Annotated in this window: 39 protein-coding genes, 1 tRNA gene and 1 pseudogene; 28 read left to right on the forward strand and 13 right to left on the reverse strand. The window is 61.3% G+C overall.

Annotation, left to right across the window (positions count from 1 at the left end):
* Positions 1-330: 330 nt before the first annotated feature.
* The 25 genes and pseudogenes from B7449_RS04220 (at position 331) to B7449_RS04340 (ending at position 33336) form a co-directional block, all read left to right on the forward strand.
* Complete coding sequence (locus tag B7449_RS04220) at positions 331-696, forward strand: NADH-quinone oxidoreductase subunit A (RefSeq protein WP_010506373.1); 366 nt, start codon at positions 331-333, stop codon at positions 694-696.
* 23 nt (positions 697-719) lie between these two features.
* Positions 720-1301, forward strand: a complete 582-nt coding sequence (locus B7449_RS04225; RefSeq protein WP_010512938.1) for a NuoB/complex I 20 kDa subunit family protein — start codon at positions 720-722, stop codon at positions 1299-1301.
* On the forward strand, positions 1294-1968 hold the full coding sequence (locus tag B7449_RS04230) for an NADH-quinone oxidoreductase subunit C (RefSeq protein WP_039734608.1): 675 nt from the start codon (positions 1294-1296) through the stop codon (positions 1966-1968). Before B7449_RS04225 ends, B7449_RS04230 begins: the two co-directional genes overlap by 8 nt.
* A 7-nt stretch (positions 1969-1975) precedes the next feature.
* Positions 1976-3232 (forward strand): NADH-quinone oxidoreductase subunit D, encoded by a 1257-nt coding sequence (locus B7449_RS04235; protein WP_039734607.1) that lies wholly within the window; start codon positions 1976-1978, stop codon positions 3230-3232.
* A 5-nt stretch (positions 3233-3237) separates the two neighbouring features.
* The gene (locus B7449_RS04240) at positions 3238-3888 is read left to right on the forward strand and encodes a complex I 24 kDa subunit family protein (RefSeq protein WP_039734605.1); all 651 of its coding nucleotides are present in this window, start codon (positions 3238-3240) and stop codon (positions 3886-3888) included.
* A 5-nt stretch (positions 3889-3893) separates the two neighbouring features.
* A complete protein-coding gene (gene nuoF, locus B7449_RS04245) occupies positions 3894-5219 on the forward strand; it encodes an NADH-quinone oxidoreductase subunit NuoF (protein ID WP_039734604.1) in 1326 nt (441 codons plus the stop codon).
* A 5-nt stretch (positions 5220-5224) separates the two neighbouring features.
* Positions 5225-7291, forward strand: coding sequence for an NADH-quinone oxidoreductase subunit NuoG (gene nuoG, locus B7449_RS04250; protein ID WP_039734603.1), 2067 nt, complete (start codon positions 5225-5227; stop codon positions 7289-7291).
* Between the two features lie 5 nt (positions 7292-7296).
* A complete protein-coding gene (gene nuoH / locus B7449_RS04255; RefSeq protein WP_039734602.1) occupies positions 7297-8319 on the forward strand; it encodes an NADH-quinone oxidoreductase subunit NuoH in 1023 nt (340 codons plus the stop codon).
* Positions 8319-8807, forward strand: coding sequence for an NADH-quinone oxidoreductase subunit NuoI (nuoI, locus tag B7449_RS04260; RefSeq protein ID WP_039734601.1), 489 nt, complete (start codon positions 8319-8321; stop codon positions 8805-8807). The genes nuoH and nuoI overlap by 1 nt, the downstream gene beginning before the upstream one ends.
* 78 nt (positions 8808-8885) lie before the next feature.
* Complete coding sequence (locus B7449_RS04265) at positions 8886-9659, forward strand: NADH-quinone oxidoreductase subunit J (RefSeq protein WP_039734600.1); 774 nt, start codon at positions 8886-8888, stop codon at positions 9657-9659.
* Positions 9652-9975: an NADH-quinone oxidoreductase subunit NuoK gene (nuoK, locus tag B7449_RS04270; protein ID WP_010506353.1), complete on the forward strand. Its 324-nt coding sequence runs from the start codon at positions 9652-9654 to the stop codon at positions 9973-9975. The genes B7449_RS04265 and nuoK overlap by 8 nt, the downstream gene beginning before the upstream one ends.
* 5 nt (positions 9976-9980) lie before the next feature.
* Positions 9981-11918, forward strand: coding sequence for an NADH-quinone oxidoreductase subunit L (gene nuoL, locus B7449_RS04275; protein ID WP_039734599.1), 1938 nt, complete (start codon positions 9981-9983; stop codon positions 11916-11918).
* Between the two features lie 26 nt (positions 11919-11944).
* Positions 11945-13369, forward strand: coding sequence for an NADH-quinone oxidoreductase subunit NuoN (gene nuoN / locus B7449_RS04280; protein ID WP_039734598.1), 1425 nt, complete (start codon positions 11945-11947; stop codon positions 13367-13369).
* Between the two features lie 3 nt (positions 13370-13372).
* Positions 13373-14167 carry a biotin--[acetyl-CoA-carboxylase] ligase gene (locus B7449_RS04285; protein WP_039734597.1) on the forward strand — a complete coding sequence of 265 codons (795 nt, stop codon included), beginning with the start codon at positions 13373-13375 and terminating at the stop codon, positions 14165-14167.
* A 284-nt stretch (positions 14168-14451) separates the two neighbouring features.
* Positions 14452-16095, forward strand: coding sequence for a ribonuclease J (locus B7449_RS04290; protein WP_039734596.1), 1644 nt, complete (start codon positions 14452-14454; stop codon positions 16093-16095).
* 403 nt (positions 16096-16498) lie between these two features.
* Positions 16499-17821, forward strand: a complete 1323-nt coding sequence (gene proS, locus B7449_RS04295; protein WP_039734595.1) for a proline--tRNA ligase — start codon at positions 16499-16501, stop codon at positions 17819-17821.
* Positions 17821-19065 (forward strand): lipoprotein-releasing ABC transporter permease subunit, encoded by a 1245-nt coding sequence (locus B7449_RS04300; protein WP_039734594.1) that lies wholly within the window; start codon positions 17821-17823, stop codon positions 19063-19065. Before proS ends, B7449_RS04300 begins: the two co-directional genes overlap by 1 nt.
* Positions 19058-19768 carry an ABC transporter ATP-binding protein gene (locus B7449_RS04305; protein WP_039734593.1) on the forward strand — a complete coding sequence of 237 codons (711 nt, stop codon included), beginning with the start codon at positions 19058-19060 and terminating at the stop codon, positions 19766-19768. The genes B7449_RS04300 and B7449_RS04305 overlap by 8 nt, the downstream gene beginning before the upstream one ends.
* Positions 19769-19904: 136 nt before the next feature.
* Positions 19905-23339, forward strand: a complete 3435-nt coding sequence (dnaE, locus tag B7449_RS04310; RefSeq protein WP_039734592.1) for a DNA polymerase III subunit alpha — start codon at positions 19905-19907, stop codon at positions 23337-23339.
* A gap of 119 nt (positions 23340-23458) precedes the next feature.
* Positions 23459-24628: a homoserine O-acetyltransferase MetX gene (gene metX / locus B7449_RS04315; RefSeq protein ID WP_039734591.1), complete on the forward strand. Its 1170-nt coding sequence runs from the start codon at positions 23459-23461 to the stop codon at positions 24626-24628.
* A gap of 2 nt (positions 24629-24630) precedes the next feature.
* On the forward strand, positions 24631-25245 hold the full coding sequence (gene metW, locus B7449_RS04320) for a methionine biosynthesis protein MetW (RefSeq protein WP_039734589.1): 615 nt from the start codon (positions 24631-24633) through the stop codon (positions 25243-25245).
* A gap of 26 nt (positions 25246-25271) precedes the next feature.
* Positions 25272-25883, forward strand: coding sequence for a nitroreductase family protein (locus tag B7449_RS04325; protein ID WP_039734588.1), 612 nt, complete (start codon positions 25272-25274; stop codon positions 25881-25883).
* Between the two features lie 334 nt (positions 25884-26217).
* Positions 26218-27555 carry a DEAD/DEAH box helicase gene (locus B7449_RS04330; protein ID WP_039734587.1) on the forward strand — a complete coding sequence of 446 codons (1338 nt, stop codon included), beginning with the start codon at positions 26218-26220 and terminating at the stop codon, positions 27553-27555.
* Between the two features lie 443 nt (positions 27556-27998).
* Positions 27999-32661, forward strand: a pseudogene (bcsA, locus tag B7449_RS04335) (UDP-forming cellulose synthase catalytic subunit).
* Positions 32662-32916: 255 nt separating this feature from the next.
* Positions 32917-33336, forward strand: a complete 420-nt coding sequence (locus tag B7449_RS04340) for a hypothetical protein (RefSeq protein ID WP_039734585.1) — start codon at positions 32917-32919, stop codon at positions 33334-33336.
* A 55-nt stretch (positions 33337-33391) separates the two neighbouring features.
* On the opposite strand, the gene B7449_RS04345 is transcribed toward B7449_RS04340, so the two are convergent.
* The 11 genes from B7449_RS04345 to B7449_RS04395 form a co-directional block, all read right to left on the reverse strand.
* Positions 33392-33856, reverse strand: a complete 465-nt coding sequence (locus B7449_RS04345; protein WP_158003638.1) for an Arm DNA-binding domain-containing protein — start codon at positions 33854-33856, stop codon at positions 33392-33394.
* A gap of 58 nt (positions 33857-33914) precedes the next feature.
* Positions 33915-34004, reverse strand: a tRNA-Ser gene (locus B7449_RS04350).
* 66 nt (positions 34005-34070) lie between these two features.
* Positions 34071-35129: a tyrosine-type recombinase/integrase gene (locus B7449_RS04355; RefSeq protein WP_039734584.1), complete on the reverse strand. Its 1059-nt coding sequence runs from the start codon at positions 35127-35129 to the stop codon at positions 34071-34073.
* Between the two features lie 195 nt (positions 35130-35324).
* The gene (locus B7449_RS04360; protein WP_039734582.1) at positions 35325-35546 is read right to left on the reverse strand and encodes a hypothetical protein; all 222 of its coding nucleotides are present in this window, start codon (positions 35544-35546) and stop codon (positions 35325-35327) included.
* Positions 35543-36019 (reverse strand): hypothetical protein, encoded by a 477-nt coding sequence (locus B7449_RS04365; RefSeq protein ID WP_039734581.1) that lies wholly within the window; start codon positions 36017-36019, stop codon positions 35543-35545. Before B7449_RS04365 ends, B7449_RS04360 begins: the two co-directional genes overlap by 4 nt.
* Positions 36019-36282 (reverse strand): hypothetical protein, encoded by a 264-nt coding sequence (locus tag B7449_RS04370; protein WP_039734580.1) that lies wholly within the window; start codon positions 36280-36282, stop codon positions 36019-36021. The genes B7449_RS04365 and B7449_RS04370 overlap by 1 nt, the downstream gene beginning before the upstream one ends.
* On the reverse strand, positions 36279-37709 hold the full coding sequence (locus tag B7449_RS04375; RefSeq protein ID WP_039734579.1) for a hypothetical protein: 1431 nt from the start codon (positions 37707-37709) through the stop codon (positions 36279-36281). Before B7449_RS04375 ends, B7449_RS04370 begins: the two co-directional genes overlap by 4 nt.
* 57 nt (positions 37710-37766) lie before the next feature.
* Positions 37767-38024: a hypothetical protein gene (locus tag B7449_RS04380; protein WP_039734578.1), complete on the reverse strand. Its 258-nt coding sequence runs from the start codon at positions 38022-38024 to the stop codon at positions 37767-37769.
* Complete coding sequence (locus B7449_RS04385) at positions 38024-38638, reverse strand: ORF6N domain-containing protein (protein WP_052279998.1); 615 nt, start codon at positions 38636-38638, stop codon at positions 38024-38026. Before B7449_RS04385 ends, B7449_RS04380 begins: the two co-directional genes overlap by 1 nt.
* Positions 38635-39192: a hypothetical protein gene (locus B7449_RS04390; RefSeq protein WP_141654686.1), complete on the reverse strand. Its 558-nt coding sequence runs from the start codon at positions 39190-39192 to the stop codon at positions 38635-38637. Before B7449_RS04390 ends, B7449_RS04385 begins: the two co-directional genes overlap by 4 nt.
* A gap of 125 nt (positions 39193-39317) precedes the next feature.
* Complete coding sequence (locus tag B7449_RS04395) at positions 39318-40298, reverse strand: helix-turn-helix domain-containing protein (RefSeq protein ID WP_082084754.1); 981 nt, start codon at positions 40296-40298, stop codon at positions 39318-39320.
* An 81-nt stretch (positions 40299-40379) separates the two neighbouring features.
* Between B7449_RS04395 and B7449_RS04400 the strand changes: the two genes are divergently transcribed.
* Complete coding sequence (locus B7449_RS04400; protein WP_082084755.1) at positions 40380-40637, forward strand: transcriptional regulator; 258 nt, start codon at positions 40380-40382, stop codon at positions 40635-40637.
* A gap of 51 nt (positions 40638-40688) precedes the next feature.
* Here B7449_RS04400 and B7449_RS19665 read toward each other — a convergent pair whose 3' ends face one another.
* Together B7449_RS19665 and B7449_RS04405 are read right to left on the reverse strand one after the other, a co-directional pair.
* Positions 40689-40961, reverse strand: a complete 273-nt coding sequence (locus tag B7449_RS19665; RefSeq protein ID WP_141654685.1) for a hypothetical protein — start codon at positions 40959-40961, stop codon at positions 40689-40691.
* A 151-nt stretch (positions 40962-41112) separates the two neighbouring features.
* Positions 41113-41376, reverse strand: a complete 264-nt coding sequence (locus B7449_RS04405) for a hypothetical protein (RefSeq protein ID WP_039734576.1) — start codon at positions 41374-41376, stop codon at positions 41113-41115.
* Between the two features lie 119 nt (positions 41377-41495).
* Between B7449_RS04405 and B7449_RS04410 the strand changes: the two genes are divergently transcribed.
* Complete coding sequence (locus B7449_RS04410) at positions 41496-41792, forward strand: hypothetical protein (RefSeq protein ID WP_141654683.1); 297 nt, start codon at positions 41496-41498, stop codon at positions 41790-41792.
* 204 nt (positions 41793-41996) lie between these two features.
* Positions 41997-42161 carry a hypothetical protein gene (locus tag B7449_RS20995; protein WP_158003636.1) on the forward strand — a complete coding sequence of 55 codons (165 nt, stop codon included), beginning with the start codon at positions 41997-41999 and terminating at the stop codon, positions 42159-42161.
* The last annotated feature ends 10 nt before the right edge of the window (positions 42162-42171 follow it).

A 42171-nucleotide genomic window follows, 5' to 3' on the forward strand; every position in this document is an offset into this window, starting at 1 on the left:
TGTCACGCCGGAGGTCGCGGGTTCGAGCCCCGTCACTCGCGCCATTACGGCACGGATTATCATATCCACATCACGCCAGACGCAGCCGCGCTGGCGTTTTTTTGTGCCCGTTTTCCCACACGAAAAAATGACAACAACAATTTGTGCCATCCAAGTAATGGTCACATGATGTTGACGTAAATGGTCCGGAACATGTCCTCACAGTAATGTTCACCCAAGAACACGGTTAAGTAACTGTTCCCTGCATCATGTTGGGTCTAGCATCCTGAAAGCCAGAGATAAGTCGATAAAGACACCCGGTGGCGTATTAACAGGTTGGGAACACGGAAGATGCATTCCGTTATCGCTGATTATTTGCCCGTACTTATATTCGGCTGCATTGCAGTGGTGATCGCAGGGGCGATGCTGGGCAGCTCGCTGCTGTTTGGCCACCAGAAACCCTATGCCGAGAAAACGTCTGCATATGAATGTGGTTTCGAAGCATTCGACAATGCACGTCATCGTTTTGACGTGCGGTTCTACCTGGTCGCGATCCTGTTCATCATTTTCGATCTGGAGGTCGCATTCCTCTTTCCATGGGCTGTCAGCCTGTCACGGATCGGGTGGTTCGGGTTCGCGTCCATGATGGGCTTCCTGGGCGTTCTGGTGGTCGGCTTCATTTATGAATGGAGCAAGGGCGCGCTGGACTGGGATTGAGCATGACAAGGGGAGGCGCGCCAATGGGCACCAACGATACATCCGGGCCGGACCGGCCTGCGGACAGCATTGCATGGAACCGCGAAATGCTGCCGCCGGGACCGCAGCAGGATGCGGTGATCAAGGGCATTACCGGTGAAATCACCGAAAAGGGTTTCGTGGTCGCAAGCCTGGACAAGCTGGTGAACTGGGGCCGGACCGGCAGCCTGTGGCCCATGTCCTTCGGGCTGGCATGCTGTGCCGTGGAAATGATCCATGCCTACATGCCGCGTTACGACCTGGACCGCATGGGCATCATCCCGCGTGGGTCGCCGCGCCAGTCGGACGTGATGATCGTCGCCGGCACGCTGACCAACAAGATGGCGCCCGCCCTGCGCCGGGTGTACGACCAGATGGCCGAGCCGCGCTGGGTCATCTCCATGGGGTCATGCGCCAATGGCGGCGGATATTACCATTATTCCTATTCAGTGGTGCGCGGGTGTGACCGCATCGTGCCGGTGGATGTGTATGTTCCCGGCTGTCCCCCCACGGCGGAGGCGCTGATTTACGGGATTCTGCAGCTGCAGAAGAAAATTCGCAGGACAGGGACAATCCGCCGTGGCTGATCCCGTAAACATTCCCCCCGTCGCCGTGGCCGAACCGCGCACCGTGTCGGGCCCGCTGGGCGCAATCGCCTTTCGCCTGTCCACTGCCGTGCCCGGCATTATCTCGGCAGGGATCGAGAAGGGCGAACTGGTGGTGCGCACCACGCGGCATCGCCTGCTCGATCTAATGACCATGCTGCGCGATGACCCGCGTTATGCCTGCCAGCAGGTCATGGATATCTGCGGCGTGGACTTTCCTGACCGGGCCGAGCGGTTCGACGTGGTGTACAACCTGCTGTCCGTTACCCATAACCACCGCATCCGCGTGATCGTGACCACGGATGAAACATCCCCCGTGCCATCGGTTCACCAGCTGTGGCCCGCGGCCACATGGTGGGAACGCGAATGCTACGACCTGTTCGGCGTGCTGTTTACCGACCAGCCGGACCTGCGCCGCATCCTGACCGATTACGGGTTTGAAGGACACCCGCTGCGCAAGGACTTCCCGCTGACCGGTTATGTCGAGCTTCGCTACGACGAGGACCGGCGGCAGGTCGTCTATGAGCCGGTCGATCTGGTGCAGGACTTCCGCAATTTCGATTTTGAATCCCCCTGGGAAGGCATCCTGACCCTGCCGGGTGACGAAAAGGCGCATGCCGACCGCCAGGACATGAAACGACAGGGATAGGCGACAGATGAGCGACGTAACCCTTCGTAGTGATACGGACATCCCCGACAGCATGCTGCCTGAAGATCAGGACGGCGAGGTTAAGCGCCATGTGGTGGAAATTGATTCCCACGCGCTGAATTTCGGGCCCCAGCATCCCTCCGCCCACGGCGTGCTGCGGCTGGTGCTGGAAATGGAGGGCGAGGTCGTCGCCCGTGCCATTCCCCATGTCGGCCTGCTGCATCGCGGCACGGAAAAGCTGATCGAATACAAGACGTATCCCAAGGCGCTGCCGTATTTCGATCGCCTCGATTACGTCTCGCCGATGTGCGAGGAGCAGGCATTCGCGCTGGCGGTGGAAAAGCTGCTGAATATCGAAGCCCCGGAACGCGCCAGGTGGATCCGGGTCATGTTTGCCGAGATCACGCGCATCCTGAACCATATCCTCAACCTGACCTCTTTCGGGCTGGACTGCGGCGCGCTGACGCCCGCCCTGTGGGGATATGAAGAGCGCGAAAAGCTGATCGAGTTTTATGAAGCCGCATCCGGCGCGCGGTTCCATGCCAACTACGTCCGTCCCGGCGGCGTGGCGCGTGACCTGCCCGCCGGGCTGGAGGAGCGCATTGCCGACTGGGCGCGCACCTTCCCCAAATGGATTGATGACCTTGAATCGCTGCTGACCAGCAACCGTATCTGGAAACAGCGCACGGTGGGCATTGGCGTCTTTACCACTGAACAGGCGCTGGCCTGGGGCTTCAGCGGTCCGTGCCTGCGTGCATCGGGCGTGCCGTGGGACCTGCGCCGCAGCCAGCCCTATGACAATTACGACAAGGTCGAGTTCAACGTGCCCGTGGGCCGTCAGGGTGACTGTTACGACCGTTACCTGGTCCGTGTGGCCGAGATGCGTGAAAGCGTGCGCATCATCAACCAGTGTCTTGAGCAGATCCGTCCCGGCCCGGTGAAGGTGCGTGACCACAAGATCACGCCCCCGCCGCGCCGCGAAATGAAGCGGTCGATGGAGGCGCTGATCCATCACTTCAAGCTGTTTACCGAAGGCTATCACGTCCCGCCGGGCGCCACCTACACCGTGACCGAAACCCCCAAGGGCGAATTCGGCGTGTATCTGGTGGCCGATGGCAGCAACCGGCCCTATCGCTGCAAGATCCGGCCCACGGGTTTTTCCCATCTCCAGGCAATCGACGAGATGTCGCGCCGGCACATGCTGGCGGATGCCGTGGCCATTATCGGGTCGCTCGACCTGGTATTTGGCGAGATTGACAGGTGACCGACATGTCCGTCCAGCCCAACGCGCCTGATGGCGTGGAACCGACCCGGTTCGAATTTGATTCCGAGAGCGAACAGCAGATCGCGACCATCCTTGCCAAGTATCCGCCTGAACGCAAGGCAAGCGGCGTGCTGCCGCTGCTGTATGTCGTGCAGAAGCAGATGGGCCGCCAGACCGGCAGCGCGTGGATTCCCCGCGTGGCCATGGATGTGGTGGCCGCGCGGCTGGAAATGGCCCCGATCCGTGTTTACGAGGTCGCGACCTTCTACCTCATGTTCAATACGAAGCCGATCGGCCGGTACCACCTGCAGGTCTGCACCACCACGTCGTGCTGGCTGCGCGGGTCGGATGACGTGACGGCGGCATGCAAGGCGGCAACGGGCATCCGGGCGTTTGGGGAGACCAGCGCCGACGGCCTGTTCACCCTGACGGAGGTCGAATGCCTCGGGGCCTGCGCCAACGCCCCGATCCTGCAGGTTGATGATGATTACTACGAGGATCTGGACGGCCCGCGCACGGAAGAACTGATCGAGGCGCTGAAACGTGGCGAACGCCCCACGCCCGGACCCACCATCGACCGCCTGAACTCCGCCCCCGCCGGTGGGCGCAAGGTGTTGGTGGATGACGCGGCGCACAAGCCGCAGGGGCAGGGGTAAGGATCATGTTGCAGGACAAGGACCGTATTTTCACCAACCTGTATGGCCAGAATGACTGGCGGCTGGCTGGTGCCCGCGCCCGTGGCGACTGGAACGGCACGGCCGACATACTGGCGCGCGGGCCGGACGCCATCATTGCCGAGATGAAGGCATCCGGCCTGCGTGGGCGCGGGGGTGCGGGTTTCCCCACCGGGGTCAAATGGTCGTTCATGCCCAAGAAGAATGACGGACGGCCGCATTACCTCGTCATCAATGGCGATGAATCGGAACCCGGCACCTGCAAGGACCGCGAGATCCTGCGCCATGACCCGCACAAGCTGGTGGAAAGCGCGCTGATCGCGTCCTTCGCCATGGGGGCGCATGCGGCCTACATCTACATCCGTGGCGAGTTCTATAACGAGGCCATGCACCTCCAGCACGCCATTGACGAGGCGTATGAGGCGGGCCTGATCGGAAAGAACGCCTGCGGATCGGGCTGGGATTTCGATTTCTACATCCACCGCGGCGCGGGTGCCTACATATGCGGCGAGGAAACCGCCCTGCTGGAAAGCCTGGAGGGCAAGAAGGGCCAGCCGCGCATGAAGCCGCCTTTCCCCGCGGCGATGGGTCTGTATGGCTGCCCCACCACGGTCAACAATGTCGAAAGCATTGCCGTTTCCGCCACCATCCTGCGGCGGGGGGCGGCATGGTTTTCGGGGCTGGGGCGGCCCAACAACGCGGGCACCAAGCTCATGGCCATATCGGGCCACGTCAACACGCCATGCGTGTTTGAAGAAGAGCTGGGCGTGCCCATGAAGGACCTGATCGAAAAGCATGGCGGCGGCGTGCGCGGCGGGTGGGACAACCTGCTGGCGGTCATTCCCGGCGGCTGTTCGGTGCCCATGCTGCCGCGTGACGTGTGCGACACCGTGCTGATGGATTACGACAGCCTGCGCGCCGAAGGTTCCGGCCTTGGCACCGGCTGCATGATCGTGATGGACAAATCCACCGACATCATCGCGGCGATCGCCCGGTTCTCGAAATTCTTCAAACATGAAAGCTGTGGCCAGTGCACGCCGTGCCGCGAGGGCACGGGCTGGATGATGCGCATCATGGAACGCATGGTCGAAGGTCGCGCCGAGATCGAGGAAATCGACATGCTGGAACAGGTCACCCGGCAGGTGGAGGGACACACCATCTGCGCGCTGGGTGATGCGGCGGCGTGGCCGATACAGGGGCTGATCCGCCGGTTCCGTCCGGTCATGGAAGAACGCATCCATGCCTACAAGGCCGCCCATGGCGGCACGCGGCCCGTGCAGGTGCCCGCGGGCCTGGTTGAAGCTGCGGAGTAGGAACAGTGGTAAAAGTAACCGTTGACGGTATTCCGGTCGAAGTGCCCGCAGGTTCCTCCGCCCTTCAGGCGTGCGAGGCGGCGGGCAAGGAAATCCCGCGTTTCTGTTATCATGAACGCCTGTCGGTGGCGGGGAACTGCCGGATGTGCCTGGTCGAGGTATCGGGCGGGCGCAAGCCGGTGGCGTCATGCGGCTTCCCCATAGGTGAGGGGATGCACATCTTCACCGATACCGAGGTCGTGCGCCGCGCCCGCCGCGCGGTGATGGAATTCCTGCTGATCAACCATCCGCTGGACTGTCCCATCTGTGACCAGGGCGGCGAATGCGACCTGCAGGATCAGGCGTTCGGTTATGGCGCGGACCATTCCCGCTACCGTGAAAACAAGCGGGCGGTGACCGACAAGTACCTTGGCCCGCTGGTCAAGACGGTCATGACGCGCTGCATCCAGTGCACACGCTGCATCCGGTTTTCGACCGAAATCGCGGGCGTGCCCGAACTGGGCGGGGTTTCGCGCGGTGAAAACCTCGAAATCACCAATTATGTTGAAAAGGCCCTGACATCCGAACTGTCGGGCAACCTGATCGACATCTGCCCCGTGGGCGCCCTGACATCGCAGCCCTACGCCTTTACCGCCCGGTCATGGGAACTCAGGCGCACGGACTCGATCGATGTCTGTGACGCGGTGGGGACCAATATCGTCATGCATGCCCGGGGGGCTGCGGTGCTGCGCATCGTGCCGCGCATCAATGACGAAGTGAACGAGGAATGGCTGTCGGACAAGGGCCGGTTCGTGGTCGATGGTTTCCGTCGCCGTCGCCTTGACCGGCCATGGGTGCGGGTGGATGGCAGGTTGCAGCCCGCAAGCTGGCAGGATGCCTTTTCCACCATCGCCACGCGGCTGAAAAACGTACCGGGGGAGCGCATTGGCGCGATCGCGGGCGACATGTGCGACGCCGAAAGCATGATGGCGCTGAAGGACCTTATGGAAACACTGGGGTCCAGCAATATCGACTGTCGTCAGGACGGGGCGAAATACGATACGTCGCGCCGTGACTTCTATACATTCAACAGCGGCATTACCGGTATCGAGGATGCGGACGCGCTGCTGATCGTGGGCGCCATTCCCCGGCAGGAAGCCCCCGTGCTGAATGCCCGCATCCGCAAGCGCTTCCTTGCAGCCGGCCGGGGGGGCTTTCCCATCGCCATGATCGGCGCACCAAATGCCGACCCGACCTACGCCGCCACGGTTCTGGGCGAAGGTCCGGATACGCTGGCGAAGCTGGCCGCGGGGGAACTGCCTTTTGCCGATGTGCTGAAGAACGCGAAAAATCCCATGGTCATTGTCGGTCACGGCGCACTGACCCGCCCCGATGGACAGGCGATTGCAAAGGCATGCTGGGACCTGGCGGCGCAGGTGGGGGCGATCACGACTGACTGGCATGGCTTCAACGTGCTGCATACGGCGGCCAGCCGTGTTGCCGGGCTGGACCTTGGCCTTGTCCCCGGATCAGGGGGGCATGACGTGGCTGGCATGCTGGATGGCGGGGTGGATGTGCTGTGGCTGCTGGGCGCAGATGAATTCGCGACCGACCGCATCGGCCCGGAAACCTTTGTCATCTATCAGGGACATCACGGCGACGCGGGCGCCGCACGGGCGGATGTGATCCTGCCCGGCACGCTGTATGCGGAAAAGCCGGGAACCTACACCAATACCGAAGGACGGGTGCAGGAAGCCTTCCGCGCCATCATGCCGCCTGGTGACGCGCGGGAAGACTGGCGCATCCTGCGGGCCTTTTCCGAAGTGGCGGGGCGCAAGCTGCCCTATGACACGCTGGAGGCCCTGCGCGCGCGCATGGCGCGGGCCAATCCCGTATTCGGGCAACAGGCATGGACGCGACACGGCACGTCGGACACAGCCGCGCCACAGGCGGGGCCGGTGGCGGTGTCCGCTGATCCGTTCCGCCCGGTCATTGCCGATTATTACCTGACCCATGCCGTGTGTCGCGCCAGTCCCACCATGGAAACCTGTTCGGGGATTTATGTGCACCCCGCAATCGAGGCGGCGGAGTAGGCAAGATGGCAGATTTCTTCTTTCATACCACGCTTGGCCAGCTTCTGCTGATCGTGCTGGAAACGCTGGCGGTGCTGGTGCCGCTGCTGCTGGGGGTTGCGTACCTGACACTGGCCGAACGCAAGGTCATGGCTGCCATGCAGCTGCGCAAGGGGCCGAACGTGAACGGTCCGTTTGGCGTGCTGCAGGCCTTTGCCGACGCGATCAAGATGCTGACGAAGGAAACGGTGATCCCGTCGGGCGCGAACCGGATGCTGTTCCTGTTTGCGCCATTCCTGACGTTTTCGCTGGCCATGGTGGCGTGGGCGGTGATCCCGACGGGCAACGGGCTGGCCATCGCCAACATCAATGTGGGCGTGCTGTACCTGCTCGCGATTTCCTCGCTGGGGGTTTACGGCATCCTGATCGCGGGGTGGGCGTCCAATTCCAAATACGCCTTCCTTGGCGGGCTGCGCTCTGCCGCGCAGATGGTGTCCTATGAAGTGTCCATCGGGCTGGTGATCGTCTCGGTCCTGCTGGCGGTGGGCAGCCTCAACCTGAATGACATCGTGCTGGCGCAGCGCCATGTGTGGTTCTGCCTGCCCATGTTCCCGATGTTCATCGTGTTTTTCATCTCGGCGCTGGCCGAGACCAACCGCGCGCCATTCGACCTGCCGGAAGGCGAAAGCGAACTGGTGGCGGGGTTTTTCGTCGAATATTCCGCGCTGGCGTTCGGCCTGTTCTTCCTTGGGGAATACGCGAACATGTTCCTGATGTCGGGCATGGTCAGCATCCTGTTCCTGGGGGGATGGCTGCCGCCGCTGGGGATCGCGCCCTTTACGTGGATACCGGGGCCGCTGTGGCTGATCGCGAAGATCCTGTTCTGCCTGTTCGTGTTCATCTGGGTGCGCGCGACATTTCCCCGCTATCGCTATGACCAGCTCATGCGGCTGGGATGGAAGGTATTCCTGCCGTTCTCGCTGGCATGGATGGTGCTGAGCGCGGGATTCCTGATGGTAACGGGCCTTCTGCCCGGAGGAGCAGGCTGATGGGTACCTTAAGCAAAGCCGCCCGGTCCATGCTTCTGTCCGAACTGGTGACGGGCATGAGCGTGACACTGAAGGCGTTTTTCAAGCCGAAGGCCACGATCAACTACCCATATGAAAAGGGCGTGCTGTCACAGCGTTTTCGTGGCGAACATGCGCTGCGCCGTTACCCCAATGGGGAGGAGCGCTGCATTGCATGCAAGCTGTGCGAGGCGACATGCCCCGCGGAAGCCATCACCATCGAGGCCGAACCGCGCGACGATGGCTCACGCCGGACCACGCGCTACGACATCGACATGACCAAGTGCATCTATTGCGGCCTGTGCGAGGAAGCCTGTCCGGTCGATGCGATTGTCGAAGGCCCGAATTATGAGTTCGCGACCGAAACCCGCGAAGAACTTATGTACAACAAGGACAAGCTCCTGGCCAATGGCGACCGCTGGGAAAGCGTTCTCGCCCGCAGGCTTGAGCTTGATGCCCCGTACCGCTGACACCGCACGGCGGATGCGGCGCAGGCCGTCCCCGCCATGCCAGCAGGAGGAAACATCCATGCGGCAGGAAGCTCACCCATGATGACCCAGATTGTCTTTTACGTCTTTGCGGCGGTGCTGGTCCTGTCCGCCACCATGGTGGTGTGCGCGCGCAACCCCGTGCATTCGGTGCTGTTCCTGATCCTTGCGTTCTTCAACGCGGCGGGACTGTTCCTGATCGCGGGGGCCGAATTCCTCGCCATGACGCTGGTGATTGTCTATGTCGGCGCGGTCGCGGTGCTGTTCCTGTTCGTGGTCATGATGCTGGATGTCAATTTCGCGCAGATGCGTGAAGGCGTGCAGCGCTACGCGCCCATTGGCGGCGTGGTTGGCGGCGTGCTGCTGGTTGAACTGATCATGGCGTTCACGCACTGGCGGGTGGCCTCCAACATCGGTCAGATCAGGCACCTTGTCCCCTCATCGTCCGAGCGCACCAATACGGCGGCGCTGGGGGACGTGCTGTACACCCATTACATCTTCCTGTTCCAGTCCTGCGCGCTGGTGCTGCTGGTGGCCATGATCGGCGCGATCGTGCTGACGCTGCGTGACCGGCCCACCGGACGGCGGCAGGACATCGACCGCCAGCACGACCGCACATCAGCCGACAGTCTGGAAATGCTGCAGGTTCCGTTGGGTGCAGGGGTGGCGGCGCAGGGCGGCTTCCTGCGCCCGCATACGTCATACGACGTGGCGTCGGTGCCCGGCAGCTATGGCACCGAGGCGTGGCGTGAACAGCAGATGGCAGAAGAAACACAGACCGCGCTGGTGGTCATTCCCCCCGCGGCAGGAACGAAAGGACAGGACAATGCATAGCGCGATTGAGGGCATTGGCCTTGCGCCATACCTGAGCATTGGCGCGATCCTGCTGGTTCTGGGCGTGTTCGGCATTTTCGTGAACCGCAAGAACGTCATCATCATCCTGATGTCGATCGAACTGATCCTGCTGTCGGCCAATATCAATTTCGTAGCGTTTTCAGCCGCCACCGGTGACCTGTCGGGGCAGGTGATGACGCTGTTCGTGCTGACCATCGCGGCGGCGGAATCCGCCATCGGGCTGGCCATTGTCACGGTCTATTTCCGTAATCGCGGCTCGATCGAAGTCGATGATATCACGATGATGAAGGGGTAAGGGAAATGCAGATGGCATCCTTCCTTTTTGAAGTGGCGGTGTTCGCGCCCCTGATCGGCTTCCTGGTGGCGGGCTGTTTCGGGCACCTTATGGGTGATAACGCGGCGCGGTTCACCACCATTGCACTCATGACCTGTGCGGCGCTGTCGGCCATTGGCGTGCTGGGGTTCGAAATGGGCGACGTGGGCACGTTTGTCGTGCCCGTGGCCGACTGGATTCATGCCGCCGGCTTCCGGGCCGACTGGCAGCTGCGCATGGACATGCTGTCGGTCAGCGTGGTGGCCATGGTCACGGTGGTGTCCCTGCTGGTGCATGTGTACAGCGTGGGCTACATGGCGCATGAGGCGCGGCCGGTGTACCGCTTCTTTTCCTACCTGTCGCTGTTTACGTTCGCCATGCTCATGCTGGTGACGTCGGACAACCTGCTGCAGCTGTTCTTCGGCTGGGAAGGGGTGGGCCTGGCGAGTTACCTGCTGATTGGCTACTGGTATGACCGGCCATCGGCCTGTGCCGCCGCCATCAAGGCATTCGTGGTCAACCGCGTGGCGGACCTGTTCTTCCTTGTCGGTATCTCGCTGGTCTTCATCCGGCTGGGCAGCGTGTCGTATGACGATATTTTCGCCGCCATCCCCTACCATGTGAACGATACGTTCGTGCTGTTCGGCACGCATCCGCTGTTTGAAGTCATTGCGACGCTGCTGTTCATCGGGGCCATGGGCAAGTCGGCGCAGCTGTTCCTGCATACATGGCTGCCCGATGCGATGGAGGGGCCGACCCCGGTTTCCGCCCTGATCCACGCGGCGACCATGGTGACGGCGGGCATTTTCCTGATGGTGCGCATGTCGCCGCTGGTCAGCCTTGCACCCGTCACGCGCGACCTGATCGTGCTGGTGGGCGGCACCACCAGCTTCTTTGCCGCTACCGTGGGGCTGGTCCAGCCCGACATCAAGCGCACCATTGCCTATTCCACCTGTTCGCAGCTTGGCTACATGTTCGTGGCCGTTGGCGTGGGGGCGTATCAGGCGTCCATGTTCCACCTGACCACGCATGCGTTTTTCAAGGCGCTGCTGTTCCTTGGTGCGGGCTGCGTGATCCATGCCGTGCATGATGAACAGGACATGTTCCGCATGGGCGGGCTATGGCGGAAGATCCCCTTCACCTATGCCGCCATGTGGATCGGCAGCCTTGCGCTGGCGGGTATCTTTCCCTTTGCCGGGTACTGGTCGAAGGACGCAATCCTTGAAGCCGCATGGATGTCGGACAGCGGCATGGCCCATTATGGCTGGGTCATGGGGTGTGTGACCGCGTTCCTGACCGCGCTGTACAGCTGGCGCCTGATCTTCCTTGTGTTCCATGGCAAGCCGCGTGACGCGCACCTGCATGACGGCGCGCATGAAAGTCCGGCATCCATGCTGGTGCCGGTGGGGCTGCTGTCGGTTGGCGCCGTGGTTGCGGGCGTGGTGCTGGCGCCGTTCTATATCGGCAGCCACCAGGCCGCGTTCTGGAACGGGGCGATTGCCGCCATTCCCGGTCATGACGTGATCGAACGCCTTGAACAGACGCCCGGATTCATTGCGCTGGTGCCGACATTTGCCGCCGTATTCGGCATTGCCGTGGCCTATGTCTGCTATATCGCAAGCCCCGGCATTCCCGCGGCCCTCGCGCGTAGCCTGCGTCCGCTTTACCTGTTCCTGCTGAACAAATGGTATTTCGACGAACTGTATGACGTGGCCATCATCCGTCCCTATCGCGCGATTGCGCGCCTGTTGTGGAAGGGCGTGGATGAGGACGTGGTCGAGGGCATACCCGAAGGGCTGGCCCGCCTGACCGCAGGCAGCGCGGGGCAGGCCGTGCGCATCCAGACCGGGTCCATGGCCGTCTATGCCTTTTCCATGCTGATCGGGCTGGTGGTGCTGCTGACCACCATGCTGTTCTTCCGCTAACCCCAGGGACGTCAGGGCCAATACCAATGAACTGGACACTTGCGCTGCCTGAAATCGTGCTGGCCCTGTCGGGGCTGGTCATCCTGCTTGCCGGGGTGATGCAACGGCGCGGGCAGGCCTTTTTCTCCTGTGCGATGATGACGCTGCTGGCCCTGGTGGTCACGGGCATCCTTGTCGTGTTTTCGCCCGATGGCACCGGCTACGGCCATATCTTCATCAATGACGGCTTTGCCCGTTTCATGAAGGTGCTGAGCCTGACGGGGGCTGCGCTGTCGGTGGTGCTGAGCGTGGGATATGCGCGGGAAATGGAAATCGACAAGTTCGAATTTCCGGTCCTGATCGCGTTTTCCACGCTGGGCACGATGATCATGGCGTCATCGGGCAACCTCATGACGCTGTTTGTCGGGCTGGAACTGTCCTCGCTGTCCATCTACATCCTGTGCGCTTTCGCGCGTGACCGGGTGACGGCGGCGGAAGCGGGGCTGAAGTATTTCGTGCTGGGGTCACTGGCGTCGGGGCTGCTGCTGTATGGCATTTCGCTGGCCTATGGCTTTGCCGGGACGATGGAATATGCGGGCCTGCAGCAGGCGGTGCGCGGCAGCGCCGTGCTGCCCGCGGGGCTTATGGTGGGGATCGTGTTCGTGCTGGTCGGGCTGTGTTTCAAGCTGTCCATGGTGCCGTTCCATATGTGGACGCCCGATGTGTACCAGGGCGCGCCCACCTCGGTCACCGCCTACATGGCCGGCGCACCCAAGATCGCGGCCTTTGCCGTGCTGCTGCGCGTCATGGCCGGTCCCTTTGGCAGCATGACGCCGCAGTGGCAGCTGCTGATCGAGGTCGTGTCCGCTGCCTCCATGGTGTTCGGGTCGCTTGCGGCCATTCCGCAGGGGAACATCAAGCGGCTGATGGCGTATTCCTCCATCGGGCATATGGGCTACGCCATGATCGGCATGGCGGCCGGCACGGCGGAGGGTACGCGTGGCACGCTGGTCTATCTGGTGACCTACCTGTTCATGAATGTTGGCGCGTTTGCGGGTATTGTCGCCATGCGCCGCAGGGGGCGCGCGGTCAGCCAGATCAGCGACCTGTCCGGTCTGGGCCGTACCGATCCGGGCATGGCGCTGGCCATGGCGGTGTTCATGTTCTCCATGGCGGGGGCGCCGCCGCTGGCCGGGTTCTTTGGCAAGCTTATGGTGTTCTATGCCGCGATCAACGCGCATCTTTACGGACTTGCGGCAATTGGTATCGTCAGCAGCGTGATCGGGGCGTATTATTATATCCGGATCGTCAAGATCATGTTTTTCGATGCCGCCGCCCCGGCGCTGGACCGTTCGCCTGTTTCCGTCTCGTTCGTATCGGTGGGAATGGGTCTGGTGACCACGTTCTTCGTGGTGGGACTTGGTCCCGTTGCGACAGCAGCACAGGCGGCGGCGAGCGCACTGTTCAGGTAACGCATGACCCAGCCCGCCATCTGCCCCTCCGTCGTGTCCATTCCCCGTGGCAATGGGGGGGCGTGGCGGATGGAGGTACATGACAGGCTGGGATCGACATCCGACCTGTGCAGGGCCCGGCTTGATGCAGGGCAGGGGGAGGATGGCATCGTCATCCTCGCGCTGGAACAGACGGCGGGACGGGGTAGCCGGGGACGGGAATGGCATGATCCTGGTGGCAACCTGGCCCTGTCCATCATGCTGGTGGGACCGGGGGCGGTGGTGCCGGTGGGGCTGTGGCCGTTCATCGCCGGTCTGGCGTTGCATGACGCCATTGCGGGTTACGTGCCCCCCGGTCATGCGCTGGAACTGAAATGGCCCAATGACCTGCTGCTGGATGGCGGGAAGATGGCCGGTATCCTGATCGAGACCGGAACGGGGGGCGACGTGTCATGGCAGGTGATCGGCATTGGCGCGAACCTGCGCGGCAGGCCCGATATCGCTGGCCGCGCGCTGTCCTGCCTGGCGGATTGCGGGGGGGACGTGCCTGCCGCCCCCGAGGTGGCGCGCGCCCTGCTGCACCATCTGGACCTGTGGCTGTCGCGGTATGGCGCGCATGGCTTTGACACCATTCGCGCGGCCTGGCTGGAACGTGGGCACGCGATTGGCACCCCCATCCGGGTTTCGGCGGGAAACCAGCAGTTTACCGGCACGTTTGCAGGGCTGGGGGATGACGGTATCCTGCTGCTGCACACGCCTGCGGGCGTGCGGCGCGTGGTGACGGGCGAGGTACTGCTGGCCCCGGTGAACCGAGAATAATCGGCCCGGATCAAGGAAAGAGATTTAAGTTGGCGGGATTACATGATAATCCCGTGCAGGATTTTATGGCGAAAGGTGTCGAGCGCCGTCCCCCCGTCCGGGCCGGGGGATGTGCTGCTCCACCCGCGCCAGCAGGACAGGCGGACCGGCGGCATGCTGGCGCCAGACAGGATTTTGGCCCCGACCGGGCTGACAGCAGGGCACGCAGATCGGCACGGAACAGGCGTTCCGGGCCCATTTTTCAAACGCATCTGAAACAATGGTAACTGACACAGGATTTATTGATGAATGATATGACAGGCGTTTCATTCCTTCCGCTGGGCGGAACAGGCGAAATCGGCATGAACCTCAACCTGTACCGGCAGGGTGAGACATGGCTGGCGGTGGATTGTGGCATCGGCTTCAGTGGCAATGACACGCCGGAGGCGGAGATCATCCTGCCTGATCCGGTTTTCATCGCCGAACGCAGGGACAGGCTGGCCGGTCTGGTCGTCACCCACGCGCATGAAGATCATCTGGGCGCCATCGCCCATCTGTGGCCGCAGCTTGGCTGTCCGGTCTATGTCACCCCGTTTGCCGCAGCCGTGCTGCGCCGCAAGCTGGGGGAGGCGGGCCTGCTGCAGCAGGTGCCCATCCATGTGATCGCCCCCGGTTCCGCCTTTACGGTCGGACCGTTTGACCTGCGTTTCGTCTCGGTCACGCATTCGGTGCCGGAATCGCAGTCGCTGGTGCTGCGCACGCCGCAGGGCATCATTGTCCATACCGGTGACTGGAAGATCGATCCCGACCCGCAGGTCGGCCCCCCCACCGACCTTGAAACCTTTGCCGAACTGGGGCGCGAGGGCGTGCTGGCCATGGTGTGCGACAGCACCAATGTCCGCACCGAGGGGCCGTCCGCGTCCGAAGCCGACGTGCGGCGGGAGATGACGCGCCTCATCGCCTCGCTCGAGGGGCGGATAGCGGTCACCTGCTTCGCCAGTAACGTCGCCCGCGTGGAAACGCTGGCCATGGCGGCAAAGGCCGCCGGGCGCCGCGTTGCCGTAGTCGGGCGCAGCCTGCGCAACCTTGAGGTCGCAGCGCGTGAATGCGGCTACCTGTCGGACGTGCCGCATTTCCTGTCGGAACAGGACGCCAACTCCATCCCCGACAACCAGATCCTGCTGATCGTGACCGGCAGCCAGGGCGAACCCCGTTCGGCCCTGTCGCGCATCGCGGCCGACACCCACCCCAACATCGCGCTGGGTGAAGGCGATACGGTCATTTACAGCAGCCGCATGATCCCGGGGAACGAGCAGGCCGTGATTCAGGTGCAGGACAGCCTGACCCGGCGCGGCGTGCATGTCATTACCGACAAGGACCACCTTGTGCACGTATCAGGCCACGCCACGGGTGGCGACGTGCGCAAGCTGTATGACCTTGTGCGCCCGCGCTTCCTGATTCCCGTGCATGGCGAATGGCGTCACCTGACCGCCAATGCCGCCATTGCGCAGGAACTGAATATCGAACCCGTGCTGCTGGAAGACGGGGATATCCTCGACATCCGGGCCGATGGGGTCGAAATTGGCGATACCGCCCCCACCGGGCGGCTGGTGCTGGATGGCGGGCGTATCCTGCCCATGAATGGCGGCGTGCTGTCGGCGCGGCGCCGGATGCTGTTCAACGGCATGGTGCTGGGCAGCTTCGCGGTGGATGAGGAAGGCTACCTGATCGGGGACCCGAAGGTCAGCGCGCCGGGCCTGCTGGATGCCGATGACCCCGAAACGCAGCGGGTGACTGAGGAATTCGGCAATGCGCTGGATGAAATTCCCGATGAACTGCGTGAAAACGACGCCACCTTCCGCGAAGCGGCCAAGACCGCCCTGCGTCGCGCGCTGGGTCGCAAGCTGCAGAAGCGCCCGCTGGTTGATGTACACCTGCTGCGGGTGTAGCTGACGGAAAGTAATCAGAGTTTCCGGGTGCCGCCTTTTTTTTAAAAAGGCGGTGTTCCTTTGAAGATTTCTGAAAAAAGCGTCACCAGAAACTTCTTTATGATCTTTGGGCCACAAATGATTATGGCAGGGAACGGACAAACCGTTTCCTGCCATTTTTTTTGGTACGTTTTCCCTAAACCCGGCGTCTTTTGGTGCAACCAGATTTGCCTGCGCACCTTAGCCCCGGTGCGCAGGCGCTACCATGCCCCCTCACGCGGATGTTTACGGTCCGGGGGGCTTTGCGCATCACGCTTCGGTGTGGCGGGGGGACAGGACACGCACATGCCCCATTCCACGGGCGTTGTGATTGGTTTAGGGTCCGCAGCATTATCGGTTCTCATACTTCAAGGTTCATACGGATATGCGTCTGTCCCGCAGTTTTCTGCCGACCCTCAAGGAAAATCCGGCCGAGGCCCAGATCACGTCCCACCGGCTCATGCTGCGTGCGGGCATGATTCGCCAGACCGCGGCAGGCATCTACGCCTGGCTGCCGGTCGGCCTGCGGGTGCTGCGCAACATCGCGAACATCGTGCGTCACGAGCAGGACGCCGTGGGCGCGCAGGAACTGCTGATGCCCACCATGCAGTCGGCCGACCTGTGGAAGCGCTCGGGCCGATATGACGCCTATGGCCCGGAAATGCTGCGAATCCGCGACCGGCATGAACGCGACATGCTGTTCGGCCCGACCAATGAGGAAATGATCACCGACCTGTTCGGTCAGGCGGTCAAGTCCTACAAGGAACTGCCGCAGGTCCTGTACCAGATCCAGTGGAAGTTCCGTGACGAGGTCCGTCCCCGTTTTGGCGTGATGCGCGGGCGTGAGTTCTACATGAAGGACGCCTACAGCTTCGACCTGGATCACGACTCCGCCGTCGATACCTATCGCCGCATGATGCTGGCCTACCTGCGCACGTTCCAGCGTCTGGGCGTGCGCGCGATTCCCATGCGGGCCGATACCGGGCCGATCGGTGGCGAACTGAGCCACGAATTCCTGATCCTGGCCCCCACGGGGGAAAGCGGCGTGTTCTTTGACAGCGCGTTGGAGGATCAGGACTGGCTGGCTGAAAACGTGGACGTGACCAGCCGGGATTCACTTGAAGAATTCTTCACCGGCATGACCGCATTCTATGCCGCGACGGATGAAATGCATGATGCGGATGCATGGGCAAAGGTGCCCGCCGGGCGCCAGCGCGAGGGGCGCGGGATCGAGGTCGGGCACATCTTCAACTTCGGGCGCAAATATACCGAATCCATGGACATTGCCGTAAGCGGTCCCGACGGTGCGCCGCTGTATCCGGAAATGGGGTCGTACGGCATTGGCGTCTCGCGCCTTGTCGCCGCGATCATCGAGGCCAGCCATGATGACAATGGCATTATCTGGCCCGCATCCGTCGCCCCCTTCCGGGCTGTCATCATCAACCTGAAGAACGGTGACGCGCAGTGCGACGCCATCTGTGAAAAACTGTATGCGGCAGCCCCTGACGACCTGCTGTATGATGACCGTGCCGAGCGCGCGGGCGCGAAGTTTGCCGATGCCGACCTGCTGGGTCATCCGTTGCAGCTGATCGTCGGCCCGCGCGGGGCGAAGGACGGCAAGGTGGAAGTCAAGGACCGCCGCACGGGCGAACGTACGGAGGAAACGGTGGACGCTGCACTGGCCCTTATCGCGAAAATCCGCGCCTGATGTTCGGTCCCTTCGAGCGGATGGTCGCCGGGCGGTACCTGCATGCCCGGCGGGGGGAGCGGTTCGTGTCCGTCATCGCGATCTTCTCGCTTGTGGGGATTGCGCTGGGTGTCGCCACGCTGATTATTGTCATGTCGGTCATGAACGGGTTCAAGGCCGACCTGCTGGGCCGGATTCTCGGGCTGAATGGCGATCTCAGCGTATTTGGCGTCACGCGCACCATCAGCGATTATGATGATGTGGCGGCCCGGGTGCGCAGGGTGCCCGGTGTCGTATCGGCGGCCCCGCTGGTTGAATCGCAGGTGCTGCTCAATTCCGGCAGCTACAATGCCGGCGGGCTGGTGCGCGGCATGACGCAGGCCGATCTGCTGGGCCTGCATGAAATCAGCGACAACCTTGTCGCGGGGTCGCTGGATGATTTTGGCGGGGATGACACCATCATCGTCGGCACCACGCTGGCTGAACGCGCGGGGCTGACGGTTGGCGGCAGGCTGACGCTTGTTTCCCCGCAGGGGGCGGCGACGGCATTTGGCACCATGCCCCGCGTGCGCGCCTATCGCGTGGTGGCCATATTCGATGCGGGCGTGAATGACTACAACGCCAGCTATGTCTTTCTGCCACTGCATGCCGCGCAGGTGTATTTCCAGATGCCGGGGCAGGTGACGCAGGTGCAGGTCATGACCCGGGACGCGGAAAACGTGATCCCGGTCCGTCAGGCGATCGAGAAGGCCATGGATGGCAACGTGCGCGTGATGGACTGGACACAGACCAACAATGCCTTCTTCGGCGCGGTGCAGGTGGAACAGAACGTGATGTTCCTGATCCTGACGCTGATCATCCTTGTTGCGGCCTTCAACGTGATTTCGTCGCTGATCATGATGGTCAAGGACAAGAGCGCCGACATCGCCGTGCTGCGCACGCTGGGGGCGACACGTGGGGCGATCATGCGCATCTTCCTTATGTGCGGGGCATCGGTGGGGGTGACGGGCACGTTCGCCGGCACGGGGCTGGGCATCGTGTTCTGCATGAATATCGAACATATCCGCCAGCTTCTGCAGCGTATTACCGGCACCAACCTGTTCAATCCCGAGGTCTATTACCTTGAACACCTGCCATCCAGGCTGATCTGGTCGCAGGTGATCGAGGTGATCGCGATGGCGCTGGTGCTGTCGCTGCTGGCGACGCTGTACCCGTCATGGCGGGCGGCGAAGACGGACCCGGTGGAGGCCCTGCGCCATGAATGATGCCCTGAATGCAGGCGCTGCCCCGCTGCGTATGGACGGCGTGTCGCGCCGGTATGTCAGCGGGGAGGAAACGCTGGATGTGCTGCGTGGCGCTGACCTTACGCTGCATCCCGGTGAGATTGTGGCCCTGGTGGCGCCATCGGGCACGGGCAAGTCCACGCTGCTGCATCTGGCGGGACTGCTGGAACACCCGGATGCGGGCTGTGTCATGGTGGCGGGGCAGGACACGGGCGCGCTGACGGATGCCCGACGTACCGAAATCCGGCGTGACCGGATCGGGTTCGTGTACCAGTTCCATCACCTGCTGGCTGAATTTACCGCCCGCGAAAACGTCATGCTGCCGCAGATGATCGCGGGTGTTGCACGCAGGGCGGCCCGGACGCGGGCCGATGAACTGCTGGGCCTGTTCGGGCTGGGGCACCGGCTGGATCATCTGCCGGGCAAACTGTCAGGTGGCGAGAAGCAGCGCGTGGCCATTGCCCGTGCGCTGGCCAACCGCCCGCATGTGCTGCTGGCGGATGAACCGACGGGTAATCTGGACGTGCATACGTCTGATGCGGTGTTTGACGCGCTGCTGGAAACCGTGCGTGCCCACGGGGTCGCGGCCCTGATCGCAACCCATAACATGGACCTTGCCCGCCGCATGGACCGGATCGTGACCCTGCGGGACGGGCTGGTTGTGCCGGTCGCTCCCGCCACCTGAAAATCTGTAAAAAGTGTCTGGTGAAGCTTTTTCCAAAAAGGCGGCGCCCAGAAACTTTCATCATTTTCAAGGGGGCAGCCCGTGCCCCGCGCATGGGGGCGTGCGAATCAGATGCGGTGTGGGGTAGGATGCGGCCATGTCCCATGCCGATTTCGTCCACCTGCGTGTCCACTCCGCCTATTCCCTCAGTCAGGGGGCCATCCGCGTGCCCGAACTGGTGGCGCTGGCGCATGACATGCGCATGCCCGCCGTCGCCATTACCGATACGGGCAACATGTTCGGCGCGCTGGAGTTTTCGCAATATTGCGGCAAGAAGGGCGTGCAGCCCATCATCGGCTGCCAGATCGGCCTGCCATCGCGCAGCGACAAGCCCGGCAGCCCGGCGGAGCCGGTCGTCCTGCTGGCGCGTAATGCGGAAGGGCTGGCCAACCTGCAGTTCCTGTCTTCCTCGGGGTTCCTGCAGCACGAAACGGATGAACCGACCGTGCCGGTGGATCTGCTGTGCGAACGCGCGGGCGGGCTGTTCCTGCTGACGGGCGGCAGCCGGGGGCCGTTGTTCCACATGCTGGCCGAAGGGCAGGAGAGGGAGGCCGCGCGCCTCATGGACCGCCTGCATGAAGCCTATGGCAGCCACATGGCGGTGGAACTGCACCGCCACGGACAGGCTGCGGACCGCGCGGTGGAACCGGGCATGATCGCCATGGCCGACCGCATGGGCCTGCCGCTGGTGGCCACCAATGAATGTTTTTTCCCGAAACCGGACATGTACGAGGCGCATGATGCGCTGCTGTGCATCGCGCAGGGCCGCACCATGGCCGAACGCGACCGCTGGCGGGTGACGCCCGAACACTGGTTCAAGCCGCCGGAGGTCATGCGCGAACTGTTCGCCGACCTGCCCGAAGCATGCGACAATACGCTGGATATCGCGCGCTGCTGCGCCATTGCGGTGGAAACGCGCAAGCCCCTGCTGCCGGTCTGCCCCAAGGTGGAAGAAGGCCAGACCGAAGAGCAGACATTGCGGCACATGGCGGTGACCGGCCTGAAAAACCGCCTGTCGCGCATGACTGTCGATGACGAGACGCGCACGAAATACGAAGAGCGCCTGGTATTCGAACTCGACATCATCGCCCAGATGGGCTTCCCCGGTTATTTCATGATCGTGGCCGACTTCATCCAGTGGGCCAAGGCGCATGACATTCCCGTAGGGCCGGGGCGCGGGTCGGGTGCCGGGTCGCTGGCGGCGTGGGCGCTGACCATTACCGATATCGACCCCATTCCCTTTAACCTGCTGTTCGAACGGTTCCTCAACCCCGAACGTGTGTCGATGCCTGACTTCGACATCGACTTCTGCCAGGACCGGCGTGACGAGGTCATCCGTTACGTCCGCAATGAATACGGCCCCGACCGCGTGGCCCAGATCATCACGTTCGGTAAGCTGCAGGCGCGCGCGGCGGTGCGTGACGTGGGGCGCGTACTGGGCCTGCCGTTTGGCATGGTCAACCGCGTGGCGGAGCTGATCCCCAACAATCCCGCCCAGCCGGTGACGCTGAAGCAGGCGATCGAGGGTGAGCCGCGCCTGCAGGAAATGCGCGACGAGGACGAAGCCATCCGCCGCCTGCTGGAAATCGGCCAGCAGCTGGAAGGCCTGTTCCGCCACGCCAGCACCCACGCGGCCGGCGTGGTGATTGGCGATCGCGAACTGGTGGAGCTTGTGCCGCTGTATCGCGACCCCAAGAACGACATGCTGGTCACGCAGTACAACATGAAGTTCGTGGAGCAGGCGGGGCTGGTCAAATTCGACTTCCTCGGCCTGACCACGCTGACCATCCTGCAGCGCGCGGTGCAGTTCCTGCATGGCATGGGGATCGAGGTTGACCTGTCGGCCCTGCCGCTGGATGACGAACTGACCTACGACATGCTGGCGCGTGGCGATACGGGCGGCGTGTTCCAGTTCGAAGGTGCGGGCATGCGCGACGTGCTCAAGCAGATGCGCCCGACCCGGCTGGAGGACCTGATCGCCGCCGTGGCGCTGTACCGTCCCGGCCCAATGGCCAATATTCCCGATTACTGCCGACGCAAGCATGGCGAGGCATGGGAGCCGCCACACGAGGAGATCCGGGACATCCTCGAAGAGACCTACGGCATCATGGTCTATCAGGAACAGGTCATGCAGATCGCCCAGAAAATGGCGGGCTACAGCCTGGGCGGGGCCGACCTGCTGCGGCGCGCCATGGGCAAGAAGATCCGCGCGGAAATGGACCGCCAGCGCGTGATCTTTACCGAAGGGGCGATGAAGCGCGGCATCGAGCGCGAAAAGGCGGCCGAGGTGTTCGACCTCATGGCCAAGTTCGCCGATTACGGGTTCAACAAATCCCATGCCGCCGCCTACGCGCTGGTGTCGTACCAGACGGCGTGGATGAAGGCGAACCACCCGGTCGCCTTCATTGCCGCATGCATGTCCCTTGCGCGTGAAAAGACCGACAAGCTGGCGGGGCTGCGGCAGGAAGCGGACAGGCTGGGCATTCCGCTGCTGCCGCCCGACATCAATGCTTCCGGCGCGGATTTCACGGTGGAAAAAATGCCCGATGGCCAGACCTATGGCATCCGCTACGCGCTGGCGGCGGTCAAGAAGGTGGGGCTGAGCGCCATGCAGTCGCTGGTGGCGGTGCGCGGTGACAGGCCATTTGGGGATCTGGAGGATCTGGCCGCGCGTCTTGACCCCCGGCAGGTCAACAAGATGCAGCTGGAAAACCTGGCCCGCGCGGGGGCGTTCGACACCATCCTGCCCAACCGTGCGCAGGCCTGCGGGGCGGCGGAAACCGTCATGCGGCGCGCGCAGGCCAATGCGCAGGAAGCGGCCAGCGGCCAGATCGGCCTGTTTGGCGGTGGCGGCAGCACGCCCGCCCAGCGTGAACCGCTGCGCCTGCCGCGCTGCGCCGACTGGCCTGAATTCGAACGGCTGAACATGGAAGCGGACGCCATCGGCTTCCATCTGACGGGGCATCCGCTGGATTCCTATGGTCCGCTCATGCGCAGGCTGGGCGCGGTCAGGGCTACGGGGCTGGAGGCGGCGGCACAGGCGGGCATCGGCCGCGTCAAGATCGCGGGCTGCGTGGTGGACCGCAAGGAACGCCCGACGCGCACGGGCAACAAGATGGCGTGGGTGCGCCTGTCCGATGCGTCTGGCGGGTGCGAGATCACGTTCTTTTCCGAAGTGCTGTCGCGGTCGCGCGAAATCCTGGTGGCGGGCAACGCGGTGGTTGTCTCGGCAGATCTGAAGATGGATGGCGAAGCGCTGCGCATCACCGCATCCGACGTGATGGAACTGGAACAGGCGGCGGCGGAAGCGGCGGCCGAACTGCGCATATGGTTCGACCGGGCGGATGCGCTGGAACCAATCCGTGACGTGCTGCAGGGCAATGGCAACGGGCGCGGGCGGGTGATCCTGCTACCATCGGTTGCGGAAACGCGCGACGTGGAGCTGACGCTGGCCGAACGCTACCGCGTGACGCCACGCGTGGCGCAGATGATCAAGGCCATCGAGGGCGTGGGGAAAGTGGAACAGTTCTAGGCCCGTAGCCAAAGCGCGGGCAGGGACGCCATGAACCTTGCATGTGCGGGGCTGCGGTGTCATACGCAACCCCTGCCTGTTTTTTTCATTGTCCCTGTCGACGCAATGCCGGATACAGAATGGACCAGACCAATCCCGCTACCACCCTGTCGCACCAGCACGCTACCTTTCCCGACGGATTGCAGCTGGACTGTGGCTTCCGCCTTGCCCCGGTGGATGTGGCGTACCGCACCTATGGCACCCTGTCGCCCGCGCGTGACAATGCGGTCCTTGTCTGCCATGCGCTGACGGGGGACCAGTACGTGGCCGACCCCCACCCCCTGACGGGCAAGCCCGGATGGTGGGGACGCATGGTCGGGCCGGGGCTGCCGATCGATACCGACCGTTTTTTCGTCATCTGCGTGAATGTTCTGGGCGGCTGCATGGGCACGACCGGTCCGCGCAGCCTGCGGGTGCGCGAAGACGGCACGGAAGAGCCATGGGGCACGGATTTCCCCGCCATCACCATCCGCGACATGGTGCGCGCGCAGCATCTCCTGATCGAACATATGGGCATTGACCGCCTGCTGGCGGTGGTGGGCGGGTCCATGGGCGGCATGCAGGTGCTGGAATGGTGCGCGACCTATCCGGAGCAGGTGTTCGCGGCCATGCCGATTGCGACATCGCCCTTCCATTCCGCGCAGAACATCGCGTTCAACGAGGTCAGCCGCCAGGCCATATTCGCCGATCCGCAATGGCATGGCGGCCGCTACTGGGAATGTAACGAGATCCCGGCCCGTGGGCTGGCTGTGGCGCGCATGATGGCGCACATCACCTACCTGTCCGAAGCGGCGCTGACGCGCAAGTTCGGCCGCCGCGTGCGTACGTCCCCCGGACGGGGGGCCGCAGGCGGGCCGGGCGCGCTGTTTGGCGAGATGTTCGAGGTGGAAAGCTACCTGCGGCATCAGGGATCGACCTTCGTGCGGCGGTTTGACGCCAATTCCTACCTGACGATCACGCGCGCGATGGATTATTTCGACCTTGGGGCCGAGCATGATGGTGACATGTCGCGTCCGTTCCGGGGCACGCGCACGCGGTTCTGCATCATTTCGTTTTCGTCCGACTGGCTGTTTCCGACATCGCAGGCGCGGCTTCTGGCGCGGGCACTCAATCAGGTCGCGGCAAACGTGTCCTTTGTCGAGATCGATAGCGACAAGGGGCATGATGCCTTCCTGCTTGATGAACCTGATTTTGACCGGACGATCCGCGGCTTCCTGTGCGGGGCTGCCGAACATGCGGGGATTGGCTGACCATGCGGCTTGACCAGCGCCTGATCGCGGGCATGATCCGTCCCCGGACCCGCGTGCTGGATGTGGGCAGCGGCGATGGCGCGTTGCTGGATTATCTGTTCCGCAACAGCGGGTGTGACGCGCGCGGGATCGAGATCGACATGCGCGAGGTCACGCGCTCGGTCGCCCATGGCCTGCCGGTCATGCATGGCGACGCGGACCATGACCTTGTCCATTATCCCGATAACGCGTTCGATTATGTGGTGCTGCAGCGCACCCTGCAGGCGGTCGAACGCCCGCGTGAGGTGCTGCGCCAGATGCTGCGCATCGGGCGGTACGCCATCGTGTCGTTTCCCAATTTCGGCCACTGGCGGCTGCGCCTGCAGCTTCTGCTGCGCGGGCGCATGCCCATGACCAGCGTGTGGAGCACGCCGTGGTACGACACGCCCAACATCCACCCGTGCACGATCCTCGACTTTTTGACGCTATGTCGCGATGAGGGCTATGTTGTCCAGCAGTGGATGGCCGTTGATGAGGACGGCGAGCGCGCACCGTGGCGGCGTTCGATCCGGCTGGCCAACCTGTTCGGGGAACAGGCGCTGTTTCTGTTACGGCGCAAGGACACCCCCCGGAAATAAAGTCGCCACGGTGGGGAGAAGTGATAGTGGATACTCTTGAGGCCATCCGGACCCGGCGCGCCATCCGCGCGTATGACCCGACGCATGAGATCAGCCCGGCGGACCTGCACGAACTGCTGTCGGCTGCCCGCCATGCCCCTTCGGCGTTCAATATCCAGCATTGCCGTTTCGTGGTGGTGAAAGATCCGGCCCTGCGTCGTGAACTGCGCAAGGTGGCGTGGGACCAGCCGGATGTGACCGATGCTTCCGCCCTGATCGTGATCTGTGCCGACCGTGATGCGTGGAAGAAGGACCCGGCCCGTTATTTCGATGGCGCGCCCGATGACGTGAAGCAGCGCATGGCGGACATGATCCGGGGCTATTACGACGGTCGCGAATGGGTCCAGCAGGACGAAACCATGCGCAGCGCGGGGCTTGCGGCCCAGACCCTCATGCTGGCCGCGACGGCCAGGGGCTACCAGTCCTGTCCCATGGACGGGTTCGATTATGATGCGGTCGGCCGGCTGATCAACCTACCTGCTGACCACGTGGTGGCAATGTTTGTCGTCATTGGCAAAGGCACGGAACAGGCCCCGCCGCGCGTGGGCAAGCTGCCCGATGCCGATGTCATCCTGACCGACCGCTTTCCCCCGGCCTGAACCGGGGGCGTCCTGCATGGCGGGACAAAAGGGGAGGAAGGCTGCATGAAAAAGCTTGCAGTCCGTTCCGCAACCCTATACAGCCTCAGGCTTGGGAACAGACCGCGCCTGTTCCCTGTGCTGGTTTGATTGCACGTGTCCTTGACGCGGGGGACACGATACAGAAGCAGACTGGACCGGCCTTTATCCCTTACATGATATCCTTGCGACGACAGACCGAGTGCCCCCGTGCATACAAGGGCCGGTGTCGGGTATGTCTGTCAGTTCGCCATTCGGGCATGCAGGTTCCTGTACGCCCCGCGGCCCTGTTTTTTCGCGCCAGGAGGCGCCATTCATGACAACGTTTGCCGATCTTCATCTTGCAGAGCCGCTGCTGCGGGCACTGGACGAGGAAGGCTACGCCACGCCCACCCCCATTCAGGCTGGCGCCATTCCCTATCTGCTGGAAGGGCGTGACCTGCTGGGACTGGCACAGACCGGAACAGGCAAGACCGCGGCCTTCGCGCTGCCGATCCTTGACCGGCTTTTCCGTGAAAAGGGCCGTGCCCACCCCAAGGGCGCACGCGCGCTGGTGCTGGCGCCGACCCGTGAACTGGCTTCCCAGATCGGGGAAAGCTTCGCATCCTACGCCCGCCACATGCGTTTCAGCCATGCCGTCGTATTTGGCGGCGTGGGGCAGGGGCGCCAGATCGAGGCCCTGCGCCGTGGCGTGGACGTGCTGGTTGCCGCCCCTGGCCGCCTGCTGGACCTGATGGGACAGGGGCATGTCGACCTGTCCGGGCTTGAGGTGCTGGTGCTGGACGAAGCCGACCGCATGCTGGACATGGGCTTCGTGCGCGATATCCGCAAGATTGTCGCGGCCCTGCCGACCGATCGGCAGACTCTGCTGTTCTCGGCCACCATGCCCAAGACCATTTCCGACCTGGCGCATGGCCTGCTGCGTGATCCCGCCACGGTGCAGGTCACGCCGCCGTCCAGCACGGTGGACCGTATCCGCCAGGCCGTGATGTTTGTCGATACCGGCAACAAGCGCGAGGCGCTGAAGCTGCTGGTTGATTCGCCCAAGGTCGAACGCGCCGTGGTCTTCACGCTGATGAAGCATGAAGCCAACAAGGTCGCATCCTTCCTGAATGAACACGGGATCACGGCTGAAGCCATTCATGGCAACAAGTCGCAGGGCGCGCGTGAACGCGCCATGTCCGGGTTCCGGTCGGGCAATGTCAAGGTGCTGGTGGCGACCGATATCGCCGCCCGTGGCATTGACGTGGATGACGTGACCCACGTGTTCAATTACGACCTGCCCAACGTGCCCGAAAGCTATGTGCACCGCATTGGCCGCACGGCGCGCGCCGGGCGTGAAGGCTGGGCCGTTTCCCTGTGTGATGCGGAACAGCGGGCCTGGCTGCGCGATATTGAAAAGAATATCGGCAAGAAGATCCCGGTCGTGTCCGAACATCCCTACCATTCGGAATCGGCCGAGAATTCCACCATGCGTCCGCCCGTGCTGGGTGGCGGTGGCCGTGGCCGCGGGGGCGGCGGTGGCCGTTCCGGTGGCGGACGCCCCGGTGGCAGTGGTCGTCCGGCGGGCGGTGGCCGTCCGCCCGGTGGTGGTCGTGGCGGCCGTCCCGGCGGCGGTGGCCGTCCGGGTGGTGCATCGCGCCGCGCGGTCTGATCACACGCGGCGGTTTTGCCCGGTGTGATGATACGGGAAAGGCATCCGGTCCATGCGACCGGGTGCCTTTTTTCGTTTTTATCAGTGGGGCAGGGCAGTGTCGGCAGGTTTTATCGAGTAATCCGGTCGCGATGATTTATCATGTAATATATATTCATGATTTGTATCCATGCCGATATTATGTATGTGGGGCAGGATTTATTTCGCGCAGGCGGTATTCAAAAATAAATCCGTATTTCACATAAGACCTTGCGGTTCTGACAGCGCGTCATTTATTGTTCCTTCCCATTGAGAAAGCCACGGGAAAGAGACACTTTTTTCAGCGGAACCATTTACGATAGAAAACAAGATCATACGTGGCGCAGGGGCGCAGTACCATGCCGGCGCCTGCAGGGCATGGTGTATCGGCAGGTTTTTATTCAGGTCAGTCTGGTTGTAAAATTATGCTAAGGGAATTGTGGCTTAAGTCGGGCGGTCAGGCGTTCATGGCCACGCCGCGCGGGTTGAACTGGCTTATCCTCTTCCTGTCGGCAGGGGGGGCGTTCCTCTGCCTGTCCATTGGCAACATTACCCTTGATCCGGGGCAGCAGGCCTATATTTCCGTGGGCACGGTGGCGCTGTTCTTCGTGCTGAACCGCAGGAAGGGGCGGCATATCACCTGCATCCTCATGATGCTGTCGCTGTTCGTATCCTTCCGGTATCTGATATGGCGGCTGGGCAGTACGGTGCAGTTCACGGGGCCGCTGCAGATTGTCATGTCGGTCGCCCTGCTGCTGGCGGAAGGCTATGCGCTGTCCACCCTGTGCCTGAGCTATTTCCAGATGTCGTGGCCCCTTGGGCGCAGGCCGCACAGCCTGCCCGACAATCCCGCTGACTGGCCGATGGTGGATGTGTATGTCCCGTCCTATAACGAGGATCTGGACCTTGTGCGCTCCACGGTGCTGGGCGCGCTGGACCTGCACTGGCCTGCGGACAAGCTGAATGTCTATATCCTTGATGACGGGCGGCGGAAGTCCTTCTACGACTTTGCCCAGGAATCCGGCGCGGGCTACATCATCCGTTCCGAGAACAATCACGCCAAGGCGGGCAACCTGAACCACGCCATGAAGATCACCAGGGGCGAGTACGTGGTGATTTTCGACTGTGACCATGTGCCGACCCGCTCCTTCCTGCTCAAGACCATTGGCTGGATGGTGGCCGACCCCAGGCTTGCCCTGCTGCAGACGCCACACCACTTCTATTCCCCCGATCCGTTCCAGCGTAACCTTGCCGCCGGTTATGACGTGCCGCCCGAAGGCAACATGTTCTATGGGCTGGTGCAGGACGGCAATGATTTCTGGGATGCGACGTTCTTCTGCGGCTCCTGCGCGGCCATCCGCCGTTCGGCGCTGCTGAGCGTGGGGGGCTTTGCGACAGAGACGGTCACGGAAGATGCGCATACCGCGCTGAAGATGCAGCGCAAGGGATGGGGGACCGCCTATCTGCGCCAGCCACTGGCAGGCGGGCTGGCGACCGAACGGCTGATCCTGCATATCGGGCAGCGCGTGCGCTGGGCGCGTGGCATGCTGCAGATCATGCGGCTGGACAATCCCATGCTGGGGCCGGGCCTGCGGTGGGAACAGCGGCTGTGCTACCTGTCGGCCATGTCGCACTTCCTGTTCGCCATTCCCCGGGTGACCTTCCTTGTCTCACCACTGGGGTTCCTGTTTTTCGGGCAGAACATCATTGCGGCGTCCCCGTTCGCCATCATGGTTTATGCGCTGCCCCATATCTTTCATTCCATCATGACCCTGTCGCGGATCGAGGGGCGGTGGCGCTATTCCTTCTGGAGTGAAATTTACGAAACTTCGCTGGCGCTGTTCCTGGTGCGGATCACCATCGTCACCCTGCTGCAACCGCACAAGGGCAAGTTCAACGTGACGGACAAGGGCGGGCTGCTGGCGCGGGGATATTTCGATTTCAGCGCGGTATACCCCAACGTCATCATGGCCGGGATCCTGTTCCTGGGCATGGTGCGGGGCATCGTGGGCATGATTTTCCAGTATCACCAGAAACTGGCGTTCCAGTCCTTCCTGCTCAACACGTTCTGGATCAGCATCAGCCTGATCGTGGTGCTGGCTTCCATAGCAGTGGGGCGTGAAACGCGGCAGATCCGGCACAAGCCACGGGTGCGGGTCAGGCTGCCGGTTGATATCTGTTTTGAAGATGGCACCGAATACCATGCCCATACCACCGACATTTCACTTGGCGGGGCGGGGGTTACCCTCAGGCTGCCCCGGCAGATGGATACCCCGCAGGATATTACCCTGCGTTATGACAAGCCCGATGACGGTATCCGCGTCTCCGTTCCCGCCACGATCCTGGGGCAGCGCGGGTCGTGGCTGCACCTGCAATGGAAAATCGAGACGCTGGATCAGGAACGCGAGATTGTCAGTCTGGTGTTCGGTCGGAGCGATGCATGGCATAACTGGGCTGATTTCAAGGAAGACCGGCCGTTGAACAGCATATATCAGGTCATAAAAAGCATACGCGGTCTTCTGTCTCCGCCGTATCTGTGGGATCTCAGCCCGGCGCAGGAAACCGGGGAAAGTGACGAGAGCGTGCAAAAAGAAGAAACGCTGGAAAAGAAAAGCCTTGTGCTGCCCCCTACCTATCGCGGGGTCGGCTATGGCATGACCCTGCTGGTCGCGGGTATGGCCGGGCTGCTGTCCATGGTCATGCCGGTGCAGGCACAGGACACGCCAGCCCCCGCGCCGGTCGAAGCCCCCGCCGCCGCAGCCCCCGCCGTCGCGGCACCGGCCCGGTCCCTGCCGCCCCCGTCCTACAGCGCGACCGGCGTCTCGCGTCTGACCCCGCTGGGGGATACCAACAGTGGTGATATTCCCCCCGTGGGCAGCGCGGTGGATCGGGCGCTGGCGGACCGGGTGGCGGATACCGAAATCACGCGTACCATTCCCTTCCGTGACCTGGGGCTGGAAAACGGGCCGCTGACCCTGCGGGGGTTTTCGCCGCTGCAGGGCATTGATGTGGTGGTGCCCGCCAACCGGGTCGTGACCCATGCGGTGCTGACCCTGTCGGGGGCGATTTCGCCATCGCTTCTGCCGGAAGCCACGGCGCTGACCGTAACACTGAATGAACAGTATATCGGCACGATCCGCATCGATCCCGCGCATCCGAACTTCGGACCGCTGGAATTGCCGGTTGATCCCCTTTATTTCACGGGGGACAGCAAGCTCAATTTCCATTTCGCCGGTGAATACAGGCGGGATTGCAACGACCTGTATAACGATGTGCTGTGGGCCCAGATATCGGACCAGTCCAGCATAACCCTGACCACCGCGCGCATTGTGCCCGAACGGGATCTGGGCCGCCTGCCGACGCCCTTTTTCGATCCCAACCTGAAAGTCGCCATGCGCGTGCCGGTCGTCATGCCCGCCGCGACGCCGAAGCCGGAAATCATGCAGGCCGGGGGGCTTGTCGCATCATGGTTCGGCAGGATGGCGGATGCGCGGCAGTTGTCCTTTCCCGTCTCCCGCAGCATTCCGGCAACCGGGAACGCCATTGAAATCGGGGAAAACATTCCAGTTGATGCACAGGGGCGCCCGCCCGCCGGACCGACGCTGCTGGAAATCGCCAACCCGAATGACAGGTGGGGCACGGTTCTGGTTGTAACCGGGCGCACGGCGCAGGAAGTGGAGGTCGCGGCCCGGGCGCTGGTCTTTTCAACCGATACGCTGGGCAGCGGGCCATCCGCCGTGGTGCAGGACGTGACCCTGCGCGCCCGGCAGCCTTATGATGCGCCTGCCTTCATTCCGACGGACCGGCCGGTGCGTTTTGGTGAACTGGTGACTGCGGGTGACCTGCAGGCGGGTGGTTTCGCACCCGGCACGCTACATGTGCCGTTTCACCTGCCGCCCGACCTGTACACATGGCGCGGCCTGCCTTTCCTGATGGATCTGTGGATACGCACGCCGGATAATCCGGTGGTGGATATCAGTGCTTCGCGCCTGGATGTCGGTCTTAACAATTCTTACCTGCAAAGTTATGGGCTGCTGCCCAACAGCCTGTGGCGGACGTGGTCCGAACGGATGGTGACCCAGCACGCGGGCGCCGTGGGCCATGTAACGGCCCTGCCGTCATGGCTTCTGTTCGGGCAGAATGACCTGCAGTTCAATTTCAATACCCGCCCGGTAGACCGTGGCGCCTGTCGGCGCACGCCCGATAACCTGCGCATGGGGATTGATTCGGATTCCATGCTGGATTTCCGGCGTGGGGTTCATTTCACGACGCTGCCCAACCTGTCCTAATTTCGCGTCAATCGGTTTCCCGTTTTCCCGCATGGCCGATCTGGGGGAGACGACTGTGGTCCTGCCGCCTGCGCCGGATACCGATATGATCGGGGCCTATCTTGATCTCATGGGCTTTTTTGGTTCGGTTACATGGTATCCCACCGCAGGCATGCACCTTGTGACAACAGCGGATATTGCCGAACATCCGCCTTCGGGCGATGTCATCCTGCTGGCGCCGGCACAGCAGATGGGGCCTGCCGCATCCCTGCTGTCGCGTTCGGCGTATCAGATTGATGACGGCCATATCCATGTTGGACAGGATATGGGCCTGCAGGGGATCTGGTACATATTCCAGGATCGCGACAGAAGCGGCCTGCGTAATGGCGTCACGGCCAACCTGAATGCCCCGATCCGCAATACCGCCATGATGATCGGGGCTGAATCGCCGTATGCCCGACATCGTTCGGTGCTGGCGCTGGTAGGGGACGACGGGGCGCATATCCACGACCTGATCATAAGCCTGCATGATCGTAAGGCCCTGCCCAGCCTGCAGGGTGACCTGGTGCTGAAAAACGGGAACAGGTTCACGACATATCGTACGTCACCGACCTATACGGTTGGTCATCTGCCCTTCTGGATGTGGGTGGACTGGTTCCTGTCGCGCCATCCGGTCCTGATGTACCTGTGTGGTGTGGTGGGTGCGGCCATGCTGGGAACCGGGGCGTGGCTGTGGCTGCGTGCGCGTGCGCGTCGCCGGGTGCGCGAACAGGCGATTGCCGACGAGGCGGCACGCATGGCCGGACATGTATCTGAATGATGCGGAGGGCGCGCGGGCGGTTGGACTGCCTGCGTTCCCCGGCGGGGATGACCCGGACATAGCGGCAATGCGTTTCATATCCTGACTGTATGGTGAGTGTGCGGGTACATCGCTTCGTTCAGTCGGGAAACGATACGGCAAGGCAGGAACCGGTATTATGAAATGCGGTATTTACATTTCAGATTAGGTAAATGTGATGTAGAACAGGTTTTTCATGATGATTTTGGATGGGAATTTATTTTGAAGGGAAGAAGAATGAAAATAAAAGAATTTCTGATGGCGGGATTTGTAGTAGTCGCCCTGCCTGTCGTCGCCCATGCTGAAGATATTTCCTGGGTCAACAAGACATATACGCCTGATGTCCTGAAGGATTCCCGTGCGGGTGATATCAATGCTGATATCAAAAAACTGACGGGAAGCGATTACAAGGTTATCAACGGGTTCCTGCACGGGGTCGTGGGGCCTGCAAGCGTTGTCAACAACATTGCCTATATTTCCGGCTGCCAGCCCCATATGTGCATGAATTTCACGACGATCGCATTTGATGGCAATGGTCATTACTGGGGCTATCTGGAAAACATGGATGCACATTATACGCATACATATGACAAGATATATGGCCACCCTTCACCCGAGATCCTGGCCATGTTGAAGAACCGGGGTGTCGTGAAATAACGTCGTACTGTGAATGAAAAAGATCATCTGCATGGATGATCTTTTTTCTGATACGTTATTTTTGAATCAGTATGTGTATTGTAAATCTACTGCTGTTTAAGAACGAATGATGTCTGGTTAGGCCGACGTTTGAATACCGGTCGTGCTGATTCCTGCCCAGACCGGTTTCATCATGGCGGCGGACAACTGTCCTTCCGGTTGGAACTGAAAATGGGGCCGGGTTACGCTCATCGCGCAGAATACGTTTGGCCTCTTTCCATTTCTGTTGTGCGTCCGTCAGGGTAACAGATGGATGATTGCCCAGTGTCAGCGTTTTTTCCTGCTTCTGGAATTTGTAGCAGAGCCGCCAGATTTTCTTGCCACTGACCGTGACATGCACAAATAATCCTCCGGCGTGGCCGAACGGATTTTTGTGTTGGTCAGCATGCAGTTCTCCTTTACCCGCTCCATACCCGCGATTTGCTGATACTTGCTGGTTATGTCTGATACAAATAGGGAACAACAGGGATAGGAAAAACACAAAAAAGGCCAGAAAACCAGCCTTCGGAAACAGATTGGTATGGGTTGGGATGCCGGTTTGGCGGAGAGGGTGGGATTCGAACCCACGGTACGCTCACACGCACGGCGGTTTTCAAGACCGCTGCCTTCAACCGCTCGGCCACCTCTCCATATCGTCTGTTTAGCTAGGTCTGCCGCCGCCGTCTAGATGTCAGCATGCACAAAAACCGCTACATTCATGGGGTCTCTGTGCCGTCTTTTGTGCCGACATGCAGCACGCGGTCCAGTTCATCTGCTGTCAGGGCGGACAGGTAGATCTCGGTCGTCTTGACCGAGGTGTGCCCCAGATGGCGGCTTAGCCGGTAGATGTCGCCGCCTGTCTTGAGCCATCGGATGGCGAAGGCGTGGCGGAGGTCATGGATGCGGAAACGGGTAAAGGGAATCCCCTCTGCTTCACAGCGTGCTGCTACCCGGCGCATGATCTGTCCGTAGTTCGAAGCTGCGTTGCGATAGGGCTGTCCATCCCGGTTTGGGAACAGGCAGCCGGTACGGGGTGTCTGCCCAAGCAATGCGGTTGCGTTTCCGCCCGGTGTGACCCATGCGATCGTGCGCGGCCGACTCGTCTTGGTGCGGAGTAGCCGGATCTGCTGGCGTTCATGGTCCACGTTGTCGCCTGTCAGACTGACGGCCTCGTTTTCCCGCATGCCGGTCTGTTCCAGCAGGTCGAGAATCGCCGCCATGCCGGGCGGGCAGGCAGCCTTGACCCGCGCTACCGAATCGGGGCAGGGCAGCGTGATCGGGTCGCGTCGTTCGCGGATGATCGTGCGGTCAAAGGACAGGGCCGGATTGCTGGTGATCCAGCCCCATGCCACGCAGGCCGACAGCAGGCGGGACAGGGCGGTCAGGTCCCGGCGGATAGTGGCGTTGGTGACACACCCCGACCGGCTGGATACAAAATTGGAAATCAGTCGGGTGGTGATGTCACGCACCCGCACGCCCTTGAATGTGGCTTCCAGACTGCGGATGGAGATGGTGTAGCGCCGCATGGTCTGGGGCTTGACCGAGGTTTCCAGCACTTCGGTGATCCAGCGGATGACCGCTTCCTCAAAAAGCTGGTCACTGTCCCCGGTTACGGCCTCGCGCTCGAGTTCCGTTTTCCACTGCCGGAGCCTGCGCCGCGCTTCCCGCGGGTCAGTCGTGCGTAGGCTGCTTCTATGCTCGCGGCTGGCAATCTGGACCCGGCCCCAATATATTTTGCCCCGAAGGTAGATGTTGGCGTTGGCGCGGCCTGACAAACCTGGGCCTCCTGATTATTGATCCATGCGTGGACCTTGATGGGATCGAACGTCCAGATCCGGCCAAACTTGGCCGCACCGGGTATCTGCCCGGCTGAGGCCAGCTTCTGGATCTGGCGGGTGGAAAGGGTGGTGATGCGGGCAACATCGGCCAGACGCACCCGCTGCGTGATCTGGGGGATGGTGTCCATGCCGCTATCGCCCTGCAATTTCCGTCGCGACAAGCGCCGCCAGGTATTGCCGTTCCTCAATGGTGGCGTTCGGGTTCAGCACGGCCCATGACCGGGCCAGCATACGGAGCGATTCTGCAATGGTCTGTTCTCCCATGGGAATGGCGCGTACCCTGCGGTCATAGGCGTGCGGCTCAGGGTTGAATTCAGGGCGCGGGCCTTCATCGTCCATGCTGGTGTCGGTCACGATGTTTTCTCCTTCTGGAGCACGAAGGGCGGAAGGCCTTCCCGCGTGCGCCATGCATTGATACGGGCCAGCGTGCCCCGGCAGGCAGGCGGCAGCCTGTTGCTGCGGGCCCATGCAGCGATTTCCTGTATGGTGGCGCGGATATGGCCCGCGGTTGCCGCCTGCTGGTGATGGAGCATCTGCAGGGCCGCGATACTGAACGCGCCATCACGCGTGCGGAGGGCGAGGGGCTGCCGGGGCGGGGTGGCTTCCTGCTGCGCCGCCTGCTTGCGTCGGGCTGCCTCGCGCAGGCGCTCGGCATCGGGGTGCGGGTCGTTTTCCTGCAACACGCGGATCAGGCGCTGGCGGATAGAGGTGCCATGCACCCCGAATATCCTGCCGATATTCGTCCAGGTCCGGCCTTCCGCCCGCATGGAGCGGATCAGGGCATCGTCCTGCAGGGTATAACGACGGTCGGGCTTGTGGACAGCCATTACGCATGTCCCGGCGTATGGTGAATGTTGGCGATCGGCCGCAGTTCATTGCGGCGGAGGGCGGCACCATCGGCGATCTGCTTTATGAACCCGACGATTTCTGCATCGGAATATCCCTGCTGCGTATAGCTGCGGACCATGCTTATCAGATGGCCCTGCAGGCGCAGGCAGAAAGCGGCCTCGTTATCCGTTGCCCCGAGTTCCGCAATCAGGGCACCCATGCCGCGGGGCGTGATCGAGATATTGTCGAGATCGTCGCTCATGCCGAGGCTCCCATGGCCAGTGTGTCGCGGGCGAGAGCGGCCAGCATGTTCTGAGCACAATCCAGCCGTTCGGAGGGTTCGAGCAGGTCAGGGGCAAACAGGGACAGGGCACGCGCTCGGGCGGTATTGCCTGCCGGGGTATGGGCTTCCAGCGCCGTGATCCGTTCCATCAGCGCGCGGCTTTCTTCCTCAAATGGGGCGCATGCGAGTGTGGCAGCATCCTCTTCCTGCCGAGTTTTAGCCTCAGTCCAGAGCTTGTTGCTTCGCGCTTCAATCACACAGAAGCGATTGCAGTCATTAATCAGGGCAATGTCCGGATTTACGCCGGACTGCGGGGCAGCAGCGGCCAGATGGCGGGCAAATGCTGCCAGGTGTCTGGAGTCGGATGTCGGCTCGCCGCCTTCCTTCACGCCGGGATCGGACTCCACGATTGCCTGCGCCATGGCAGCAAAGCCCTGCAGCGAAGTTGGCTTACAGCGTATGAGGTCATCCATCATGTCCTCCCGCTTGTTCACCAGACGCACCAGTGCTTCATTCCCGGCTTCATCATTGGGGAAATGATCGGCTGCATCATCAACATGCCGCCCGAAAGTCGTGGCCGCCGTCGCCTTCGCTATGACCGAGGCATCCCGACCAGCCGGCGATGGCAGGTACCCATCCAGAATGGCCGAAACCAGCATGCGGTGAATGTTTTCCAGGGCAGGGCATTTGTCGCCTTCCGCAAGGGAATTTTCCAGCGTGCGCGCGATACGCGCCAGACTGACTACATCTTCTGCCGACTGGACGGTCTGCTTCTGCGTGGCATCCACGTTGGCCCAGTAATCCATGAGAACCTGCGGGCCATGATCTATGGGCCATTCGTTATCAGGGACATTTCCGATTTCGACAAACTGCCGCTCCATCGTATCGGCCAGATCGCGGAGGGCCGATGGCGTGGCTTCGGCTTCCGTGCCTAGGATGCGCTGGATTTCATGCGTCGGTGCCAGGGCATCGATATCGATCCCGGTGTGCATCAGAAAACGCAGGATACCGTAGATAATCTGCTGGAACTGTGCAGCGTGGTTCTCCACATGGATTGGGTTGTGTTTGTAACTTTTCAGCATGAACAGGCGATCTGTTGATGCCCCCAATATGGCCGCAATATCATGCAGATTATCTGGCTGCATGGTAATGATGCGGTCGATCAGGGCATGGTATTCTTCAAGGTAGAGGTTATAGCCCAATCCGGCAGGATCTTCCGTCTGCTCCAGCTTATCGATGGTGGCGCTTACCACAGCCAACCGCCGTCCGATCTGTGTTGGCGTGGCAAAAGCAGGCAGGTCAACCGGAGCCGCGACCTGCTCCAGAACCCGGTCAATCTGGTCCTCCACAACAATGGCGGGCGCAGGCATCTGGACGCACTTCGGGCGTGAGATGGTTTCGGACATTTTTCGATTTCCTTGAATACTTGTATCAGGCTGGTAATGGCAGCCGATCGGGATTGATTACTTTTGCAGGGTCAGGGTGTTCAGCCGGTCCACCCCGGCATCAAGCAGGGTGCGGGCGGCGGCGGCCCCGTACCGGCCAAGGATGATCTCGGTGGCGTTGTTGACCAGCAGGACGGCTGCGGCGAAGTCGGCAGGCAGGCCATCTGCCGGAAGGCGGTTGAGGGACGTGATGTAGCGTTCCACCTTGCCGTGCGCGTCTGTCACCATGCCCGCGATCATGAGGGCGCTGTCAGCATCGGTCTGTTTCGCACCCATCAGCGCAACCCTCCCTGAACATCTTCAATAATCATGATCCGGCGCTGGACCGGCGGTGGTGCAGGCTTGCTGCCGTCAACAGCATCCAGCACCGCATTCTCGGCCGCACTGAGCAGTTCACGAGGAGGACGGGGCAGTCCAGCCTTGATCCATGCCCACGCACCGGCTGACTTGCCCCACTGGCGCGAAGCCTGCCGGCACGCGCCGATGCGGGCGTTCAGTTCGGTCGGTTCCATGGTGGCCAGAGGGTTACGGGGCAGGTCCGGCTGCCGGGGCGCGCGGAAGTAGCCGGTGACCAGTTCGCGCTGCACCGTCCATGCCAGATCGTCCGTGAAGGACTTCACCAGCATCAGGTAACCGCTTTCGGTCAGCAGGGTGATTTCACCGCGTGCTTTGGCGGAAATCTCCATGATTTTGTTCCGACGAATTTCGTCGGTGCAAACGGAGAAGAAATCTGTGTCTTCAATGAAGCGTTTGCGGTTGGCGCGGAAGTTACGCCCTGCGGTATCCTCGGTCCGCTGGTGTAGGGCATCAACCATAGCCAGCGTGACGACACGCTGCCCACGATATTCCAGAATGGATACCGGCCTGCCATTAATCGTGACGTTACTCATGCCGCATTCCCTTCACCGCGAAGGGCAGGGAATAGCGACAGCAGCCGTTCACGCGCCTTGCCGCCATAGAACACTTCATGTTCCACGGAATTGTCGTTCAGCGTTTCCGCCATGTCCTGCGCGATTTCGTACACCCGGCGGTCGTCCAGATTGAGGGCGAGCAGTTCCAGCACGTTCTCCCACATCAGGCACAGCTTGCTGCACTGGTCATCGGCCAACGCAATCAGCTTCTCGCGCGACAGGTTCTGGATGGCCTCGCCAAAGTCGATTTCAGCGTGGGACAGGGCAGGGGCTGGGGATGTTTGATTTGCCATACTGGGCGAACCAATGTCAGCATCCATCCGTTTTGCGGACGCATGCTGGGGCACAAGGGACTGCCTTGCTACCGCCCGCTTCGCCTTTTCATCGCTACGTGTCTCTTCAAGAATGGTGACCAGCTCACTGGCCATGGTCCGGACCCGGCCTGCTGCGCGATCCTCAAGCCATCGCTTGAGATCTGGCGGCAGGCGGAAGTGCAGTCGCGCACCCTCGATCCGTCCGTGTCGTCCTGACATTAAGCCTCTCCCGACTCAAAATGAGTGTCTCACCAGCGTCAGGAGGTATATCGGCCACGGGATTTCCGTGGGTTCAGCCGCTCCGTCAACAGGTGATAGGCGGAAGATACAACAAAAATTACAATCTACAAGTCTTTTTGTATGCTTTCCCTTTCAATCAGTTTGATCTCACGCCATCTGTCAACAAGGTCATTACGTGGCACTCCAAAATGAGCCCCTAAAATAGTATGCACTGCTACAATTTCATTTTTTGGTATTTTTATTGTAAAAGGGAAATCTACGTTTTCATCGAGATCTTCTTTTTTTAATTTTGAGTTAGATATGTAATGATCTATAACTAACCCTTGATCGATAATTTCTATAAAATCATCACTTTCATTTATATATTCACACATAATAAATGTATTTGTCTTATGCCAAATTATTATTGGCGTATTTATCAAAACTCTTTTTTCAGGAGTGATGTACAAGACTGTGTCTGTCAGATCCCTATGCATGATTACGGAAGGGTTTTTTGTTCCATTGACATATAATGCATAGGATCTGGGAATATCTTTTAGATAGCCCGGTCTGGGAAGCCATTCTGCTGGGCTTGTATTTAAAATATTATAAAAGGCCCAATAGGAAAGCCTTCTTGCTCTATCCTCAGTGATGCTCTGATGAATACCGCGAATCCATAGAAAAAGCATATTCGCTATATGGTCTCGCGCGGGCGCGGGCATATTTGCGACTGCTATAGGAGACGCAATGTAGAGAGGAACGGAATGATCTACGTAGGGAATATTAGGAACGTCAAAACGCCAGTCTTCCCGTTCATCTATTTTTTTATCTGTTTTCTGAAATAATACCATTGGCCCAGTGCCTATAGGGATTATTTCTCCAGGTTCCACTCCCGCCGTTATATTCTCGTAGCCGTGCTGAAGCCAAATTGCATCAACCTCCAAGATCTGCGCAATTTTCAATAAGTGCCGACTACTGCTGGTGGTACCCGCTTCCATTGCTTGTATAGCTTGAGGTGTAATTCCAACTGCACGAGCGAGCGCAGACTGCGACATACTTTTCTTTTTCCGTGCCCTTTTTAGGCGGGATGCAAAATCACTTTCCATAGTTCTATTGTAATAGATTTTCCCATCCCCAGATTACAAAAATGCTTGTAACTCGAGAGGTTTTTTGGGTATTTATGTCATATGAAAACGCACGTTTTACAAAAAGCTGTAAATTTTTTTGGCAGTCAAAGTGGATTGGCGAAGGCTGTCGGCAAAAAACAAGGACATGTGTGGTGGTGGTTGAACAAGTCAACGCGCGTTCCAGTGGAAATTGCTCTCCGTATTGAAAAGGCGACACGAGGTGAAATCTCGCGCGAAGAACTCCGCCCTGACCTGTTCGATGGCGTGACGGTCGTGCGGCCCACTGGGCAGTTTGTGCAGGGAGAGAGCGGGCAGTGAGCAATCACGCGATCGAACATGTTATCCAGCACGCTCAGGACATGGGAGTAATCATTCCCAAGTCAGCGCAGTTGAGTTCGTTGCCAGACCATACCCGCGAACAATTAATTCAAGAACTTTCTGCGAAATTGTCCGGAGACCGTTTTGAAGATAGCCTGACATCATTTCTGCAGGAACTTGGGCTGACAGGGTGGCTTGCCACTCCTTGCCTTCAGTCGATCCGCGCAGGGATAGGGTCACTTCTACAGAGCCAGGCAAAATACCTTCGCCTTCGCGACGTAAACCAAGAAGTGTTACTTTCAATGTTGCCGCAGGTGCAGGCATCCCGTTCATCCTCTGTGCAAGATGGTGAAAACGGGAAGGAGGTTACGACTCCTTCCCGTGCTGAAACTGTAGCCACGTCTGGTGATGCGGCCCTACAGCCCGGTACGCATGGCACGGGTGAGAGCATCTGATGCCCTGTGCTGCTCTCTCCCTAAACCACCCCGACATGCTGCAGCCCGTGGATCAGCCGGTTCAGCGGCTGGCTCACCACCGGCGCCATGGGAATGGTGGTGACCGGCAGCAGGGTGGGCGACAGGATCGTGGCGCTCAGCGCCGTACACAGCTTTGCGGCCTGCACGTATTCATACGCACCGGCCTGCGCGCGCAGTTGCGCCAGCCCCAGCAGGGCCATGTCGATGCGCGACAGGGCGTCCAGCCCCGTCGTGGCATCGTTCCGTTTTCCAGTTTCCTCCATACGCTCCTTCATCCTGTTGCTGTTCCCGGCCTCGACAACCGGAATCTTGCAACAGGAATTGTCCAATGGCGTGGAGTATGTCGTCCAGGCGCGTGGAGCATTTTGTCCGAGGGGCACAAATGACAGCCGAAATCGCAGTCAATGAGTTCGCCGATATCGTCACGGAAGCCGTCCGCGCCCGCAAGGAGGCACGCGGGCTGAAGGCGGCCATCCACGATACCGCGCGGCTTCTTGGCCTGACGGAACGGCGGGTCCGCGCTTGTATCTATCGCGAAATCAGGAGCGTTACCGCAGGCGAATGGCTGCGCGTGCGCGCCCGGTTCGCGGCCCACCTGGAGGCCGAACAGCGACGACACATCGCTGAGGCCGAACTGCTAAGCGCACGTCTCGATGCGCTCAAGAAAGAGGCTGCATGATCTGGGAATGGTTTTGCCTGAAGATGGCCGCCCGCTGGCGGTCCATCTGCCGCATCCACATCCACAATGCCGAAATTGCCAAGTGGCGGGCCGACCTGTGGCACAGGCGGTCGCGTCGATGAGGGGCCACGCACATCCCTCCATCACTCCCGACAAAGTTTCCCGGGCGGTCAACACAGACCGGCCCCAGCACGGAACACACGCATGAACGTCATTCCCATGCCCCGGCGCGGCCATAACAGCCGCCATTTCCCCGAAGATCCCGTCATGCGCGACATGCTCATGCAGGGCGGTCACAAGGCCGATCTGGCCCGCATGTTCATGGCGCGGCAGGAAGAGGTGGTCCCCATTTTTCGGACAGGGCGATAAGCTATCATCT

It is taken from the genome of Komagataeibacter intermedius TF2 (assembly GCF_000964425.1).
Lineage (GTDB): Bacteria > Pseudomonadota > Alphaproteobacteria > Acetobacterales > Acetobacteraceae > Komagataeibacter > Komagataeibacter intermedius.

Excerpts from the sequence above, each read along its gene's own strand:
- B7449_RS04220 (WP_010506373.1), top strand. The coding sequence starts at position 331 with ATGCATTCCGTTATCGCTGATTATTTGCCCGTACTTATATTCGGCTGC.
- B7449_RS04225 (WP_010512938.1), top strand. The coding sequence starts at position 720 with ATGGGCACCAACGATACATCCGGGCCGGACCGGCCTGCGGACAGCATT.
- B7449_RS04235 (WP_039734607.1), top strand. The coding sequence starts at position 1,976 with ATGAGCGACGTAACCCTTCGTAGTGATACGGACATCCCCGACAGCATG.
- B7449_RS04240 (WP_039734605.1), top strand. The coding sequence starts at position 3,238 with ATGTCCGTCCAGCCCAACGCGCCTGATGGCGTGGAACCGACCCGGTTC.
- nuoF (WP_039734604.1), top strand. The coding sequence starts at position 3,894 with ATGTTGCAGGACAAGGACCGTATTTTCACCAACCTGTATGGCCAGAAT.
- nuoH (WP_039734602.1), top strand. The coding sequence starts at position 7,297 with ATGGCAGATTTCTTCTTTCATACCACGCTTGGCCAGCTTCTGCTGATC.
- nuoI (WP_039734601.1), top strand. The coding sequence starts at position 8,319 with ATGGGTACCTTAAGCAAAGCCGCCCGGTCCATGCTTCTGTCCGAACTG.
- B7449_RS04265 (WP_039734600.1), top strand. The coding sequence starts at position 8,886 with ATGATGACCCAGATTGTCTTTTACGTCTTTGCGGCGGTGCTGGTCCTG.
- nuoK (WP_010506353.1), top strand. The coding sequence starts at position 9,652 with ATGCATAGCGCGATTGAGGGCATTGGCCTTGCGCCATACCTGAGCATT.
- nuoL (WP_039734599.1), top strand. The coding sequence starts at position 9,981 with ATGCAGATGGCATCCTTCCTTTTTGAAGTGGCGGTGTTCGCGCCCCTG.
- nuoN (WP_039734598.1), top strand. The coding sequence starts at position 11,945 with ATGAACTGGACACTTGCGCTGCCTGAAATCGTGCTGGCCCTGTCGGGG.
- B7449_RS04285 (WP_039734597.1), top strand. The coding sequence starts at position 13,373 with ATGACCCAGCCCGCCATCTGCCCCTCCGTCGTGTCCATTCCCCGTGGC.
- B7449_RS04290 (WP_039734596.1), top strand. The coding sequence starts at position 14,452 with ATGAATGATATGACAGGCGTTTCATTCCTTCCGCTGGGCGGAACAGGC.
- proS (WP_039734595.1), top strand. The coding sequence starts at position 16,499 with ATGCGTCTGTCCCGCAGTTTTCTGCCGACCCTCAAGGAAAATCCGGCC.
- B7449_RS04300 (WP_039734594.1), top strand. The coding sequence starts at position 17,821 with ATGTTCGGTCCCTTCGAGCGGATGGTCGCCGGGCGGTACCTGCATGCC.
- B7449_RS04305 (WP_039734593.1), top strand. The coding sequence starts at position 19,058 with ATGAATGATGCCCTGAATGCAGGCGCTGCCCCGCTGCGTATGGACGGC.
- dnaE (WP_039734592.1), top strand. The coding sequence starts at position 19,905 with ATGTCCCATGCCGATTTCGTCCACCTGCGTGTCCACTCCGCCTATTCC.
- metX (WP_039734591.1), top strand. The coding sequence starts at position 23,459 with ATGGACCAGACCAATCCCGCTACCACCCTGTCGCACCAGCACGCTACC.
- metW (WP_039734589.1), top strand. The coding sequence starts at position 24,631 with ATGCGGCTTGACCAGCGCCTGATCGCGGGCATGATCCGTCCCCGGACC.
- B7449_RS04330 (WP_039734587.1), top strand. The coding sequence starts at position 26,218 with ATGACAACGTTTGCCGATCTTCATCTTGCAGAGCCGCTGCTGCGGGCA.
- B7449_RS04340 (WP_039734585.1), top strand. The coding sequence starts at position 32,917 with ATGAAAATAAAAGAATTTCTGATGGCGGGATTTGTAGTAGTCGCCCTG.
- B7449_RS04365 (WP_039734581.1), bottom strand. The coding sequence starts at position 36,019 with ATGGCTGTCCACAAGCCCGACCGTCGTTATACCCTGCAGGACGATGCC.
- B7449_RS04370 (WP_039734580.1), bottom strand. The coding sequence starts at position 36,282 with ATGAGCGACGATCTCGACAATATCTCGATCACGCCCCGCGGCATGGGT.
- B7449_RS04375 (WP_039734579.1), bottom strand. The coding sequence starts at position 37,709 with ATGTCCGAAACCATCTCACGCCCGAAGTGCGTCCAGATGCCTGCGCCC.
- B7449_RS04380 (WP_039734578.1), bottom strand. The coding sequence starts at position 38,024 with ATGGGTGCGAAACAGACCGATGCTGACAGCGCCCTCATGATCGCGGGC.
- B7449_RS04385 (WP_052279998.1), bottom strand. The coding sequence starts at position 38,638 with ATGAGTAACGTCACGATTAATGGCAGGCCGGTATCCATTCTGGAATAT.
- B7449_RS04390 (WP_141654686.1), bottom strand. The coding sequence starts at position 39,192 with ATGTCAGGACGACACGGACGGATCGAGGGTGCGCGACTGCACTTCCGC.
- B7449_RS04395 (WP_082084754.1), bottom strand. The coding sequence starts at position 40,298 with ATGGAAAGTGATTTTGCATCCCGCCTAAAAAGGGCACGGAAAAAGAAA.
- B7449_RS04400 (WP_082084755.1), top strand. The coding sequence starts at position 40,380 with ATGAAAACGCACGTTTTACAAAAAGCTGTAAATTTTTTTGGCAGTCAA.
- B7449_RS19665 (WP_141654685.1), bottom strand. The coding sequence starts at position 40,961 with ATGCCTGCACCTGCGGCAACATTGAAAGTAACACTTCTTGGTTTACGT.
- B7449_RS04405 (WP_039734576.1), bottom strand. The coding sequence starts at position 41,376 with ATGGAGGAAACTGGAAAACGGAACGATGCCACGACGGGGCTGGACGCC.
- B7449_RS04410 (WP_141654683.1), top strand. The coding sequence starts at position 41,496 with ATGACAGCCGAAATCGCAGTCAATGAGTTCGCCGATATCGTCACGGAA.
- B7449_RS20995 (WP_158003636.1), top strand. The coding sequence starts at position 41,997 with ATGAACGTCATTCCCATGCCCCGGCGCGGCCATAACAGCCGCCATTTC.